General features: G+C 60.5%; 47 protein-coding genes and 3 tRNA genes (1 of these 50 cut by a window edge). 25 read left to right on the top strand and 25 right to left on the bottom strand.

The window, feature by feature from the left end:
* Positions 1-326: the beginning of a long-chain-fatty-acid--CoA ligase gene (locus DWU98_RS05805; protein WP_115494638.1), read on the bottom strand. It extends 1,363 nt beyond the left edge of the window; the window shows 326 of its 1,689 coding nt (coding positions 1-326); it begins with the start codon at positions 324-326; its stop codon lies off the left edge, out of view.
* A 110-nt stretch (positions 327-436) separates the two neighbouring features.
* On the opposite strand from DWU98_RS05805, the gene DWU98_RS05800 reads away from it, so the two are divergent.
* Positions 437-871, top strand: coding sequence for a hypothetical protein (locus tag DWU98_RS05800; RefSeq protein WP_115494526.1), 435 nt, complete (start codon positions 437-439; stop codon positions 869-871).
* Positions 872-948: 77 nt separating this feature from the next.
* On the opposite strand, the gene acnA is transcribed toward DWU98_RS05800, so the two are convergent.
* Positions 949-3,699, bottom strand: coding sequence for an aconitate hydratase AcnA (gene acnA / locus DWU98_RS05795; RefSeq protein WP_115494525.1), 2,751 nt, complete (start codon positions 3,697-3,699; stop codon positions 949-951).
* 392 nt (positions 3,700-4,091) lie between these two features.
* Here acnA and acnB point away from each other — a divergent pair, with 392 nt between their 5' ends.
* Together acnB and DWU98_RS05785 are read left to right on the top strand one after the other, a co-directional pair.
* Positions 4,092-6,683: a bifunctional aconitate hydratase 2/2-methylisocitrate dehydratase gene (gene acnB, locus DWU98_RS05790; protein ID WP_115494524.1), complete on the top strand. Its 2,592-nt coding sequence runs from the start codon at positions 4,092-4,094 to the stop codon at positions 6,681-6,683.
* 184 nt (positions 6,684-6,867) lie between these two features.
* Positions 6,868-7,764 (top strand): LysR family transcriptional regulator, encoded by an 897-nt coding sequence (locus DWU98_RS05785; protein WP_115494523.1) that lies wholly within the window; start codon positions 6,868-6,870, stop codon positions 7,762-7,764.
* Between the two features lie 57 nt (positions 7,765-7,821).
* Here DWU98_RS05785 and hflD read toward each other — a convergent pair whose 3' ends face one another.
* Genes hflD through DWU98_RS05770 form a run of 3 tightly spaced genes read right to left on the bottom strand, consistent with a single transcriptional unit; the run spans position 7,822 to position 10,068 of the window.
* The gene (gene hflD / locus DWU98_RS05780; RefSeq protein ID WP_115494637.1) at positions 7,822-8,445 is read right to left on the bottom strand and encodes a high frequency lysogenization protein HflD; all 624 of its coding nucleotides are present in this window, start codon (positions 8,443-8,445) and stop codon (positions 7,822-7,824) included.
* Positions 8,446-8,455: 10 nt separating this feature from the next.
* Positions 8,456-9,583, bottom strand: coding sequence for a tRNA 2-thiouridine(34) synthase MnmA (gene mnmA / locus DWU98_RS05775; protein WP_115494522.1), 1,128 nt, complete (start codon positions 9,581-9,583; stop codon positions 8,456-8,458).
* Entirely contained in the window at positions 9,580-10,068 is a 489-nt protein-coding gene (locus tag DWU98_RS05770; RefSeq protein WP_115494521.1) for an NUDIX hydrolase, read from the bottom strand. Before DWU98_RS05770 ends, mnmA begins: the two co-directional genes overlap by 4 nt.
* 282 nt (positions 10,069-10,350) lie before the next feature.
* Between DWU98_RS05770 and clpS the strand changes: the two genes are divergently transcribed.
* A complete protein-coding gene (clpS, locus tag DWU98_RS05765; RefSeq protein ID WP_115494520.1) occupies positions 10,351-10,677 on the top strand; it encodes an ATP-dependent Clp protease adapter ClpS in 327 nt (108 codons plus the stop codon).
* A gap of 119 nt (positions 10,678-10,796) precedes the next feature.
* A complete protein-coding gene (gene clpA / locus DWU98_RS05760) occupies positions 10,797-13,067 on the top strand; it encodes an ATP-dependent Clp protease ATP-binding subunit ClpA (protein ID WP_115494519.1) in 2,271 nt (756 codons plus the stop codon).
* Positions 13,068-13,147: 80 nt separating this feature from the next.
* Here clpA and infA read toward each other — a convergent pair whose 3' ends face one another.
* Together infA and DWU98_RS05750 are read right to left on the bottom strand one after the other, a co-directional pair.
* Positions 13,148-13,366, bottom strand: a complete 219-nt coding sequence (gene infA / locus DWU98_RS05755; protein WP_115494636.1) for a translation initiation factor IF-1 — start codon at positions 13,364-13,366, stop codon at positions 13,148-13,150.
* Positions 13,367-13,476: 110 nt separating this feature from the next.
* Entirely contained in the window at positions 13,477-13,857 is a 381-nt protein-coding gene (locus DWU98_RS05750; protein ID WP_230474710.1) for a polyhydroxyalkanoic acid system family protein, read from the bottom strand.
* Between the two features lie 3 nt (positions 13,858-13,860).
* Between DWU98_RS05750 and DWU98_RS05745 the strand changes: the two genes are divergently transcribed.
* From DWU98_RS05745 to DWU98_RS05705, 9 genes are all read left to right on the top strand, one after another.
* Positions 13,861-14,616, top strand: a complete 756-nt coding sequence (locus DWU98_RS05745; RefSeq protein ID WP_115494518.1) for an FHA domain-containing protein — start codon at positions 13,861-13,863, stop codon at positions 14,614-14,616.
* Between the two features lie 146 nt (positions 14,617-14,762).
* Positions 14,763-15,848 (top strand): 3-phosphoserine/phosphohydroxythreonine transaminase, encoded by a 1,086-nt coding sequence (serC, locus tag DWU98_RS05740; RefSeq protein WP_115494634.1) that lies wholly within the window; start codon positions 14,763-14,765, stop codon positions 15,846-15,848.
* Between the two features lie 68 nt (positions 15,849-15,916).
* On the top strand, positions 15,917-17,005 hold the full coding sequence (gene pheA, locus DWU98_RS05735) for a prephenate dehydratase (protein ID WP_115494517.1): 1,089 nt from the start codon (positions 15,917-15,919) through the stop codon (positions 17,003-17,005).
* Positions 17,002-18,309, top strand: a complete 1,308-nt coding sequence (gene aroA / locus DWU98_RS05730) for a 3-phosphoshikimate 1-carboxyvinyltransferase (RefSeq protein ID WP_115494516.1) — start codon at positions 17,002-17,004, stop codon at positions 18,307-18,309. The genes pheA and aroA overlap by 4 nt, the downstream gene beginning before the upstream one ends.
* 30 nt (positions 18,310-18,339) lie before the next feature.
* Entirely contained in the window at positions 18,340-19,110 is a 771-nt protein-coding gene (gene kdsB, locus DWU98_RS05725) for a 3-deoxy-manno-octulosonate cytidylyltransferase (protein WP_115494515.1), read from the top strand.
* Entirely contained in the window at positions 19,107-19,568 is a 462-nt protein-coding gene (locus tag DWU98_RS05720; protein ID WP_230474709.1) for a low molecular weight protein-tyrosine-phosphatase, read from the top strand. Before kdsB ends, DWU98_RS05720 begins: the two co-directional genes overlap by 4 nt.
* Positions 19,569-19,624: 56 nt before the next feature.
* On the top strand, positions 19,625-21,451 hold the full coding sequence (gene uvrC, locus DWU98_RS05715) for an excinuclease ABC subunit UvrC (protein ID WP_115494513.1): 1,827 nt from the start codon (positions 19,625-19,627) through the stop codon (positions 21,449-21,451).
* 256 nt (positions 21,452-21,707) lie between these two features.
* On the top strand, positions 21,708-22,325 hold the full coding sequence (pgsA, locus tag DWU98_RS05710; RefSeq protein WP_115494512.1) for a CDP-diacylglycerol--glycerol-3-phosphate 3-phosphatidyltransferase: 618 nt from the start codon (positions 21,708-21,710) through the stop codon (positions 22,323-22,325).
* Positions 22,326-22,362: 37 nt separating this feature from the next.
* Positions 22,363-22,438 (top strand) — tRNA-Gly (locus tag DWU98_RS05705).
* Positions 22,439-22,551: 113 nt separating this feature from the next.
* On the opposite strand, the gene DWU98_RS05700 is transcribed toward DWU98_RS05705, so the two are convergent.
* The 9 genes from DWU98_RS05700 to DWU98_RS05660 form a co-directional block, all read right to left on the bottom strand.
* Positions 22,552-24,498, bottom strand: a complete 1,947-nt coding sequence (locus tag DWU98_RS05700; RefSeq protein WP_115494511.1) for a glycoside hydrolase family 127 protein — start codon at positions 24,496-24,498, stop codon at positions 22,552-22,554.
* A 184-nt stretch (positions 24,499-24,682) separates the two neighbouring features.
* Entirely contained in the window at positions 24,683-26,125 is a 1,443-nt protein-coding gene (locus DWU98_RS05695) for an amino acid permease (protein ID WP_115494510.1), read from the bottom strand.
* A gap of 52 nt (positions 26,126-26,177) precedes the next feature.
* Positions 26,178-27,902, bottom strand: a complete 1,725-nt coding sequence (locus DWU98_RS05690) for a DUF885 domain-containing protein (protein WP_115494509.1) — start codon at positions 27,900-27,902, stop codon at positions 26,178-26,180.
* A 267-nt stretch (positions 27,903-28,169) separates the two neighbouring features.
* Positions 28,170-29,747: an aldehyde dehydrogenase (NADP(+)) gene (locus DWU98_RS05685; RefSeq protein ID WP_115494508.1), complete on the bottom strand. Its 1,578-nt coding sequence runs from the start codon at positions 29,745-29,747 to the stop codon at positions 28,170-28,172.
* A gap of 13 nt (positions 29,748-29,760) precedes the next feature.
* Positions 29,761-30,669, bottom strand: a complete 909-nt coding sequence (locus tag DWU98_RS05680; RefSeq protein WP_115494507.1) for a dihydrodipicolinate synthase family protein — start codon at positions 30,667-30,669, stop codon at positions 29,761-29,763.
* Positions 30,666-31,955, bottom strand: coding sequence for an FAD-dependent oxidoreductase (locus DWU98_RS05675; protein ID WP_115494506.1), 1,290 nt, complete (start codon positions 31,953-31,955; stop codon positions 30,666-30,668). Before DWU98_RS05675 ends, DWU98_RS05680 begins: the two co-directional genes overlap by 4 nt.
* The gene (locus DWU98_RS05670) at positions 31,948-32,196 is read right to left on the bottom strand and encodes a (2Fe-2S)-binding protein (RefSeq protein WP_115494505.1); all 249 of its coding nucleotides are present in this window, start codon (positions 32,194-32,196) and stop codon (positions 31,948-31,950) included. Before DWU98_RS05670 ends, DWU98_RS05675 begins: the two co-directional genes overlap by 8 nt.
* Complete coding sequence (locus DWU98_RS05665) at positions 32,193-33,308, bottom strand: NAD(P)/FAD-dependent oxidoreductase (RefSeq protein ID WP_115494504.1); 1,116 nt, start codon at positions 33,306-33,308, stop codon at positions 32,193-32,195. The genes DWU98_RS05670 and DWU98_RS05665 overlap by 4 nt, the downstream gene beginning before the upstream one ends.
* A complete protein-coding gene (locus DWU98_RS05660; RefSeq protein ID WP_115494503.1) occupies positions 33,287-34,231 on the bottom strand; it encodes a 4-hydroxyproline epimerase in 945 nt (314 codons plus the stop codon). Before DWU98_RS05660 ends, DWU98_RS05665 begins: the two co-directional genes overlap by 22 nt.
* A gap of 211 nt (positions 34,232-34,442) precedes the next feature.
* On the opposite strand from DWU98_RS05660, the gene DWU98_RS05655 reads away from it, so the two are divergent.
* The 4 genes from DWU98_RS05655 (at position 34,443) to DWU98_RS05640 (ending at position 36,598) form a co-directional block, all read left to right on the top strand.
* Positions 34,443-35,174, top strand: coding sequence for an AraC family transcriptional regulator (locus tag DWU98_RS05655; RefSeq protein ID WP_115494633.1), 732 nt, complete (start codon positions 34,443-34,445; stop codon positions 35,172-35,174).
* Positions 35,175-35,285: 111 nt separating this feature from the next.
* Positions 35,286-35,361, top strand: a tRNA-Gly gene (locus tag DWU98_RS05650).
* 80 nt (positions 35,362-35,441) lie between these two features.
* A tRNA-Cys gene (locus tag DWU98_RS05645) sits at positions 35,442-35,515 on the top strand.
* A 633-nt stretch (positions 35,516-36,148) separates the two neighbouring features.
* Positions 36,149-36,598 (top strand): hypothetical protein, encoded by a 450-nt coding sequence (locus tag DWU98_RS05640; protein WP_115494502.1) that lies wholly within the window; start codon positions 36,149-36,151, stop codon positions 36,596-36,598.
* Positions 36,599-36,631: 33 nt separating this feature from the next.
* On the opposite strand, the gene DWU98_RS05635 is transcribed toward DWU98_RS05640, so the two are convergent.
* The 3 genes from DWU98_RS05635 to DWU98_RS05625 all read right to left on the bottom strand — a co-directional run bounded on the left by DWU98_RS05635 (position 36,632) and on the right by DWU98_RS05625 (position 41,366).
* Positions 36,632-38,281: an MASE1 domain-containing protein gene (locus tag DWU98_RS05635; protein WP_158544984.1), complete on the bottom strand. Its 1,650-nt coding sequence runs from the start codon at positions 38,279-38,281 to the stop codon at positions 36,632-36,634.
* Between the two features lie 381 nt (positions 38,282-38,662).
* A complete protein-coding gene (locus tag DWU98_RS05630) occupies positions 38,663-39,865 on the bottom strand; it encodes a cation:proton antiporter (protein ID WP_115494500.1) in 1,203 nt (400 codons plus the stop codon).
* A gap of 43 nt (positions 39,866-39,908) precedes the next feature.
* Positions 39,909-41,366 (bottom strand): MFS transporter, encoded by a 1,458-nt coding sequence (locus DWU98_RS05625; protein WP_115494499.1) that lies wholly within the window; start codon positions 41,364-41,366, stop codon positions 39,909-39,911.
* Positions 41,367-41,569: 203 nt separating this feature from the next.
* On the opposite strand from DWU98_RS05625, the gene ligA reads away from it, so the two are divergent.
* On the top strand, positions 41,570-43,957 hold the full coding sequence (ligA, locus tag DWU98_RS05620) for an NAD-dependent DNA ligase LigA (protein WP_115494632.1): 2,388 nt from the start codon (positions 41,570-41,572) through the stop codon (positions 43,955-43,957).
* A 5-nt stretch (positions 43,958-43,962) separates the two neighbouring features.
* Positions 43,963-44,934, top strand: a complete 972-nt coding sequence (gene epmA, locus DWU98_RS05615) for an EF-P lysine aminoacylase EpmA (protein ID WP_115494498.1) — start codon at positions 43,963-43,965, stop codon at positions 44,932-44,934.
* A gap of 37 nt (positions 44,935-44,971) precedes the next feature.
* On the opposite strand, the gene DWU98_RS05610 is transcribed toward epmA, so the two are convergent.
* The gene (locus DWU98_RS05610) at positions 44,972-45,814 is read right to left on the bottom strand and encodes a response regulator (protein WP_230474708.1); all 843 of its coding nucleotides are present in this window, start codon (positions 45,812-45,814) and stop codon (positions 44,972-44,974) included.
* A gap of 10 nt (positions 45,815-45,824) precedes the next feature.
* On the opposite strand from DWU98_RS05610, the gene DWU98_RS05605 reads away from it, so the two are divergent.
* Entirely contained in the window at positions 45,825-46,454 is a 630-nt protein-coding gene (locus DWU98_RS05605; protein ID WP_230474707.1) for a response regulator, read from the top strand.
* A 563-nt stretch (positions 46,455-47,017) separates the two neighbouring features.
* Here DWU98_RS05605 and DWU98_RS05595 read toward each other — a convergent pair.
* The 5 genes from DWU98_RS05595 to DWU98_RS05575 all read right to left on the bottom strand — a co-directional run bounded on the left by DWU98_RS05595 (position 47,018) and on the right by DWU98_RS05575 (position 53,994).
* The gene (locus tag DWU98_RS05595) at positions 47,018-47,719 is read right to left on the bottom strand and encodes a pirin family protein (protein ID WP_115494494.1); all 702 of its coding nucleotides are present in this window, start codon (positions 47,717-47,719) and stop codon (positions 47,018-47,020) included.
* An 86-nt stretch (positions 47,720-47,805) separates the two neighbouring features.
* On the bottom strand, positions 47,806-49,239 hold the full coding sequence (locus DWU98_RS05590; protein ID WP_425480216.1) for a DHA2 family efflux MFS transporter permease subunit: 1,434 nt from the start codon (positions 49,237-49,239) through the stop codon (positions 47,806-47,808).
* Between the two features lie 297 nt (positions 49,240-49,536).
* The gene (locus DWU98_RS05585) at positions 49,537-50,742 is read right to left on the bottom strand and encodes an acetyl-CoA C-acyltransferase (RefSeq protein WP_115494492.1); all 1,206 of its coding nucleotides are present in this window, start codon (positions 50,740-50,742) and stop codon (positions 49,537-49,539) included.
* A gap of 140 nt (positions 50,743-50,882) precedes the next feature.
* Positions 50,883-53,297, bottom strand: a complete 2,415-nt coding sequence (locus tag DWU98_RS05580; RefSeq protein ID WP_115494491.1) for a 3-hydroxyacyl-CoA dehydrogenase/enoyl-CoA hydratase family protein — start codon at positions 53,295-53,297, stop codon at positions 50,883-50,885.
* An 82-nt stretch (positions 53,298-53,379) separates the two neighbouring features.
* Positions 53,380-53,994 (bottom strand): TetR/AcrR family transcriptional regulator, encoded by a 615-nt coding sequence (locus tag DWU98_RS05575; protein WP_115494490.1) that lies wholly within the window; start codon positions 53,992-53,994, stop codon positions 53,380-53,382.
* 234 nt (positions 53,995-54,228) lie between these two features.
* Here DWU98_RS05575 and ndk point away from each other — a divergent pair, with 234 nt between their 5' ends.
* Genes ndk through DWU98_RS05555 form a run of 4 tightly spaced genes read left to right on the top strand, consistent with a single transcriptional unit; the run spans position 54,229 to position 57,633 of the window.
* A complete protein-coding gene (gene ndk / locus DWU98_RS05570; protein WP_115494489.1) occupies positions 54,229-54,654 on the top strand; it encodes a nucleoside-diphosphate kinase in 426 nt (141 codons plus the stop codon).
* 24 nt (positions 54,655-54,678) lie between these two features.
* Complete coding sequence (rlmN, locus tag DWU98_RS05565; RefSeq protein ID WP_115494488.1) at positions 54,679-55,797, top strand: dual-specificity RNA methyltransferase RlmN; 1,119 nt, start codon at positions 54,679-54,681, stop codon at positions 55,795-55,797.
* Positions 55,787-56,587, top strand: a complete 801-nt coding sequence (pilW, locus tag DWU98_RS05560; protein WP_115494487.1) for a type IV pilus biogenesis/stability protein PilW — start codon at positions 55,787-55,789, stop codon at positions 56,585-56,587. The genes rlmN and pilW overlap by 11 nt, the downstream gene beginning before the upstream one ends.
* Positions 56,584-57,633 (top strand): helix-turn-helix domain-containing protein, encoded by a 1,050-nt coding sequence (locus DWU98_RS05555; RefSeq protein WP_230474706.1) that lies wholly within the window; start codon positions 56,584-56,586, stop codon positions 57,631-57,633. The genes pilW and DWU98_RS05555 overlap by 4 nt, the downstream gene beginning before the upstream one ends.
* Positions 57,634-57,671 lie beyond the last annotated feature (38 nt).

The raw sequence follows: 57,671 nt of genomic DNA, 5'->3' as shown, positions 1-57,671 counted from the left end.
ATGGGGTTGGTATTGACCACCACCATGCCGGCGCGCAGTGCGCCGAACAGCGCAATCGGGTACTGCAGAATGTTCGGCAGCATGATGGCGACGCGGTCGCCCTTGGAAAGTTTGAGCTCACCCGTGAGATAAGCGGCGAATTGCCGGCTCAGCGCGTCGATCTGCGCGTAGGTCAGCCGTTTGCCGAAGCTGGAGAAAGCATCCCGGCCGCGGTAGCGTTCAAACGCTTCTTCCAGTACGGCCACGATCGAGGCGTATTGGTTGATGTCGATCTGTGCGGGAACACCATCCGGATAGTGACTCAGCCACGGACGCTGATTGCTCATGTTCGATCCAAGCTCCATCATGCAGGCGAAGCATTGGAGCATACGCTGGCGTATAGCGGCAAGCGGCGTTGCAGCGGGATCTTCCAGGGGAAATGGCCGGACAATCACGTATGAAATATCTGTACCGACTGTCGTTGCTGGCTTTGTTGTTAGGGGCTGCCGCAGCATGCCGGCGGCCACCTGATGAAGTGGTGATCCGACACGCCATCGACTCGGTGGTTCAGGGCGCCGAACAGGTCGACGCATCGGGTGTGATCGCGCCACTTTCCGATGATTTCGACGGCAACAGCGGCACGATGAGTCGCCAGGATATCGGCAACCTGATACGTGCCGCCAGGTTTCGCGGTGAAACGCTGCATGCGGTAGCGGGACCCATCGATGTCCAGTCGCGTGGCGAACGATACGTGGCGAGTTTTACGGTGACATTGACCAGTGGCGGAAAGGTCTTTCCTTCGCAACTGGGTGTGTACAAGGTAGACACGGCATGGCGCAAGGAAGGGCACGACTGGCGATGTTATGAGGCGACATGGACCCAGCAGCTATAACCCTTACCGTTTGGCTGCTCCACCTAGCCGTCATGCCCGCGAAAGCGAGCATGACGGCTTGTCGGTGACCGTACAGGTCAAGCGGCTTTCTTGCCTGCAAGCTGCCGCAATACGTACTGCAAAATACCGCCGTGGCGGAAGAACTCGCGTTCCTTCGGCGTGAGCAGCAGCACTCGTACGGTGAAGGTTTTCTCGCCCTTATCACTCTTCGCCACGACCCTGGCTTCCTTCGCTTCACCGTCTTTGAGGCCGGTGATCTCGAAGGTTTCCTTGCCGGTGAGGCCGAGCGACTTGGCGTTTTCGCCCTCTTTGAACTGCAACGGCAACACGCCCATGCCGACCAAGTTGGAGCGATGGATTCGCTCGAAACTCTCCGCGATCACGGCTTTGACGCCAAGCAGCAACGTGCCTTTGGCGGCCCAGTCGCGTGAGGAACCGGTGCCGTATTCCTTGCCGGCGATCACGATCAACGATGTCTTGTCGGCCTTGTATTTCATCGCGGCGTCGTAGATCGACATTTGCTCACTGCTCGGCACGTAGAGCGTGTAACCGCCTTCCACGTTATCCAGCATCAGGTTCTTGATGCGGATATTGGCAAACGTGCCGCGTACCATCACATCGTCATTGCCGCGGCGTGAGCCGTACGAGTTGAAGTCTTTGGGTTCCACGCCTTTGGAAATCAGGAAACGGCCCGCCGGGCTGTCCTTCTTGATCGAGCCTGCCGGCGAGATGTGATCGGTGGTAATTGAATCGCCGAACAGACCCAGCACGCGCGCATCGTGAATGTCTTCGATCTTGCCCGTCTCCATCGTCATACCTTCGAAATAGGGCGGGTTCTTGATGTAGGTGGAATCCCCCCACTTATAAACCGACCCTTCCGGTGAGGCGATGCTGTTCCAGCGGCTGTCGCCCTTGAACACGTCGGCATAGTTTTTCGTAAACATCTGCGGGCTGATGGCGCCGGCGATCACATCGGAGATTTCCTTGTTGCTGGGCCAGATGTCCTTCAAGTACACCGGCTTGCCGTCGCTGCCGGTGCCAAGGGCGTCCGTTGCAAGATTGACGTCCAGCGAGCCGGCCAATGCGTACGCAACGACCAGCGGCGGCGACGCCAGATAATTCATCTTCACTTCCGGATGCACGCGGCCTTCAAAGTTGCGATTGCCGGAAAGCACCGACGCCACGGCAAGGTCGCCTTCGTTGATGCCCTTACTGATTTCCTGCGGCAAGGGGCCGGAGTTGCCGATGCAGGTCGTACAGCCGTAGCCGACCAGATAGAAGCCGACTTTTTCCAGTTCCTTTAGCAGACCGGTTTTTTCCAGGTAATCAGTGACGACCAACGAGCCAGGTGCAAGTGACGTCTTCACCCATGGCTTGGCCTTCAGGCTCTTTTCTGCCGCCTTCTTGGCAACCAATCCCGCGCCCAGCATCACAGCGGGATTGGACGTATTCGTGCACGAGGTGATGGCAGCAATCACCACCGCACCATCCTGCAATTGAAAGTTCTCGCCATTCATCGATACGTGCGGGCCCTGCGCGAGCGCACTGGCGTCATGCCCCACCGCGGTGCCACCGCCTTCACTGGCAAAGCGTGCTTCGACGGGCAGATCGCTGCTGCTCTTGCGGTTTGCAGTGAGTGCACCAAGGCTGTCGTGGAAGCTCTTCTTGACGTCTTCCAGCAAAACCCGATCTTGCGGGCGCTTGGGGCCGGCAAGCGATGGCTTCACCTCGTCGAGGTTGAGTTCCAGCGTGGTGGAGAATTGCGGATGCGGTGTGTTCGGGTCATGCCACAAGCCTTGTGCTTGCGCGTACGCTTTCACCAGCTGTATATGATCTTCGCTGCGACCGGACAGGCGCAGATAGCTCAACGCTTCCTCATCGACGGGAAAGATGCCGCAGGTCGCGCCATATTCTGGCGCCATGTTGCCAATGGTGGCGCGATCGGCCAGCGGCAGATGCTTCAACCCTTCGCCGAAGAATTCCACAAACTTACCCACCACGCCGAGCTTGCGCAGCATCTGCGTGACGGTAAGCACGAGATCGGTGGCGGTAATGCCTTCGGAGAGTTTGCCGATGAGCTTGAAGCCCACCACTTGTGGAATCAGCATCGAGGAAGGCTGCCCTAGCATCGCCGCTTCCGCTTCGATACCACCCACGCCCCAGCCGAGCACGCCCAGGCCATTGACCATGGTGGTGTGCGAATCGGTACCGAACACGGTATCCGGGTACGCCCAATCGGCGCCGTCCTTCTTGCCGGTGAATACGACGCGCGCCAGATGCTCCAGGTTTACCTGATGCACGATGCCGGTGCGCGGCGGCACGACCTTGAAGTTGTTGAAGGCTTTCTGGCCCCAGCGCAAGAACGAATAGCGCTCGTGATTGCGCTCGAATTCGATCTCGACATTCTTTTCCAGCGACGAGGGTGAACCGAATACGTCCACTTGCACCGAGTGATCGATCACGAGTTCTGCAGGAGCGAGTGGATTGATCTGGTTGGCATCGCCGCCTAGCTTGACCACGGCATCGCGCATCGCGGCCAGATCCACGACGCAGGGCACGCCGGTGAAATCCTGCAGCACCACGCGCGCGGGCATGAAGGAAATTTCGGTATCCGGCTCGGCGTTCGGATCCCACGTGGCGACAGCTTCGATCTCCTTCCTGGTGACGTTGACGCCGTCCTCGTGGCGCAGGAGGTTTTCCAGCAGGATCTTCATCGAGTAGGGCAGGTGCTTCAGATCGAAACGCTGGCCGAGCTTGGCGAGACTGGCGATCTGGTACGAGCTGCCGTTGACCTTGAGGGTGTCGCGGGTGGCGAATGAGTCCAGCATGGGGATAGCTCCTGTTGCTTGAAGGCGGACGCACGCGGCGTAAGAAAGGATGCTAAAGCAGCGTGCGTTAGGGGAATTGCAAGGAGGGGCGCGCTTCTGGCCGGGATATCGGGGAGTTTGGGCTAAATACGGTGAGGTGCAAGCGACAGCCCTATTGCAAGATTTCGAACGCTGGCGGAAACAGGTTGTCGTTGCTGGGGTTTGGGGGCGACTGGCAAAATAGCGGACTGACGCAAGCGCGTTGCGGTACTTGAGGCCGCAGCGCGTCTCCCTCTCCTGTCTGGCAGGGGGAGCAGGGCGGGGTCAGGCATTCCCCAGTCTTTGCTGCAAACGCTCCCGCTCGGCCTCCCCTCCAAGGGGGAGGGCAACCACTTTCCACAGGACGACACCCCATGCTCAACGCCTATCGTCAACATGTCGCCGAGCGCGCAGCGCTGGGCATCCCCGCGCTGCCGCTGTCGGCTCAGCAGACCGCCGATCTGATCGAACTCTTGAAGAACCCGCCCGCGGGCGAAGAAGCGTTCCTGGTCGACCTGATCACCAACCGCGTGCCGGCCGGCGTGGACGATGCGGCGAAGGTCAAGGCGTCCTACCTCGCCGCGGTGTCGTTCGGCACCGAGAAATGCGCACTGATCAGCCGCGAAAAGGCGACCGAACTCCTGGGCACCATGCTCGGCGGGTACAACATTCACCCGTTGATCGAGCTGCTGGATGACGCGCAGGTAGGCGGTATCGCCGGTAGCGCGCTGAAGAACACCCTGTTGATGTTCGACGCGTTCCACGACGTCAAGGAAAAAGCGGACAAGGGCAACGCCAACGCAAAGTCCGTGCTGCAAAGCTGGGCCGATGCTGAATGGTTCACCAGCCGTCCGGCGGTTCCCGAGAGCCTCACCATCACCGTGTTCAAGGTGCCGGGCGAAACCAACACCGACGACCTTTCGCCCGCGCCCGATGCCACCACACGTCCTGACATCCCGTTGCACGCGCTCGCCATGCTGAAGAACAAGCGTGACGGTGCGCCGTTCGAGCCCGAAGAAGATGGCAAGCGCGGCCCGATCAAGCTGATTCAGGATCTGAAGCAAAAGGGTCATCTGGTCGCTTACGTGGGCGATGTGGTGGGTACCGGGTCCAGCCGCAAATCGGCAACTAACTCTGTCTTGTGGTGGACGGGCGAAGACATCCCGTTCATTCCCAACAAGCGCTTTGGTGGCGTGTGCCTGGGTAGCAAGATCGCCCCGATCTTCTACAACACGATGGAAGATGCCGGCGCGCTGCCGATCGAGCTGGACGTCTCCGGCATGGACATGGGTGACGTGATCGAACTGCGTCCCTACGAAGGCAAGGCGCTGAAGAACGGCCAGGTGATCGCCGAATTCAAGGTGAAGTCCGATGTGTTGTTCGATGAAGTGCGCGCCGGTGGCCGCATTCCATTGATCATCGGCCGTGGCCTTACCACCAAGGCGCGCGAGGCGCTGGGGCTGGCACCGTCTACGTTGTTCCGTCTTCCGCAGAGCCCGGCTGACACCGGCAAGGGTTACACGCTGGCGCAGAAGATGGTTGGCCGCGCCTGCGGCTTGCCGGAAGGCAAGGGCGTGCGCCCGGGCACCTATTGCGAACCGAAGATGACGTCGGTGGGCTCACAGGACACCACCGGCCCGATGACGCGCGACGAGCTGAAGGACCTGGCTTGCCTGGGCTTCTCCGCCGACCTGGTGATGCAGTCCTTCTGCCATACGGCCGCTTATCCCAAGCCAGTGGACGTCAAGACGCACCACGAGCTGCCCGCCTTTATTTCTACCCGTGGTGGCATCAGCCTGCGTCCGGGCGACGGCGTGATCCACTCCTGGCTCAACCGCATGCTGCTGCCCGATACGGTCGGCACCGGCGGCGACAGCCATACACGTTTCCCGATCGGCATTTCCTTCCCGGCAGGTTCTGGCCTGGTGGCCTTCGCCGCCGCTACCGGCGTGATGCCGCTGGATATGCCCGAATCGGTGCTGGTGCGCTTCAAAGGCGAGCTGCAGCCGGGCGTGACGCTGCGCGATCTGGTGAATGCGATTCCGCTGTACGCCATCAAGCAGGATCTGCTCACCGTCACCAAGCAGGGCAAGAAGAACATCTTCTCCGGCCGCATTCTGGAAATCGAAGGTCTGCCGAATCTGAAAGTGGAGCAGGCGTTCGAACTGTCCGATGCTTCCGCCGAGCGTTCCGCTGCCGGTTGCACGGTGAAGCTCAATAAAGAACCGATCATCGAATACTTGAACAGCAACATCACGCTGCTGAAGTACATGATCGCGCAGGGCTATCAGGACGCGCGCAGCTTGCAGCGCCGGATCAAGGCGATGGAAGCATGGCTGGCCAATCCGCAGTTGCTCGATGGCGACAAGGATGCCGAGTACGTCGCAGTTATCGACATCGACCTCAACCAGATCCACGAGCCGATCGTGGCGTGCCCGAACGATCCGGATGACGTCAAGACGCTGTCCGACGTCGCCGGTGCGAAGATCGATGAGGTGTTCATCGGTTCGTGCATGACCAACATTGGTCACTTCCGGGCAGCGTCCAAGTTGCTGGAAGGCAAGCGCGACATTCCCACGCGCTTGTGGGTAGCGCCGCCGACCAAGATGGATCAAAAGCAGCTTACCGAGGAAGGTCATTACGGTGTGCTTGGTACTGCCGGCGCGCGCATGGAAATGCCGGGCTGCTCGCTGTGTATGGGTAATCAGGCACAGGCGCGCGAAGGCGCCACCGTGTTCTCCACCTCCACGCGTAACTTCCCCAATCGCCTGGGCAAGAACACCAACGTGTACCTGGGCTCGGCCGAACTCGCCGCCATCTGCTCACGTCTCGGCCGCATTCCGAGCCGTGAGGAATACCTGACCGACATCGGTGTGATCAACGCGAATGGCGACAAGATCTATCGCTACATGAATTTCGATCAGATCGCCGATTTCAAGGAAGTGGCCGATACGGTCGACGCATAAACGTGCGCCATCCATTCCCTCTCCCTGTCGGGGAGAGGGTTAGGGTGAGGGGCCAAGGCTGGCCTCAATCCTCATAAAAGCGACACCTCGGCGCTTCCTTCCTGTCGCACACGATGGCCCTCACCCCAGCCCTCCCCAGAAGGAGAGGGCGTTGGTTCGTCGCGCCGTCGTTTATGCTTGCGTGATGATCTCTTCCCACATCTCGGCCGTTTCATTGCGCGACCTGATCCTGGTGCAGGCCGTGCACCGCCATGGCAGCTTCAACAGCGCTGCCCGGGCCATGCACATCAGCCCGTCCGGGCTGTCGCATCAGGTACAGAAAGTGGAGCAGGCGTTGGGCACGCCATTGTTCGAGCGCGGTGGTCGACGCGTGGTGCCTACGGCGGGCGGCCAGCGTTTGCTGGAACAGATCGACGCAGTGCTGCTTGCTGCCGAGCACCTCCAGCAAGCGGCGCGTGCCGGCGAGACCGCATTTGGCGGTGAGCTGCGACTGGGTGTATTGGCCACGTTGGGGCCATACCTGCTACCGCATTTGATCGAGCCGTTTCCGCAGCATTTCCCCGGTGCGCGCCTTAGCCTGTCCGAAGGCAAGCCGCGCGGGCTATTGCGCCGCTTGCATGAAGGCGAACTTGACGCAGTGCTGGCGCCGCCGGCAGCAGCACTCAGTGGTATTGCCATGTGCCCGTTGTTTTTCGAGCCGTGGGAAGTGCTGCTGCGTGCCGATCATCCGCTGGCCGGTAAACGCGTCATCGCATTGGATCAGCTCAATACCAGCGAAGCCATCCTGATGGCCGAAAGCCATGCCGATGGTGAGGGTTACGTACAGGATGTGAGCCTTGAGAGCCTCGCTGCGCTCGTGACGCTGCGCGGCGGACATGCCTTGGTGCCCGCACTCGCGCATGACCGGCTGGCATCGATGCCGGATATCGTGCTGGCGAAAATCAGGGGCGTAGCGCCGGGACGCGAGATTGCACTGTACTGGCGCGAGGCTTCGCCTTGGCATGGCGATCTAACATCTTTCGCCGATCTGCTCCGCAAGCTCGCCAGACAGCGGCCCGGGTTGCATCTCATCGACGCGTGACAAACGTGCGGCAGTGGTGCGATCTGAAATGCGCTGGTCGTTGCGATCAGCGCGCCATCAGCGATTGTCCAAGGTTGTTCCTGTCAGCAGACCACGCGCCAGCATGGTGCATTGACGGCGATGCAGCAGCAGTTGCCACTGACGACCACCGATCTGCCGCCACAACACGGCCGAACGCACAGCAGCCAGCAAGCTGGCACGCACGCGTTCCACCAGCGCCGGCTGCTGCAGCCACTGCGGATTGCCTGTCACCATCACGCGCGGCCGCAATGTCGACAACGTCCCTGCATAGACCTCGGCGAGGCGGCTGAAAACCTGCGGCGAGTTCAACCCGAAATGATCCACTTGACGCTTTGTGGAGACGATCCCCTGTTGCAACTGATCGAGCAGATCCTTGCGATGCGACAGCGCCCGCTCCAACCGCATCACCGTAACCACCATGCGCGTGATGGCCATATCCCGTCCGTTTTCGTCGAGCTGCCCGATCAGCGTACGCAAGCCCACGCGGATGCCTGACACGCTGCCGTATACGCCCACGACTGAAGGTGCATCGATGCGAAACACGCTCGCCAGGCTTGCATCCAGCGCGAGGTCATCGCAGCGGCCTTCATTGGCCAGTTGATGGGCCAAGGCCGAGGCCTGGAACAAACCGGCCAACGCCAGCACGCGTTCTTCGTTGATGGCGAAAGCTTCAAACACGTTGCATCCTGCTTTCTGCAAATGAATGGGAGAGGCCGCCGTAGGCTGCATCGGTGGCCGCGATCACGGCACCGCCCAGGCATTCGTCGCCGGCATAGAACACCACCGACTGCCCGGGAGTGACGGCGCGCTGGGGATCGTCAAAGTGTACGTGCACCTGAGCGTCCTTTATGGATACCACGCAGGCTTGGTCATGCTGCCGGTACCGGGTCTTGGCGGTACAGCGAAATTCCTGATCGGGCGCCGCGCCGGCGACCCAGGTGGGCGCCTCGGCAACCAGCCGCTGGGAAAGCAGCCATTGGTTTTCGCCACCCTGCGCGACGTACAAGATATTCCGGGGGACGTCTTTACCTACGACATACCACGGCTCGCCGCCAGCATTTTGACGCCCTCCAATGCCCAAGCCGTTGCGCTGGCCCAGGGTGTAGTACATCACGCCCTGGTGTTCGCCAATGAGGCGACCGTCCGGGCTACGCATCTCGCCGGGCCGGGCAGGGATGTATTGGGTCAGAAACTGACGGAAATCGCGCTCTCCGATAAAGCAGATGCCAGTGGAGTCCTTCTTGGCGTGCGTGGGCAAGCCGGCTTCCCGCGCCATCTCACGCACCCGCGATTTTTCGATCTCACCCACAGGAAACAGCGTCACGGCCAGTTGTTGCTGCCCTAGTGCATGCAGAAAGTAGGTCTGGTCCTTGCCGGCATCCAGGGCCCGCAGCAGGCGATAGTGACCATTCTGGAAATCCACGCGCGCGTAATGGCCTGTCGCAATTTTTTCCGCACCCAGCGCGCGGGCTTCCTCCAGAAACGTCTTGAACTTGATTTCGCGATTGCAGAGCACGTCCGGGTTCGGCGTGCGTCCGGCGCGGTATTCGGTGAGGAAATGCTCGAACACGCCATCCCAGTATTCGGCTGCGAAATTGCGGGCATGGAAGGGCAAGCCCAGCCGGCCGCAAACTGCTACGGCATCCTTGCGGTCCACATCGGCAGTGCAAGGACCGTTGCGATCATCTTCCTCCCAGTTCTGCATGAACAGGCCTTCCACCTCGTATCCGGACTGCTGCAGCAGTAGCGCGGCCACCGACGAATCGACACCGCCGGAAATGCCCAGCATCACCTTCATGACACGCTGCCCGGCATCAGGCTGGACACAATGGACAGCGGCAACCGTTGACCTGCCAGCCAGTCGTCGATGCTCATCAATACCATTGGGCTGCGCAAACGTTCGCCTAGGTCGGCGATTTCGCGGCGAGTCAGCCAGAGTGCCTTGCGAATGCCTACATCCAGTGGTTGCTGCGGATCGTGGCTTAAAGGTTTGGCCGCAAAGCTGAAACGCACGATCACGTCGCCGTGCTCTTTGCTTCGCCACTGGTGCACGCCAATAAGGTGTGTGAGCTCTACCGCCCACCCGGTTTCTTCACGCGTTTCACGCACTGCAGCCTGTTGCAGGGTTTCCTTGTCATCCAAATGACCTGCAGGCTGGTTATATGCCACGCAGCCGTTGACCTCCTCTTCAACCATGAGGAAACGGTCACGATCCGCCACGACACATGCGACGGTAACGTGAGGGCGCCATATGTCACTAATGGAACTTTCAGGTGCTGTCATGCGAACTCAAGCTTTAAGAGCCTCCTGTTCAATATCTCCCCACAGCTTGCATAGCCCCTTGCGGCGCCCCCAACTTGGCGAGGTGGCCAGTCTGGCGCGGCACGACGTGCGGCCGCACGTCGACCACACAGGGGCTATGCGAACTACGTTGAGGCATTGAACAGGCTCATAGGGTAAGGGCACTGGAAATGCCGTTATTGTGCCATTACCTCAAGTGCGGCCGCCGGGTAGCACAATCTACCCAGGCGTATACTGGAGCCAACAAGGAATAACCGGTAAAGCATGGCGAACGAATCCGAACAAGAACACGGCAGCGGACATGGGCTTGCTGTCGAAGTATCGAAACCGGAGGTGGCGCGGCCGCCCCTGTTTCAGGTGCTGCTGCTGAACGACGATTTCACGCCGATGGACTTCGTGGTCGAGGTGCTACGAATATTCTTCGGCATGGATCAGGAGAAGGCCGTACAGATCATGTTGCACGTACACACTCGCGGTAAGGGCGTGTGCGGGGTGTTCACCCGTGAGGTGGCCGAAACCAAGGTCACGCAGGTGAATGAATATTCACGTGCCAACCAGCACCCTTTGTTATGCACGATGGAGAAGGTTTGAAGCGGGTTTCGACGCTTCGACGTCGCCTTGGCGGCATGGGTGTTGATCCCGCCGTTTTTGGCCCCCATTTTGCATTCATCGCGGTAAAGCCGCCCATCATTGCAGTGGAGTAGGTCCGGATGTTCAGCAAGGATCTCGAAGTCACCATTGGCCAGTGCTACAAGCAGGCCCGCGAGCAGCGCCACGAGTTCATGACCGTGGAGCATCTGCTGCTCGCCCTCACCGAGAACCAGTCGGCCCTCGGGGCTCTGCGCGCCTGCGGCGCGGATCTGCCGCGGCTGACCCATGAACTGGAAAAGATCATCGCCGAGACCGTGCCGGTACTGCCGCACGGCGACGAGCGCGACACCCAGCCCACGTTGGGTTTCCAGCGCGTGCTGCAGCGGGCGGTGTATCACGTGCAATCCTCGGGTCGCAAAGAGGTCACCGGCGCCAACGTGCTGGTCGCCATCTTCGGGGAAAAGGATTCCCACGCCGTGTATTTCCTGCACCAGCAGGAGATCACGCGGCTGGACGTGGTCAATTACATCTCCCACGGCATCGCGAAAATCGGCGACGAGCCCTCCAGCGGCATTTCCGGCAGCGAGCGCGATGCCGAGGAAGGCGGCGAGGGCAAGGGTAATCCGCTCAGCGAATACGCCACCAACCTCAATGAGCTCGCGCTGGAAGGCAAGATCGATCCGCTGATCGGCCGCCAGGACGAAATCGAGCGCACCATTCAGGTGCTGTGCCGCCGCCGCAAGAACAACCCCCTCTACGTCGGCGAGGCAGGTGTGGGCAAGACCGCGCTGGCCGAGGGTCTGGCCAAGCGCATCGTCGACGGCGAAGTGCCGGAGGTGCTGGAAAACGCCACTATCTGGGCGCTGGATCTTGGCGCGCTGGTGGCCGGCACCAAGTACCGCGGTGACTTTGAGAAGCGCCTGAAAGCCGTTATCGGCCAGCTCAAGAAGCAGACGGGCGCCATTCTGTTCATCGATGAAATTCACACCATCATCGGCGCCGGCTCCGCATCGGGCGGCACGATGGATGCCAGCAACCTGATCAAGCCCATGCTTGCCTCGGGCGAGCTGCGCTGCATCGGTTCCACCACATTCCAAGAGTTCCGCGGCATCTTCGAGAAAGACCGCGCGCTGGCCCGTCGCTTCCAGAAGATCGATGTGGTCGAGCCGAGCGTGGCCGAGAGTCTGGAAATTCTCAAAGGCCTCAAATCGCGCTTCGAAGAGCACCACAACGTGTCCTACACGCTGGAGGCGCTGAAAGCCGCGGTGGATCTCTCGGTCAAGCACATCCCCGATCGCCTGCTGCCCGACAAGGCCATCGACGTGATCGACGAGGCCGGCGCGCGCCAGCGCCTGTTGCCGATCGAGCAGCGTAGCGGCAAGGTGGATGTGCCCGAAGTGGAGTACATCGTCGCCAAGATGGCGCGCATTCCGGCCAAGCAGGTGTCGGCTTCTGATCGCGACGTACTGCGGAATCTGGAACGCAACCTCAAGATGGTGGTGTTCGGCCAGGATCCGGCCATCGAAGCGCTGGCCGCTTCGATCAAGATGGCGCGTTCAGGGCTGGCCGACCCTTCCAAACCGATCGGCTGCTTTCTGCTGGCCGGCCCCACCGGCGTGGGCAAGACGGAAGTCACCAAGCAGTTGGCCATGCAGCTTGGTATCGAGATGATCCGCTTCGATATGTCCGAGTACATGGAAGCGCATTCGGTTTCGCGCCTGGTTGGCGCGCCTCCGGGCTACGTCGGTTTCGACCAGGGCGGTCTGCTCACCGAAGCGGTCACCAAACATCCGCATGCGGTGCTGTTGCTGGATGAGATGGAGAAGGCGCATCCGGATGTCTTTAACATCCTGCTGCAGGTGATGGATCGCGGCGTGCTCACCGACACCAACGGACGTGAGGCGAACTTCAAGAATGTGATCGTGGTGATGACGACCAATGCAGGCGCGCAGCAAGCGTCTCGTCGCAGTATTGGCTTCGTAAAGCAGAATCATTCAACCGACGCCATGGAAGTGATCCGTCGCACCTTTACGCCGGAATTTCGCAATCGCCTGGATGCGATCATTCAGTTCAACCCGCTGGACTTCGAGCACATCCTGCGTGTGGTCGACAAGTTCCTGATCGAGCTGGAATCGCAGCTCAGCGAGAAGCATGTCGCTCTGGACGTTGATGCGGACGCCCGCCGTTGGCTGGCTGAGCACGGCTTCGACCCCCAGATGGGTGCCCGCCCGATGGCGCGCGTCATCCAGGAGAAGATCAAGCGCATGCTGGCCGACGAGCTGCTGTTCGGCAAACTGGCGGAGGGTGGCAAGGTGATACTCGGCGTGCGCGACGGCGAACTATCCGTGCAGACCGAAGCAGCCGAACCGGTGCCTGCGACCATTTCCTGATGGCAGCGGCCTGCAGCAACAAAAAAGCCGCGTCTATGCGCGGCTTTTTTGTGAAGCGGTAAGTGCAGGGAAGGCCGCGCTTACTTCATGCGGTAGGTGATGCGCCCCTTGGTGAGGTCATACGGTGTCATTTCCACCTTGACCTTGTCACCCGTGAGAATGCGGATGTAATGCTTGCGCATGCGGCCGGAAATATGGGCAATCACGACGTGGCCGTTTTCCAGCTTTACTCGAAACATGGTGTTGGGTAGGGTCTCTACGACCGTACCATCCATTTCAATGACGTCGTCTTTGGCCATGCGTTCCAGGAATTCGCGCAGGCCACCATGGCCGCGTAAGCCTTCAATTATGCCACGGATCGCGCGCTGGTCCAAGGAGCGCAGGCCTTCGAGCGCAAATAAGCTGGCCGTCAGCCGAAATGCTCGTCCAATTTGCGCCGGATTTCCTGCTCGATCATGCTCTTGAGCGGGGACAGCAGCATGCCCAGCTGGGCGCTCACGTGGATTTCATCGCTATTAATGGCGATCTTGCCGTTGATACCAGGACGCTGGAATGTCAGTGCCTCATTCTGCCACTGGGTCTGGACGTCGAACTTTTCACGCATGCGCGCCGCAACCTTGTCGATCACGGCGTGAGCTTCGGCCGAAGAAAGCTGGTGCGGGCGGCGGATATCAATGCTTGGCATGGTCGATAGAGCAGGGGACAACGTACGGCCGCCCATCATAAGGGGTAATTTCTGTCGATAGTTCGTGCGCTTCTGATAAAGTCGCGCCGTCACGTCGTCGGTCATTTCATGCGCATCGAATTTCCCCACGCCAACCGGGCGGATTTTCATTGGGCCCAGACGCCGTTGCGCATCGGCAGCGATCCTGACAATGACCTCATCCTCGCCGCTAGTCAGGCGGCCCCCCATCACCTGCGGATCAGCCTGGATCGGCGCGGTTGGGTGCTCGAGGTGCTGTCGGATGCCACGCGCATCTACGTCAACGCGCGTCCGGTGCGGGAGCGCGCCATCGTGCGTGCGGGCGATACACTGAGTGTCGGTGATTGCCGCATGCTGTTGTGCGCGGACGATGCGCCCGCTGAACGGTCTTCACCCGCAATGCCAGAGCGGGAGCGCTGTACGGTAGCGCTACGCGCGGTGGCCGGCCCGCTTTCAGGACAGGTGTTGCCGTTGGCTGATCGCATGGAGCGCGTCACCCTCGACCTGCCGCAAGGCGAAACGGCCACATTGGCCACTTTCTGGCGTAACGATCGTCTATGGATGGAGACCACCCAGGCGGCCGACGCGCGCTATCCGGTGCGGGTGAACGGCATTGCCTTAGAGCAAACTCTGCTCTTGCCTGGCGATCAGCTCGGCATTGGCATGCATCGCTTCCTGATCGATGCGCCGGGTTTGGAACCGGAACCGGAAATTGTCCTCCCGCCGGAGCCGGCTGATGCGTTGCCAGAGGACTCCGCCGGGCCACGCGGCGAAGTCTGGTGGCTGATCGCCACTGCGGCCGTACTCGCACTCGGCATTGCCTTGCTCCTGCTGCTTCATTCCTGAGGCACACGCTCGCCCGTTCCCCTCTTGCCCTGGAGAGCTAAGGGCAATATGGCCAGGGGGACTATCCAACCCTCGATTCCGGCATTGACGCCGTGTTGCTGCGTCGCGGCATAATGCAGCGATCATTTCAAGACAGGAATCGGCGCGTGAGCAGGGTCTGGAATTTCAGCGCGGGGCCGGCAGCATTGCCCTCGCCGGTGCTTGAACGCGCGCAGCGCGAGCTGCTGGATTGGAATGGTAGCGGCGTCTCGGTGATGGAGCAGTCCCACCGCGGTAAGCGCTTTATTGCCATGGCGCAGCAGGTGGAAGCGGACCTGCGCGAGCTGATGGGGATTCCTGCCGAATACGCCGTGTTGTTCGAACAGGGTGGCGCAACCCAGCATTTCGCGCAGATTCCCATGAACATCGCGCGCGAAGGTGACAGCGCCGACTACATCCTTACCGGCCATTGGAGCGAGAAAGCCTCCAGCGAGGCAGCGCCATACGTTCGCGTCAATGTGGCCGCCACCAGCAAGGGCGACAGCTATCTGCATATGCCCGGGCGCGCGAGCTGGAAGCTCGATCCTGCTGCGTCATACGTGCATATCGCTACAAATGAAACCATTCATGGCGTGCAATTTCAGGAAGCTCCTGATGTGGGCAACGTGCCGCTGGTTGCAGACATGTCGTCGGACATTCTTTCCGCTCCGGTGGATGTCAGCCGCTTCGGGTTGATCTATGCCGGTGCGCAGAAAAACATCGGCCCATCCGGCTTGGTGCTCATGATCATCCGCCGCGATTTACTCGAGCGGCCGACGCGCCCGATGGCAAAGATTTTCCGCTACGCCGAGCACGCAGCCAACGATTCCATGCTCAATACACCCAACACCTGGGGCTGGTATCTGGCCGGGCTGACCTTTCAATGGCTGAAGGAGCACGGAGGCCTTTCGGCGATGGCCGAGCGCAATCGTCAAAAGGCGCAATTGCTTTACGCGACGATTGATGGTTCCGGCGGCTTCTACCGTAACCCGATCGATCCGACCGTTCGCTCGCGCATGAATGTACCGTTCACGCTACACGACAGCGCACTCGACGCTGTTTTTCTGCAGGAATCGGAAGCGGCAGGCTTGATGGCGCTGAAGGGCCACAAGGCGTTGGGCGGCATGCGCGCTTCGCTGTATAACGCGGTGCCGCTCAAGGCGGTGCAGGTACTGGTCGACTTTATGCACGATTTCACCCGCCGGCATGGCTGATACACTGGTGCGCCGGAACGGAGCTTCCGGTCACTAAATAGACTTCTTTACGGTTGGACACCCATCGCATGAATGAACCCAAGCTATCGCTGACGCAGGCGCGCGAGCGCATCGACAGCATCGACCGGCAGATCCAGGAGCTGATCTCCGAGCGCGCCAACTGGGCCCGCGAAGTGGCCAAAGTGAAGGGCGAGGGGCTTTCAGCGATCGACTATTACCGCCCCGAGCGCGAGGCACACGTGCTGCGCATGGTGGTGGACCGCAACCACGGGCCGCTTTCCGATGGCGAAATGGTGCGCCTGTTCCGTGAAATTATGTCGTCCTGCCTGGCGCAGGAAGATCCGCTGAAAGTGGGATACCTCGGTCCGGAAGGCACGTTCAGCGAACAGGCTGTGCGCAAGCATTTCGGTCACGCCGCCTACGGGCTTCCACTGGGCAGCATCGAGGAAGTGTTTCAGGAGGTGGCTGCCGGTCATGCGGATTTTGGCGTGGTGCCGGTGGAGAATTCCGGGCAGGGCATGATCCAGGTGACGCTGGACATGTTCCTTACTTCCGAAGCGCGCATTTGTGGCGAAGTGGAGCTGCGCGTGCATCAATGTCTGCTCTCGCAGCACAATGCAGTGGAAGGCATCAAGCGTGTCTACGGCCATGCTCAATCATTGCAGCAATGCAAGACGTGGCTGCGGGTAAACCTGCCGGATGCCGAGTGCATCCCTGTGCAAAGCAACGCGGAAGGTGCGCGCCTGGCGCGCGATGTGCAGGACGCGGCAGCCATTGCCGGCGCCACCGCAGCAAAGGTGTACGGTTTGCATATCGTTGCTCAGGCCATTGAGGATCGCGCAGACAACACCACGCGTTTTCTGGTGATCGGGCGCTCGCTTTTCCCCGCATCGGGCAACGACCGCACTTCGCTCTTGATTACCGTCAACGACAAGCCGGGCGCTCTCTATGAAATTCTCAGTCCGTTCGCCAAGCATGGAATCAGTTTGAATCGTATCGAATCGCGCCCGGCACACACAGGCAAATGGCAATACGCCTTCTTCATCGACGTTTCCGGACATATCGACGACGTCGCATTGCAAACAGCCCTTAAGGACATGGGCCCGGTCGCCGCCCAGGTGCGCGTGCTCGGTGCCTATCCGGTGGCCTTGCCATGAGCGGTACGCAGCGTTTGGATTGGGTCAGCCGACCCGCCGTCAACTTGCATGGCGATGTGGTGGTGCCCGGCGACAAATCGGTCTCGCATCGTTCGATGATGCTTTCGGCGATTGCCGAGGGCACATCGCATATCCAGGGCTTTCTCGAAGGCGAAGACACGCGCGCCACGGCAGCCGTGCTCGCGCAATTGGGCGTGTCGATTGAAGCGCCGTCAGCGGGTGAGCGCATCGTGCACGGCGTTGGCTTGCACGGCTTACGCGCGTCCAGTAAACCGCTCGATTGCGGCAACGCCGGCACCGGCATGCGCCTTTTGGCTGGTTTGCTGGCAGGTCAATCTTTCGACAGTACGTTGACTGGCGATGAATCGCTTTCCAAGCGTCCCATGCGACGCGTCACCGATCCCCTCGCGAAAATGGGCGCGCAGATCGACAGCCAGGATGGTTTGCCACCGCTGCATGTGCGTGGCGGACGATCGCTGCACGGTATCGGCTACGAATTGCCGGTGGCCAGCGCACAAGTGAAATCGGCTTTGTTGCTGGCAGGCTTGTACGCCAAGGGCATTACGGAAGTGATCGAGCCACACCCCACGCGCGACTACACCGAGCGCATGCTCGCTGCATTCGGCTGGCCGGTCGAGTTTTCGCCCGGCCACGCCAAACTTGAAGGCGGCCATCGTTTGCGTGCGACCGACGTCGTGGTGCCTGCCGATTTTTCTTCGGCAGCGTTCTTCCTGGTGGCTGCCAGCATCGTGCCGGGATCGTGCTTGCGTCTGCCTTCGGTCGGGTTGAATCCCCGCCGCACCGGTTTGCTGGAAGCCTTACGCCTGATGGGTGCTGACATCCGGATCGAAAACCAGGGCGAAAGCGGCGGGGAGGCGGTCGGCGATCTTGTGGTGCAGCACGCGCCACTGCATGGCATTGAGCTCCCCGAAGCGCTGGTGCCGGACATGATCGACGAATTTCCGGCCTTGTTCGTGGCGGCTGCGCTGGCGAACGGGCGCACCGTGGTGCGCGGAGCGGCGGAATTGCGGGTCAAGGAATCGGATCGCCTCGCCACCATGGCGGCAGGCTTGCGCGCGCTTGGCGTGCGTATCGAGGAGACGCCGGACGGCGCCATCATCGATGGCGGCGCCATCCAAGGCGGAACCGTCGACAGCCATGGTGATCACCGCATTGCCATGAGCTTTGCAGTAGCGGGGCTGGTGGCACGTGGTGCGGTGACGATTCGCGATTGTGCCAATGTAGCGACATCATTCCCCGGATTCGTGGAACTGGCGAACGGCTGTGGATTTGTGCTGAATTAGGCCACTGTTTCAAAGCGAGTTGTCAGCCTCATGTCATCGACTCCCCAGTTCATCGTCGCCATCCCCGCCCGGTACGGGTCCACCCGGCTACCTGGCAAACCGTTGCGCACGATTGCAGGCGTACCGATGGTGGTGCGCGTAGCACAGCGGGCGCGGCAAGCGGGCGCGTCGCAGGTGGTCGTCGCAACGGATGACGAGCGCATTGCGGACGCGCTGGCCGGGCAGGATGTGGACGTGTGCATGACCCGCGGCGATCACGCCTCGGGCAGCGACCGCCTGGCCGAATGCGCGGCTTACTACGGCTGGGGTGATGACAGCATCGTGGTGAACTTGCAGGGCGATGAACCGTTCGCGCCTGCTGCCGGCATCCAGGAGGTGGCCTATGCGCTTGCGCGGGACAACGCGCCCGTAGCGACATTGGCTACACCTATTACGGATGCGCACGAGCTGTTTGATCCAAACGTGGTGAAGCTGGTTCGTACCGCGCAGGGCCGTGCGTTGTATTTCAGCCGCGCGCCATTACCGTGGGCGCGCGATGCGTTTGCCACCCATCGCGATGCACTGCCTGCAGACCTTCCGTTTCTCCGCCATATCGGTATTTATGCGTATCGCGCAGGCTTTCTGCAGCAATACACTCAATTGCCGCGCACGCTGCTGGAGCAGGCCGAATCGTTGGAGCAACTGCGCGTACTCGAGCACGGCTATGCGATTGCGGTTCGCCTCACACCTGAACCGTTTCCACCGGGTATCGATACGGAAGCGGATTTGCAGCGCGCTGAAACATGGATGCGCAATCTGTGAACAGCATCTTGTTCGTGTGCCTGGGCAATATCTGCCGTTCGCCGTTGGTCGAGGCCGTGGCGCGCAAGCATTTTTCCGAAGCGGGGTTGGCCATCGAGGTTGCATCCTGCGGTACCGGCGGCTGGCATGCCGGGGAACAGGCCGATCCACGCATGCGTGCGGCGGCTGCCAAGGCAGGCTACGAACTGGAAGCGCACCGTGCGCGGCAGTTGCGTATCGCGGATTTTGAGCGGTACGACCTTCTCCTCGCGATGGACAGCACCAACATGCGCAATATGCAGCGGATGAGCGATGGCCACGCGCGCGATCGGCAGGCGTTGTTCCTGGAATGGAGCGGCGCCATGCCGCCGCATGATTTTCCCGATCCCTATTACGGCGAGCCCACGGATTTCGCCCAGTCGGTCATGCTGGCCGAACGTGGCGCCCAAGGCCTGATCAAGCGGTTGCGCGCCGGCTGACCACTCCTGCGTGGGTAGGGCAGTGGAAAGCCGCCAAACGGGCTAAAATCGCCCTCATGCAGCCCGCTTTCCCCCAGGCCTTCGATGGCAAGGCCTTTGTCAGCACCCTTACCACCTCGCCTGGCGTCTATCGTTATTTCGACGAGGATGGCGAATTGCTGTATGTGGGCAAGGCCAGCAGCCTCAAAAAGCGCGTCGGCAGCTATTTTCTCAAGCCGCGGATGGAGCCGCGTATCGCGGCGATGGTGGCGCAGATCGCGCGCTGCGAAATCACCGTCACGCGCACGGAGGCCGAGGCGCTGCTGCTGGAATCGCAGCTCATCAAGGCTTTGAAGCCGCGCTACAACATCCTGCTGCGCGACGACAAAAGTTATCCGTACATCTACCTCTCAGGCGGCGAGGATTACCCGCGCCTGGCGTTTCATCGTGGCGCACGCAATCAGCCGGGTCGTTATTTCGGGCCTTTCCCCAGCGCTTTCGCCGTGCGCGAAAGCCTCAATCTGATGCAGAAGCTGTTCAAGGTGCGGCAGTGCGAGGACAGTTATTTTCGTAATCGCTCCAGGCCATGCCTGCAATATCAGATCGGCCGCTGTACCGGTCCTTGCGTGGGTTTGATCAGCACCGATGACTATCGCAGCGACGTGCGCCATGTGGAGATGTTTCTGGAAGGCCGCGGCAGTGCCGTGATCGATGAACTGGCCACCTCGATGGAGCAGGCCAGTGCACACTTGAACTTTGAACGCGCCGCCGCGTTGCGCGATCAGATCGCTACGCTGCGCAAGCTGCACGCCCAAAACCACGTGCAAGGCGCTACCGCCGATATGGACGTGATTGCCTGTCGCATCGAGGCCGGTATCGCCTGCGTCAGCGTGCTGTTCTTCCGCAACGGCATCAGCCTGGGCACGCGCGATTTTTATCCGCGCTTGCCGCTGGACGCCGAGCCGGCAGACGTGCTCGCGCAATTCGTAGCGCAGTATTACCTCGATCGTCCCGTGCCGCGCGAGATCATCCTTAGCGAACCCGTTGCGGATGAGCAATTGATTGCCGACATGCTGACGCAGCAGTGCGGTCATGTGGTGGAGATCAAGACGCGTGTGCGCGGTGATCGCGCACAGTTCATGCAGATGGCCGAGCGTAATGCGCAGGCTTCGCTCACCTCACGCATTGCCAGCCGCCAGACGCTCGGCGCGCGCTTCGACGATCTGCAAAACGTGCTTGGATTGGACGAATCGCCCAAGCGCATCGAGTGCTTCGACATCAGCCACACGCGCGGCGAAGCCACGGTGGCCTCTTGCGTGGTGTTCGGGCCGGAAGGGGCGGAGAAATCGCACTACCGCCGTTTCAACATCGCCGGCATCACGCCGGGCGACGATTATGCTGCCATGCATCAGGCACTCACGCGCCGCTTTCGCAAGGTGGCCGAAGGTGAAGGCGTGCGGCCGGATATCCTCTTGATCGACGGCGGCACCGGCCAAGTGGCGCAGGCGCTGGATGTGTTGCGCGAGTTGGGTATCACCGGCATCGAGGTCGTCGGTGTCGCCAAAGGGCCGGGCCGCCGGGCCGGTGAAGAAACACTGGTGCTGGCCGGTTCGAACCGGGAAATTCACCCAGGTCCCACGTCGCCCGCGCTTCATCTGGTGGCGGCTGTGCGTGACGAGGCGCATCGCTTTGCCATCAGCGGGCACCGCAAGCGTCGCGAAAAGGCACGCGAGCGCAGCGTGCTGGAGGATGTCCAGGGCGTGGGTGCTCGCCGTCGCGCGGCACTGCTCAAGGCATTCGGTGGCCTCGCTGGCGTGGAAGCCGCCGGGGTCGAGGAGTTGATGCAGGTGAAAGGCATTGACCGCAGCCTCGCCGAGCGCATCTACGATGCGCTCCACGCCTGATCACGCCGCAACGTGCGACACTAAGGAGCACTCCGATTCATTTGGCGCAGGGCACACTGACCCCCTGTGCGCATCATGCGAAAGCGGTCGGCATTCCATACCCTGTATACCCTTGGAACCGGCTGTGGCTGCCCGCATTCCTTCGGCTTCACGGTCGAGCCTGCCTTTGCCGGTGAGCCGGCCATCCGCAGACAGGCAGGGCTGCTAGCACCCGCGCAGAATGAGCCAGAGCATCTCAAACCCCCGGAAGGAGCCCATGCGCATCAATCTGCCCACCTGGCTGACGCTGTTCCGCGTAGCGCTGCTGCCGGTGATGGTGGTGGTGTTCTATCTGCCGTTTCGTGGCCACAACATTACGGCGGCCACCGTGTTTGCATTGGCGGGGGTTACCGATTGGCTCGACGGCTATCTCGCCCGTCGGCTGAACATGACCTCCAAGTTCGGCGCCTTCCTCGACCCGGTCGCGGACAAGCTGATGGTGGCTGTCACGCTGTTCATGCTGGTGGCCTCACACCGCGGCGATTGGGCCGGCATTGTGATGGCGATTACCGCAGCCATCATCGTGGGGCGTGAAATCAGCATTTCCGCGCTGCGTGAATGGATGGCGGAGATCGGCATGCGGGCGACCGTACGCGTGGCGTTCATCGGCAAGCTGAAGACCGTGATGCAGATGGTGGCCCTGGTCGTGCTGATCCTGCAGCACGAGAAGGAGGCGGAGGCGCTGCGCCTGTACCACATCGGCGAGGCCCTGCTGGTGGTGGCGGGCGTGCTCACCATCTGGTCGGGCCTGTATTACGTGCGCGCCGCGTGGCCGGCCCTGCATGACGACGCGCCCATCATCCCGTCCGCGCCGGAGCAGGATAGAAACGCTTGACGGCTCCGCTTCACACGCTAAAATGCGCGGCTCCGATGCGGGAATAGCTCAGTTGGTAGAGCACGACCTTGCCAAGGTCGGGGTCGCGAGTTCGAGTCTCGTTTCCCGCTCCAAATCCTGATCCCAGGGCGTTCGTCAAAGCCTTTGGGTTCCAAATAAAGGGGCGAAAGCCCCTTTTTTCGTGTTCACTGCAAGCCAGCAGCCAAGCAGCGCAGACGTGACGCGGTTAGCCGTCGCTGGACGACGCGTCCAGATCGTTCTGCCAGTACACCGCATAGCGCTCGCCGAAAATCTGATTCACGGGAGCGACGCCGACCGGGCCTTGGCGCGTGCTGGCTTCGAAGCGCAGCGCTTCGGCGGAAACGATACGCATCCAATCCGTGCTGCGGGCGTGAGCCGCCGTAATGCGCGGCGCAGGCTGCGGTGGCGGCTCAGGGTCTGGGCCGTTGTCATAGCCACCGTACTGCATGGCATGCGTCAGCCCTTGGCCGCCCAGTCGTGCAGCCAGCACCAGCGGTCCATAGAGCATTGCGATCTGGCGGTCGTCTCCCGGTAGCGGCATGGTGTGCAGGTGCATCGGTAGCGCAAACTCGACGTGGTCGCCATCGCGCCACTCGCGCTGCACGCTGAGGTAACTGCCGGGTGATGCAAACGCGTCGAGCGTTTCACCATTCACCTTTACGCCCGCGCCGGGACCGATCCAGGACGGTATGCGCAAATGCAGCGCGAACCGCTTTGCCTGCGTGAGCTTGAGTTTCAGATGCGTGCGCGGTTCGCGCGGGAAACGCGTCTCCTGGCGCAACACGATGCCATGCTGTTCCCAATTCAGTTCAGAGGGAATGAACAGGTTGACGTAAAGATCCTGCTCATCGTGGAAATAAATGTTGTCGTTGAAGCGGGCAAACTCCTCCGCGCCAGTACCGGTACAGCACCAGAACGAGTCGGTGGGCGAGTTATAGAACTTGTTAGCGCCAGCGCGCAGCGGATAGTAGTAGAGCTTCATGCCATCGGCTTCCTGGCTGCCAAGGCGCGCGTTGTAGAGCGTGCGCTCGTAGTAGTCGAACGCGCGCGGGTCGCCATTCCAGCTGTAGACGTGGCGCGTCAGTTTGAGCAGGTTGTACGCCACGCACGATTCGGCACTGTAAAGGCCAAGCTGGCCTTTGAGATCACCCGGGGCGGTCTTCCAGAATTCGTCGTTGCTGGAGCCGCCGGTGGCGTAAGTGCGATGCTGCGTGACCGTTTCCCAAAAAAACTCGGCCATCCGCCGATAGCGTGGTTCGCCCGTCAGCTCGTAGCGACGCGCGGCGCCGATGATCTTCGGGACCTGCGTGTTGGCATGCAGTCCCTGTAATTCATCACGATAGGCGGCCAACGGATCAAACAGCGAAGCGTGGTCAAAACGATGTGCGGCATCGCGGTAACGCTCGTTGCCGGTGATGGCGTAGAGCTCATACATCGACTCGTTGATGCCACCGTATTCGGTCTTCAGGATGTGCGCCATCTGCGCATCGGAAAATCCGTTGAGCCAGTGCACGATCCAGTCGCCGATACCGGCAGCGACATGCAGCGCTTGCGGGTTGCCGGCCAGGCGGTACATATCCAGCATGCCGGCCTGAATCTTATGAACGGTATAGAACGGTGCCCAAACTTTCTGGCCATTACTGAGGCGGTCAAAAAAGCTTTCGGGAAAGGCGCTCAGATAACCATTCGGACGCTGGCACGCGGCAAGCACCGTTACAAGCTGATCGCCGCGTGCCTTGAGCCATTCATCACTGTTGCTGGCGTAGGCCAGCGCACACGCCGACAGGTAATGGCCGCCGGTAAAATGACCACGCAATTCGCAATCGGGCTTCTCCCATCCGCCTAGCGGCGTGGCGCTGGAGGCCAACCTGGCCTGCAACCGGAATGTGTGCGCTAAACGGTCGATAGGCAGGCTGAGCAAATAATTCCGATTGATGGCGGCCGCACGGGTGAAATCGCTATCCAGCAGCCGAACCTGTTTCAATGCGAAGGATTGCACGCAGCGTACCGGCTGGTCGGGTACCGCCTGCGTGGACATCGAGGCGGGTTCGGCTGTATCGAACGCGCCTACGCGCGGAGCAATGACCGCTGCGGCCAGTGCCGTGGCCGCGGTTTTTAGAAACTGCCTGCGTTGATCTTTTTCGTGCTGCATATCACTCCTCGAAACGACGGCGACTGCAAGGCCAAGCACATATCGCCTCGTAGACACGAGAAGGGCCCGTGCACGCATCCTGGGGAGGATACCGGTGTGCTCTTCCGGCAAGAGGTGGCTCCGTGCACGGGCCAATCAGCATGGTGGGACCGGAGGGCAAGAGCGTCTTGGCGAAATCCACCGCCTAGGATGCGGATTCGTGCACAGCCTCGCCCGTGTTTGTCTGGCCGGCCACACTCAGGTGGCTGTGCTGGCGCCCGTAAGTGAAATACACCACCAGGCCGACCAGCAGCCACAGCGCAAAGCGCCAATAGGTAATCGTTGGCAATCCCCAGATCAGCCAGCAGGAGAATCCGACGCCAACCAAGGGCACCAGCGGCACCAGCGGTGTGCGGAATGGACGCGGCATATTCGGATGGCGCCAACGCAACACTGCCACAGCACTACAGATCACGATAAAAGCGCACAACACGCCGATGTTCACCAGCTTGGCCAGTTCGTCCAGCGGAAATAGCCCCGAGGCGACGGTCGTTACCGTGCCCAGCAGCAGCGTCGTGCGATGCGGCGTGTGCCAGCGCGGATGCACTTTGGCAAACCAGCCCGGCAACAAACCGTCGCGCGCGAGGGCGAACCAGATGCGCGCGCCGGCCAGCAGGTTAGCGAAGATCACGCTGGTAATGCCGCAGACGGAAGCAAGCGAAATGGCCACCATCACCTGTGGCAGTCCGATGGCGGTGAACGCGCCAGCTACCGGCGCGGGATTATTCAGCGTGGTGTACGGCACGATGCCGGTCAACACCATGCAGATGGCGAAGTACAGCACCATCGCGATGGCCAGCGACAGCAGCACTGCACGCGGCAGATCGCGTTGAGGGTGACGCGCTTCCTCCGCCGCGGTGGTGAGCATGTCGTAGCCGAATACGGCAAAGAACACCACGGCCGCACCGGTCACGACACCATGCACACCGAATGGCATGAACGGGTGCCAGCGTTCCGGTTTCACATAGGCGACGCCAGCGACCACGATGCTCGCCGCAGCGGCAATCTTGATCGCCACGATGGTGGTGTTGAAGCGCGCACCCCATTGCATGCGCATCGCCAGCAGGACGGTGATCGCCAGCGAAACAATGACCGCCGGCAGGTCGAACCACCGACCCGGCGCGCTGCCATAGGCGCCCTGCGCCCACACCGGCAGCGGCAGCCCCGCGGCATTCAGCAAAGCCTGCACATAACCCGACCATCCCACCGCGACCACCGCTGCGATCAAGGCATATTCCAGCAGCAGATCCCAGCCGATGATCCAGCCGGTGAACTCGCCCAATACCGCGTAGCCGTAGGTATAGGCGCTGCCGGAGACCGGAATGAGCCCGGAAAACTCCGCATAGCACAGCGCCGCCGCAGCGCTGGCGATACCGGCGAGCAGGAATGACAGCACCACCGCAGGCCCCGCCTGTGTGGCGGCTACCGTGCCGGTGAGCACGAAGATGCCCACGCCAATGATGCCGCCCAAGCCGATGGCGGTGAGCTGCCACAAGCCCAGCACACGGCGCAGGCCGCTGCGTTCCCCCGTTTCCTGTTGCATGGACTCGACGGATTTGCGCCGTGTCATGTCGGTGATCAGGCTCATCTGCTGTCTCCCCCGATTAAATGTGTCGCTGTTTTACAGCCCAGACACGGCGTCAATCATTTGCATACGGCGATTTGCCACCGCTGGCAATGAACTGGTCAATACGCTTGTGCAGCACCGGTAACGGTACGGAACCGGTAGAAAGCACCACATCGTGAAAGGCACGGATGTCGAACTTGCCGCCCAGCGCTTGCTTCGCGCGAGCGCGGTCCTGGCGAATCTCCAGCTCGCCCAGGTAATACGACAGCGCCTGTCCCGGCCATGCGATGTAGCGGTCCACTTCGGTATCGATTTCGTGTTCGGCCAGCGCGGTGTTTTCGCGCAGATATTCGCGCGCCTGCTCACGCGTCCAATGCAGGTGATGCAGGCCCGTATCCACCACCAACCGCGCCGCACGCCACGCCTGATAACTCAAATAACCGAACTGGTCGTAGGGCGTTTTGTACATGCCCATTTCCTGGCCCAGGTATTCGCAATACAACGCCCAGCCCTCGCCGTAGGCGGAGATGTAGGCATAGCGGCGAAAGGGCGGCAGCCCTTTCAATTCCACTGCCAGCGGCATCTGCAGCGCATGGCCCGGTGAGGATTCGTGCAGGGTCAGCGCCGGCAATGAATACAGCGGACGCGAAGGCAGGTCGTAGGTATTCACCAGATAAATGCCAGGGCCACCGCGTCCGCCGGTGTAGATCGGTGCGAGATCCGGCGGCACCGGTTTGATGGTGAAGCGGCGACGTGGCAGGCGGCCGATGTAATCACCTACTTTGCCGTCCACTTCCTTCGCGATCCAGGCCGCATCCTTCAGTAGCTCGTCCGGTGTCTTGGCGTAGAAGCGTGGATCGGTGCGAAGAAAATGCAGAAAATCGGCAAAGCTACCCTTGAAGCCCGTGTGCTTGATGATATCCAGCATCTGTTGATGGATGCTGGCCATCTCCTTCAAACCCAGCGCATGGATCGCGTCGGGGCTCATGTCCAGGGTGGTGTATTGGAGGATCTGCGACTGATAGAACGCCTTGCCATCGGGCAGGTCTTCCGCCGCGATCGTGGTGCGTGCATGCGGCATGTATTCGTTGCGCATGAAGTTCAGCAACTTGGCGTAGGCGGGGATGACGTCCTGCGCGATCGCCGCTTGCGCCTGAGCGCGCAAATCCGCCTGCTGTGCAGCGGAAAGGGTGGAGGGCATCTGCCTGAACGGTGTGTAGAACAGATTCTGTTCGCCCGGCGCATCGGCCACCGCGGCAAGCGACTGATATTGTCCCTGCACGATGAGCTTGGGCTGCGTGAAGCCACGCACCAATCCCAAGCGCATGTTGGCGATCTGCTCATCGAAGTAGCGCGGTATGTCGCGAAGCTTACCCAGATAATTGCGGTAATCCTCAAGCGTGACAAAATGGTCGCGCGCAGCGAAACCCAAGTCACTCCAGAACGCGGTATCGGAATTGAACGGCATCTGCCACGTCTTGAATGTCTGGTCGTTGAGCAGCGTCTGGATCTGTTGTTTGTAGACCTCATCGTTGAGCTGGTCGTCCGGGCTCAGCTGCGCTTCCGGGATTTTTCCAAGCTGCGTGAGCACGTCGACCCAGTATTTTTCGCGCATCGCCTGCGTGGCGGCGTCCACCTCGGGCAGATGATTGGCGTTCTGCTGCTGGCTGTCTTCATCATCGCTGCCGGCGAATTGTTGCTGGCGCCATTGCCATTCACGCGTGTACAGGGCATGAAAGGTTTGGGTGGCGTCTTGCGTCGGCGCTGCTGCCACCACGCCGGTTGCGAACATCAGCATGATGCTGCAAGCGAGCAGAAGCGCTGTTGTTCCCCGCCTTCTCCTGGCGTGTGAAAGAAACCTGGCCCTGTCGCCCTGGCGAAAGCCCGAGCCCGGTATCTTGATGGGGTAACAAACTCGCTGAGCGCCGGTTTTCGTCGGGGCGACGTCGCTGAGGCGGGATAGGAAGCTATGCTTTTCGCCGTTCACACGGTTACACCAAAACATGTGCTGCATTCCTCCGCGTAAATCGTTTGCAAGATCACCCCTTGTCGCGACCGGCGGCGACTAAGTGATGCTCCCATCCGTCCAGCATCCATCCACCAGCCGCTGCACGTCACCGGGGTTGTGGTTGCGCAATTCCGCGGGGAGCAGGGTTTCAGGTACGTTGTCGTAGCTGTGCAGTGCGGTGAAGCGCCGAATGGCTGCCGGCATGCCCACGGCGGTAAAACTCGCGTGGCTTGTACTCGGGTAGGGGCCGCCATGATTCATCGCCGCACTTACCGCCACACCCGTTGGCATCTTGTTGGCGATCAGACGACCAACCTTGTGACGCAGCGTTGACGCCACGCGGTGCCATGCGGCATCGTCACTACCATCGGCGGCGCGGTAAAGCGTACCGGTGAGATTGCCCTCGAACGATGCAGCAATGCGTTGCATGTGCGCCGCATCGTTTGCGCGCACGATCAAGCTCACCGGGCCGAACGCTTCGGCTTGCAGTGCTGCATGCTTCAAGAACACGTCACCGTCCACGCCAAGTAAAGTCGGCTCAAAGAAATAACCTTCGCCGGCATGGCCACCCGAGAGCACGTCAGCGCCGGCATTGCGCAGACCAGTGACCGCATGCGCCAGGTTCTCCTGCACCCCGCGTGAGAACAGCACCTGCGGTTTGGCTTGGGCAAACAATCGCGTGGCTGTGGCGACGAACGCATCGCCGTGTTCGCCGCGAGGCACGATCACCACGCCAGGATTGGTGCAGAACTGACCGCTGCCCATGGTGCATGATGCGAAGAACTCCTGCGCCAGCGCCTCACCGCGTTCTGCCAGCACGCCCGGTAGCAGAAACACCGGGTTTACGCTGGAAAGCTCCGCGTAGATGGGCACCCCCGCCTTATCGGCAGCAGCCTTCAGTGCCAGCCCTCCCGCGCGACTGCCCGTGAAGCCGATGGCACCAAGCCGCGCATCGCCGGCCCATTTCAGGCCGAGCGCGTTGTCGAAGTGATACAACATCTGCACTGTGGCAGCGGGCAGGCCCGCTTCGAGCAACGACGCGTGCGCAAGCTGCGCCAGCCGTTGACTGGTAGCCGGATGCAGCGGATGCGCTTTGGTGATGACCGGATTTCGCGCTGCAATCGCGGAGGCAAAATCACTTCCGGCGATCGCATTGAACGCAAACGGAAAGTTGTTCGGGCCCATGACCAGTACAGGCTTGCCAAGGGGCGCGCGGTGTGAGCGGAGGCCGCCGTGCGTGTCGATCACCGGATCGGTCCACGCATACGTGCGGACCGCCTTGGCTGCCAGTCGCAATTGATGACTGGTACGCGGCAGTTCTACCGTGCGCAAGCGCGGTTCGGCTGGCAACGCGGTTTCTGCATGCGCCAACGCTACCAGTTGATCGGCGTCAGCTTCGATTGCAGCGGCATAACGTTCCAGGAATTCGGCGATGCGTATCGGTGGTGTTGCAACCAACGTATCGACGACGTCGATCGCCGCCTGCATCGCTGCCTCGATATCGCCAGCACCGTTGATAGGAAAGGCGGGACCGATCGCTTCGGCACGGCCAGGATTCTCCGCACGGAAACTGCCTTGTGCATCCAGCGACGCGCGCCAGCTTCCACCTATCAATACTTGCTCAAGCGTAGTCATGGCTAACCTCAACTCAAATAGCCGGCTTGGTGGCGATAGCGTGATCGATAATCTTCAACGCCTGCTCGCGTTCGGTGCCAGCTACAGGCAGGCGTGGTGCGCGAACGCGCTCACTGCCCATGTTCGTTTTTTCCTGCACCAGCTTGATGAGCTGCACAAAGGTCGGCACGGTATCCAGGCGCAACAGCGGCAGAAACCATTTGTACAATGCCTCGGCCGCTTTCGGACCGCCGTCGCGCGCCAACTCGAACAGTTTTACCGATTCTTTGGGATAGGCATTGACCAGACCCGCGATCCAGCCAACGGCGCCCATCGCCACACCTTCGACAATGGCATCGTCCATACCCACCAACAGTTGCAGGCGATCACCCAGCAACGCGCGAATGCCGGCGAAGCGACGCACGTCGGCAGAGGATTCTTTCACCGCCTGCAGATTCGGGAATTCGGCGGCGAGTTCGGCGATGTGCGCTGGGGTGAAATCGGTTTTGTATGCCACGGGATTGTTGTAGAGCATGCATGGCAGATCGGTGGTGCCGATCACTGCGCGCACGTGCGCGCCCATTTCGCGCCAGTCGGTGGAGTACACATAGGGCGGTAGCACCATCAGGCCGCCGCAACCCAATGCCTTGGCTTCTTTGGCGAGTTTCATGGCTTCGCGCGTGGATAATGCAGCGATGCCCGCAATCACCGGCGCGCGACCCTTCAACGCCTGCACCAGCGTGCGCAAGATATCGAGTTTTTCATCGAAGCTCAGCGTGGCCGCTTCACCCAGCGACCCCAATGGCACGATGCCTCGGCAACCGGTATCGATCATGTGCTGCGCATGCTGCGCGAGAAAAGCATGATCGACCTGGTCGTCGGCGGTAAAGGGCGTGGTGATGGCGGGCAGTACGCCGTGCCACATCGAAGTCGTATGACTCATGAAACGAATCCTTCGGTATCGGAGAGAGAGGAAATCTCGCCCAGCGTGGAAAGCCGGGCTGGGAACAAGGGCGGACGTTGCCCGCTGCGCGCAAAACGGCCGAGTTCGGCCAGCGCGGTGCCGCAGATGCGGCCTTGGCATGCGCCCATGCCACAGCGTGTGGCGAGCTTTGCGCTGCGCGCATCGTCGTAGCCGTCCAACGCGCGCAACGGTACGTCTTCGCAGCGGCAGATCAGCGTATCTGGCATTGCGAGATTGTGGACGTATGGATCGAGCTTGAAGTGTTGGTGCAATGTGGCGGCGAATGCACGCGCGTGCTGTTGCTGTTTGAGTAAGGTGGCGCCGACCGACGCGCCGGTTGCGGCGAGACCCGCAATGCGGCCTTCGAACCATGCGCACTCGCGCCCGCCGATACCGCACGCTTCGCCGGCCGCGTAAACACCGCTCTTATCCGTGCGCTGCAATGCGTCGACGTTGACGCAGGGATGTGCGCCTTCTTGCCTCAATGCGCAACCGAGCATCTGCGCGAGTTCCACGTTAGGCACCAGGCCGTAGCCCACGGCGAGCTGGTCGCATTCGAGCCGTTGCGTGCCGTGAGGTCCGTCGATGTCGATCGACTGCAACGCACCGTCACCTTTTGCGCGCGTCACGACACTGCCGCAACGATAGGGGATGTCTGCCAACTGACTGCGCAGCATGGCTGCCTGCCATGCTTTGCCGGGCCAACGCCACAGCGTGCGCGCAAAATCACGCACGGCAGCTTCGCTTGCTTGTTCGTAAATACCCAGCACGCGGGCGCCATGCCGCCTGGCGGTAACGGCCGCAGCCAACAATAAAGGGCCGCTGCCGGCGATCGCCACACGTCGCCCGGTCAGGGGCCAGCCTTGTTTGGAGAGTGCCTGCAAGCCGGCAGCACCCGTCACGCCGGGCAACGTCCAGCCGGGGAAGGGCAGCAGCAGTTCGCGTGCGCCGGTGGCAATTATCAGTGCGTTGTGGCTGATGTGCAGTGCGTGCTTTTCATCCTGCAGCAGCAGTTCGCCCGCATCCGCGGCAATCACCTGCGTCTGCGGCAGCCACGTCATCGCTGGATGTGCAAGCAGCGTGTTGATGATGCGCCGTGCGCGACGCGGCCAACCGTGTGCGCTGTCCTTACGCCACACTTGTCCGCCGAGATTGGCATGCGCATCGAGGCATGCCACGCGTGCACCGTTAGCGAGTGCCGCTTCGGTGGCAGCCAGTCCGGCCGGCCCGGCGCCGACGATGACGACGTCGTAATGCTCAGCCATCGGTCGCCACCTGCATGCCGTCGCGCACCGGCACCATGCACGCGCGCTGTTGTGCCACGCCATCAATACGTACGCGGCACTCGAAACAGATGCCCATGCCACAGAACGGTGCGCGCGCCTGTCCGCTCACGGAGCGGCGAAACGCGCGCGGAAGCCGCGCGATCGCTGCAGCCACGGAGATTCCGGCAGGCACGCTGATCGTCTCACCGTCGATCTGGATGCGTAGCGACAATGCACTCATGTCGCCACGCGCGCCGGATCGTAAGGGCGTGAATCGATCGCTGTGGACCGTCCCAGCCATTGATCGATCACCAGCCGCGCGCTGCCCAGCGAGGTGGTGATGCCCAGGCCTTCGTGACCGGCGGCTACCCATGTGTTGGGCCGGTCGGGCACGCGGCCCAGATAAGGCAGGCCATCCACGCTGACCGGGCGAAAGCCGGTCCAGATGCGCAGGGCTTCCAGCTGGCGTAGTGCAGGCAGATAGTTGAAGGCACGTTCGAGCATGCGCCGCACTATCGGCATCGACACTTGCGGTGTATCGCTACCGTATTCGCGCGAGGAGCCGATCAGAATCTGTCCAGTGGGGCGCGGCTGCACATTGAACGCCACGCTGCTATCGGCATCGCCGTGCGCGCTTTCTGCATAACCTAGCTCCACCAATTGGTGGTGCACCAGGCCGGGATAGCGATCGGTGATGACCAGATGACCTTTGCGCGCGCGTAGCGGCAGTTGCGGTAGCAATTGGGGTAGGGCGCAGCCCGTGGCAACCAACACGGCGCCACGCAGTTGCGTGCCGTCGGACAAACGCACGCCATCATCGGTCATCACATCCACGCGGTCGCGCAACAGCTCCACGCCACGCGCACATGCACAGTCCAGCAGATAGCGCGCCATGCCCGGGGGATACACCACCGCTTCGCGCGGCACGCGCATGCCGCCGTGCAAGCCGGGTTTCAATGTGGGCTCGAGCCGGTATAGCTGTTCGCGCTCCACTCGTTCGGCCTGCACGCCGAACGACGCCAGACGTGCCAGCTTTTGGGGAATGCGCGCATAGTCCGCTTCATTGGCGGCGACCCACAGCGTGCCGCAGCGGCTGTACTCGATCTGCGCGATGCCGGTATAGCTTTCCCATAGCTGCAACGAGTAATGCGCCAGCGCGAGTTCTGCCCGATCGTCGTCCATGGCCACCAGATGGCCCATGGCCGCCGCGGTGGCACCGCCGCCGATCGCGCCGGGTTCGACGATCACCACACGCAGGCCTTCCTGACTGGCGTAATCCGCGCAGGCGGTGCCGATGATGCCGGCGCCTGCGATGATGAGGTCGTAACTCTTCACGTGCTGCCGATACCCCATGCCAGCGGATCGTTGCCATCATCGATCAACAGCTGCCCCTGTGCCGTGACGTGCGCGCTGCCGGTAATACGGGGCAGCACGCCTCGCGTTCCGGGGGTGTACTGCGCCTCGAACACGCTGTCGAGTATGCCGGCCTGCCGCCATACCTGGCCGGGCGCAAGCTTGCCATCGACAGCCAGGCAAGCCACCTTGGCGCTGGTGCCGGTGCCGCATGGCGAACGATCGTAGGCGAGGCCGGGACACAGCACGAAGTTGCGCGCATCGGTATGGGCTTGCGTGGACGGGCCATTGATCTCGATATGGTCGATCTCGCCGCCATCGGCGCCGCTGACATTCGCCGCCTCCAGCGCCAGGCGAATGGCTTGGGTGTAATGCGTCAGCGCGCGCTGGTTGGAGAGGGTGAGTGGCAGGGGGCTGTCGTTGGTGATGAAGAACCAGTTGCCGCCCCAGGCGATATCGCCCTTGATCTCGCCATAGCCTGGTACTTGCAGCACGACGTCTTTCGCGTGACGGTAGCTTTCCACGTTGTCGATGGATACGCGGCCATCGCCATGCAGCTCGATGCCGACCATGCCCACCGGGGTTTCCAACCGATGCCTGCCGGGTGCAATGCGTCCGAGGTAATGCAGGGTGCGGATCAGGCCGATGGTGCCGTGGCCGCACATGCCCAGGTAGCTCACATTGTTGAAATAGATCACGCCCGCGCATGCGGTGGGATCAACCGGCGGCTGCAATAGAGCACCCACCATGGTGTCCGAGCCGCGCGGCTCGCAGGCGATCGCCTGGCGCCAGTGGTCGTAGCGGTCGCGGAACAGTTCACGGCGTTCGGCCAGCGGGCCGCTACCTAGATCGGGGAAGCCGGACAGCACAACCCGGGTGGGTTCTCCGCCGGTGTGGGAGTCGATGAAGTCGAGAGTAGGCATGCGGCCATCTTCGTCTTCGCCTCCGGCAAGCGTCTAGAAAGGCTTGGGGCCCGTGCATGCGGAATTTGGCATAGTCGGTATGAATTTGCCGCGGCCCCAGAGAGTGTGCTTATGTGCCGAGATTGAGCAAAAAGCGCTTGATTAGGCCGCCCGGGAGCGTTTGAATCGAGGCACTGCAGGCACGGCGACGTTGCGTCGCAACATTTATCCCATGAAGATTTCTGCCGATGAACTGGAATCCTTGTTCGATGCATTGCCGGATGTGGTGTTCTTCGTCAAGGACACCGCAGGCCGGTACACGCACGCCAATCTCACCTTGGTGCGTCGGCTGGGGTTGAAACAACGCAGCGACATCATCGGCAAATCGGTCACCGAACTTTTCCCCGCTGCGATGGGTGGCTCTTATGCGGCGCAGGACCGACGCGTGGTGACCGGCGAGGTGATCGAGAACCAGCTCGAAGTGCATATCTTCGCCAACCGCGCTCCTGGCTGGTGCCTCACGTGCAAGCGGCCGTTGGTGTCGCGCGGCAAGATCCGGGGGGTGATCGGCATATCGCGCGATTTAGGCCTTCCAGACGGCAAGCATCCTGTCTACGACCGGCTCAAGCGTGTACTCGCCTATATGCAAGAGAACTACGCCGAAGCGATTCGCGTGCAAGCGCTGGCGGAACAGGCCGGGCTTTCCATTGCACAACTGGAGCGTCATTTCCGCCGCGTGTTCCAACTCACGCCACAGCAGGTGCTGACCAAGCTGCGCATTGAGGCGGCAATGCGCCTGTTGCGGACCGACCAAACAGTGGCTTCGATCAGCATGGCCTGTGGATTTATCGATCAGAGCGCATTCGCGCGACAGTTCAAGGCGACCGTAGGCATGCCACCACGCGTGTACCGCGCGGTATCCGGCCTCACTGCCAAAATGGACGCGTTGCCGTCGGAAGGGTGAGCGAACGTGCATGGCTGCTTCCTGGCCATGCGGGTTCGTTAGATTCAGATAAAGAAGATACCCCAGGCTATTCACATCAAAGCCGATTCTGCTATAGTTACAGGCTCCGATGCGGGAATAGCTCAGTTGGTAGAGCACGACCTTGCCAAGGTCGGGGTCGCGAGTTCGAGTCTCGTTTCCCGCTCCAGTTTCAAGCAAAACCTCGGTGAGCCGAGGTTTTGTTTTTTAAAGCGAACCTTGACCTGCTATGGTTGTGGTTCACGCATTGGCCAGGTGGCAGAGTGGTCATGCAGCGGCCTGCAAAGCCGTGTACGCCGGTTCGATTCCGACCCTGGCCTCCAATGCGGATGTTGAAAAAAGCGCCTTGCAGGCGCTTTTTTTGTGCGCTCGATGCGCAGTCTGCGAAATGGTTCAGATCGGTGGTGCATGTTCGCGGTGATTGGCAGCTTCGTCAGTTCACACCATCGTCGAGTCGGACGCGTTCATGTCCACGTAGTGCACTACAGATCCCATGAGATCGCGCCCCAACATGGCATTCGTCAACGTCATGGCGATTTGCAAAAGACCGCCATCGGCGCTGCGGATGAAACACGCCATAGCGCAGAGGTGAAAACGGAAAACAGGTTGCTGACTGCGACAAGCAATCGTTCGCGATAAACGGCATCGGCAGGTGCGCCGGCCAGTGCGATAGCAAGCATTCCCAACACGTTGCCGAGGGCCGTGAGCACGCACCGATTGCCGCTAAATGGCGCATGTGTAGTGCCTGGCGCAAACACATCTGTTGCCTCGATTTAAGACGCAATGTCCTCGCATTGGGAAAATAATGGGAGTCAAGAAAATGTGAATGCGCTCCCGCATTCTCGACCGGCTGGATCGTCAGTCCGTGGGTTTAATAAATTCTCCTTCTCGCGAACGTTTCCCCTGTTACATTTCGGCTTCCGGTAGCGCGAGCTACCACAACCCAGGGGAAACCCATGTCACGCACTCAAGTAAGCCTCATCCGCAAAGCTGCATTCGCCGGCCTGTTTGCTCTTTGCGCATCCACCGCCATCGCCCAGACCTCATCACCGGCAACTGGACTTGGCCAATCCTGGCCGAACGCTGCAGATCAAAGCGTCAGTCCCAATTGGCACGTATATGTGTTCATGCTGAACGGCATCAAGTACATCCAGATCAATGATCTGGGCGGTACCGTGCACGCTGCAATCGGTACCGCCAATGGTTCATCGATCGTGCTGCCGGTTGGTGTCGATTCGCAAAACGTGTCGACGTCTTCGTCGTCCAACTCAAGCTCGACGCAGGTCTACAACGATGGTACGACGGCAGTGACCGCTACACCCCAGAGCAATGGGACGACGCAGTTCAGTGTATTGCAAGCGGCGCCGTGCTCAACGCCGAACTGCGGCGGCAATGGAGGATCATAAGACTCATACTGCTTGAGGTCCGACGCCAGTAAATCAATTAACCCACAGGCGCATAGGAGCGGAGGTAACACTCCGTTCCTCTTGCATAGCGTCGTGCAGCAACACGGTAATGCTCAGGCGGTCTTTTGGCATGCGTGTATGCAGTTCTCCGTCGAAGATACGCACATGATCCCGGATCTCGGGAACATCCAGTATGCTTGCTCCGAGTTTTGTCGCCAGCCGTTTACGTTCCTCCGAATGATAAACGGCACTCGCAATGCCAGTTTCTTCAAGCACACCTTCCACGCGCAGAGCTACCCAGCGTTTGCCACGTGTTTCGCCACCGCGAAGCGTGAGGTTTACACCCGTGCAGCTGAGTCTGGATGTGACATAGACGACAACTTCGCAAGCAGCCCGATACGTTGCTGTAAGCACGGAAGGGGCCAATCGTGTGAATCCACGACCGCTGATTTGGCAACGATAGGCAATGCCGGCCTCGTCCAGTGCGCGCGCAATGGTCTCGTTTAGGGCGGCGGGCAGACCGCGCTCGCGCCAAGCAATCGGGTGCATGCTTTCGGCTAGACGATAAACCTGAGTTTGTGTCGCGAGCGCCTGTTTGTAGAAAGCGTGGCTTTCAATGTTAGGCACGATACGGCGCATCTGTTCCAGCAGACGTCCGTTGGTCAGATGCAAGGTGCCAGCGAGGTATTCCAGCGCTTGGGATGCTTGCCTCATGCGCTGTTCGCCCATTTGAAGGTTTTGACGTGCAATGCGCTGCACATTGCGGGCAGTGACGCGCTCTTGTTCTTCTTCCACCAGTTGGACACTGATGCGTGCCCCAAGAACAAACAAGGACGTAACCGCGATGCTCAAGAAAAACTGAGTCGCATATACATTCTCACTGATAGTGGTATCAGCTATCGGAAGAGGTAGCGAAATGCATGCGATGACCAGCGGGGCGCTCAATGCAACTGCTCGCCAGCCGTGTTTCAAGGTCAGCCATGCCATAGGCAAAAACATGGCTATGGTCGCTATCTGCTTGATTTGGTCACTTCCCACTTTATCTAGCCACGCAAGAAGCACCACCGCAGGGAATAGCAAAACCACGGTTTCAAGTACTAACGGGCTGATCAGTGCTTTCTTCGCCTGTTCACGCAAGTGACCACGCTCATAATTGAGCCACGCTAGTAGCGCCCATGGGATTATTGACAATATCGCCAGATACGGCCCAAGGAAAAAAGCAATCGTCCATGGCAAAACCGCCATGGGTCCTGGAATAGCGAGTGAGGTGGCCGAGGCTGCTGAGCTGTAGACCATGTTCCCCAGCGAGACGAGCAAAACACACACAAGCAGCGCCTTGATATCAACTAAACGTTGCGTGCTGCGGGGAAGCGGTGGCATCCGCTCGCGGCACCACCACACGATGGGCATGGTTATCGTGAACGGAGGGATGGATCGAAGAACCATCCAAATAGTCCCCTGTTCAGTGCAAGGGAGAATCTCGTAAATATTCGGGAGAATTTCGCCCACGTACAGAGCAGGCCAGAACCGATAAGGCATGAGAAGCAGGCACGCAAGACGGACTCCTACGTGCACTGGCCAATATGCAGTGGATAGCGGGTGTATCGCCAAATAAAGAAGGCCGTAGCCGACCGCAACCGCCAACTGCAGTAGCCAGTCGTTAGTCCACCAGCGCTTCCCCATGCGTTTTCCCCTGCAGAAAAAGTAACCAACAAATGTGAAGGCGTTGAGTCGCATTTTCCCGCCAGTTCAGCTTAAGGATAAGACAATCCCGGCCGTGAAGTTCGTGTGAGTCTCCTCAAAAAACAGCTTGCTGGACATCACATTGCTGGCAATCCACAGTAGAAATTTGCGGCCATGCTGAAAACCGGCAATCGGTTATCCAAAAGCACAAGTTCTTGCGGGCAAAGGGTGCCGTTTGACCGCTGTGCCGTCGACGTCAGCTTCTCGGGCAGCTATCCCATGCAAGGTTTGTGCTAACGGCATCAGATTTCCCTTGGGACGGAACTCTACGGTGTAACGGCGGGTAACGTGGATACTTGAGAGAGCAGGCCTTCAAGGCCGTTACGTGTCGCGCTGCAGGGTGGGCTCGCCCGTATTGACCGCCCGCCGCAGCAACCAGGCCAGAATGGGCGGGGTGACCATGGCCGTCAGTAGCGACATGGCCACGATGATGGCGTACATCTGGTCGCTGAAAACGCCAGCCGCCAGGCCTAGGCTGGCGATGACCACGCCCACTTCCCCGCGGGGCACCATCCCAAAGCCCACGATAGCCGCGCCCGCGCGGCCCAGCGAGAGCGATCCCAGGAAGCCGCCGAGCAGCTTCGACACGATGGCGATCAAGGTCACAACCAGGAGTGCGATCAACGCATCGGTGCTTGCCAATTGATGCAAATTGATCTTGCTGCCGGTCAATACGAAAAAGAAGGGGGTCAGCAAGGCGAGTAGCGGTTGGATCTGTTGTTCCAACGTGTGTTGCTGGCGCGTTTCGGAGGCGATCATGCCGGCGAGGAATGCGCCGATGATGGCGGCCAGCCCAAACAAGGTGGATAAGTAGGCCAGCCCCAGGCACAGGGCCAGCACGATCAGCAGTGGCGAATGGACACTCTGCGGCTTTTCCAGCCACGTGGAGTTCCAGCGCATCACGCGCGCGCCGCCCCAGCCAATCACGGCGATGAAGCCGATTGCACCGACAAGGACCATCACCAGATGCACCGGATCGAAGCCCTCGCCGCCCTGTAGCGATACCACCACGCCCAGCAGCAGCATCGCCAGGATGTCGTCGATGACCGCGGCGCCGAGAATCACTTTGCTTTCCACCCGCTGCAGCGCGCCCAATTCCTGCAGCACGCGCGCGGTGATCCCTGCTGACGTCGCGACGAACGCAGCGGCAACAAATAGCGACTTGCCCCAATCGAAACCACTGGCGTGAGCCCAGAAGCTGCCCATCGCAAAGGGCAGCAGCACGCCCAGCACACCCACCAGGAACGCCGATTTGCCGACTTTCTTCAGGTCTTCAAGGCGTGTTTCCAGGCCGACCGAAAACAGCAGCAGCACCACGCCGATTTCGGACAACACATCCAGTGGCGTACCCACCGCGATTTGCTCGGGCGTGATCCAGCCCATCACCGAAGGACCGATCAGGCAGCCGGCCGCAATCTCGCCGACGACGCCAGGCAGTTTCAGGCGCTGCGCAACCTCTGCGCCAATCTGCGCCGCGACGAATACGATGAAGAGCGAGAGCAAAATCTCGTTGGCGTGATGCATGGTCGGAATCCTTCGACATAAGCACGTCCACCATGCTAACCGCTCACGCGGGTGATGGCACGCTGGTTTCTTTGGGTTTGTTTTCGAGCCGGGCAAACACGCGGCTGGCAAGGGCCGTGATGATGGCCAGAACGATGACCGTCCAACGGAACGCCACCACATACGCGCCGCTATTTTGGCCGTGCAGCAATGTCTGCATGAGAATGGTGGCCAGGGCGATGCCGAAACTCATGGAAAGATACTGCGTGGTAGAGGCCATCGAGGACGCCATCGAGGCGTGCTTGATATCCAGGTCGGTGTAGATCAGCGTATTCATAACGGTGTACTGCATACCCATGAAGCCACCGTACACGAACACCAGCAATGCAATGAGCGCCATTGGCGTATGCGGGCCAAGCAATGCGAACATCGCCAGCATCACAGCGACCAGCAGGGTGTTCCCAAGCAGCAGCCGTCGATAACCCAACCGTACCAGCGTGCGATTTACCAGCCACTTGGCGCTGATTGAGCCAAGCGCTTGCGGCACCATCATCAGGCCCGCCATCAGTGGCGACCAGCCGCAACCCACTTGCAGAAACAGCACGATCAACAAAAACATGCCGCTCACGCCCAAGCGCGTCAGCAAGTTACCCGAGAGTGCGACCCACACGCTACGCACGCGCAGCAAGGCAAGATCCGCCACAGGGTGATCCGCCCTCCGGCTATGCCATACATAGGCGGCGCCGAAACCCACGGCGAGCAGCACAAACGCCGTCATGTCCAGCCAACGGATGGTTTCGTCCGCAGCGAATTCCGAAGCAGCCAGCAGCAAGGCGGACGAAGCGGCAAACAGCATGAAGCCAAACACATCGAAACGATGGGCCGTATCCAGCCGGTACTCGGGCATTTCGCGATGATTGAGCCATACGCCAACGATCCCGACGGGAACGTTGAGCAGAAAAATCAGCCGCCAGTTCGTGTACTGCACGAGCGCGCCACCGAGCAAGGGACCCAACACAGAGCCGAGCAAACCGAATGTGGCGACAGTGCTCATCACCTGTACGAAATCGTGTTTGTCGATGGTGCGTACCAGTACGTAACGGCCCACCGGCATCAACGCCGCGCCGCCGCAGCCTTGAAGCACGCGCGCCATGACCAGCTCCGGCAAGGTCTGCGCCAAGCCGCAAAGTAGCGAGCCGATCGCAAACACGCCGATCGCCACGCCGAACACGCGCCGGGTCCCAAACCGGTCGCACAGCCAAGGGCTGGCCGGGATGAGAATCGCCAGGGTCAGCACGTAGCTGGTCAGCGCGCTACGCATGTTCAGGGGTGTTTCGTGCAATGCAGAGGCGATTGCCGGCACCGCTGTATTGACGATGGTGGAATCCAGCGCCTGCATGAAGAACGCTGCCGACACCAGCCAGATCAAGCCGTTGTAGCGATCGCGCGAAGGGAGCAGGGCGATTGCGTCCGCCGTGGCCGTTGAAGCGCTTGCGGGGGAGACGGCGGACTGGGAAGGCATGGGCGCTATGATACCTGCTATGGCAGCTATTAGGCTTAAGGAAGCCTGATGACGAAGGCTACGTCGGTAGCGCGTAAAAAGGGGCGCCGGATGGCTGCCCAAGGCGTTGACGCGCCGGCGTGCATCATCGTCAGGATGGCCCTTTGCTCTTCGTTTCATGGAGGGGTGAAGGCATGGAAACATCGAATCGTTACACTTCGCGCATGAGCAAACCGTCAGCCTCCCCATTGCCCACCGCGCGCGCGCACGACTTGCGCAAGCGCATCGAGCACGCCAACTACCATTACTTCGTTCTGGATGATCCGCAGATCACCGACGCAGAGTACGACCAGCTCATGCGCGAACTGCAGGCAATGGAAGCCGAGAACCCTGAACTGGCGACGGATGATTCACCCACCCGCCGCGTAGGTGCGCGTGCACGCGGTGGTTTTGCACAAGTGCGCCATGCATTGCCGATGCTGTCGCTGGCTAACGCCTTCGAACAAGAAGGTGACGATGATCGCGAGCGTTACCGCGAAGTGGTCGAGTTCGAGCGCCGTATTGAGCAGGCCCTGGGACGCGCCAACCCGGTGTTTTCTGTCGAGCCCAAGCTCGATGGGCTGGCGATCAGCCTGCGCTATGAAAATGGCGTATTCGTGCAAGGCGCCACACGCGGCGACGGAGAAACCGGTGAAGACGTCACCGTCAACTTGCGCACCGTACGCGCGATCCCGCTGCGCCTGCGTGGCGATGATTGGCCGCGTGTATTGGAGGTGCGCGGCGAAGTGATCATGTTGCGCAAGGATTTCGAGGCCTTCAATGCTTATGCGCGCGAGCACGGCGAGAAGGCGCTCGCCAATCCTCGCAACGGTGCAGCCGGTTCGTTGCGCCAGCTTGATCCGGCTATCACCGCAAAGCGCAAACTGAGTTTTTTTGCATACGCCGTGGGTGTAGTCGAAGGGGCGACGCTGCCACTTACGCATTCGCAAACGCTCAAGAAGCTGCGCGACTGGGGTTTTCCTGTTTCGTCCGAAGTGAACACAGCGAAAGGATTCGATGGCCTGATCGCTTATTTCCGCCGCATCGGTGCCAGGCGCGACAGCCTGCCCTATGACATCGACGGTGTGGTGTACAAGCTGGATGATTACGCCGGTCAGCGTGAAATGGGCTTTGTGGCGCGTGCACCGCGCTGGGCGATTGCACATAAATTTCCGGCACAAGAACAAAGCACCACCGTCGAGGCCATTGAAATCCAGATAGGCCGTACGGGTGCCGTCACGCCTGTTGCGCGTCTGGCGCCCGTGCAGGTGGCGGGTGTGACCGTTACCAACGCTACCTTACACAACGCCGATCAAGTTGCGCGACTCGATGTACGCGTAGGCGATACGGTGATCGTGCGTCGTGCTGGGGACGTCATTCCCGAAGTGGTGCGTGTGATTCCCGATCGCCGTCCGCCGAAAACGCATCCGTGGAAAATGCCCACGCATTGCCCCGTGTGCGGTTCCGCATTGGTACGCGAGGAGGGCGAAGCAGCCTGGCGTTGTTCGGGTGGACTGGTTTGTGCTGCGCAGCGCAAGGAGGCGTTGATTCACTTCGCATCGCGCCGTGCGATGGACATCGAGGGCATCGGCGAACGTTTCGTCGATGCGCTGGTGGATTTTGGCTATGTACATACACCGGCTGACCTCTACACGCTCACGCTCGACGATTTCCTTGAAATGAAACGCCGTGCGGATGAGCGCGATGGCACTACACCGGAAACCGTCAAAGCCGGCAAAATCGCCACCAAGTGGGCAGAAAACCTGATCGAAGCCATCGATGCCAGCAAGAAGACGACATTGGCGCGTTTTCTTTACGCGCTCGGTATCGTGCATATCGGCGAGAGTACGGCCAAAACACTTGCCAGTTGGCTGGGGCGCCTGGAATGGGTGCAAAGCATGCCTGCTGCAATCCTGCGCGAGTTGCCGGACATCGGCGCCGAAGTGGCGGGTTCGATCGAGGCGTTCTTCAAGCAGAAGGGCAATCGCGAAGTCGTCGATGCATTGTTGAAGGCGGGTGTGGCATTGAGCGACGAAGCCGATCTTTCACCGCGTCTGAGCCAAACCTTGAGTTTGGCGGTGTTGCTGGAAAACGCAGGCATCAATGGCATCGGCCGCCGCAATGCGGAATTGCTGACGTCGCATTTTCCAACCGTTGCAAAATTGCACAGCGGTGGCGCGGCACATTGGATTACGGCCGGGTTATCTCAAAATGCTGCGGCCAATCTCGACGAATTTTTCGGTGGGCATCATCATCTCGCTGCCTTGCAGGAGGCGGAGGCCGCGATGCACCGCCTGCTTGAAGCAGTACCCAAACATGCCAAGGTGGAAACCCTGCCGTTGTCAGGTCAAACGGCGGTACTTACCGGCACGCTTTCCAGCATGGGACGCGAGGAAGCCAAAGAGAAGCTTGAAGCACTAGGTGCCAAGGTGGCTGGCAGCGTGTCGAAAAAAACCCATTTTGTGGTAGCAGGAGAGGCAGCAGGTTCCAAGCTCGATAAAGCGCAAGAGCTTGGCGTGGAGGTGTGGGACGAAGCGCAACTGGTGGCCTTGTTCAAGAAGTACGGAGCCTGATCGGTATGGACGCCACTACCAACGTCACTCCGTTTCGTCAGCGTTTGCAGGGGCGTGCAAAGCTCTATGCCATGATTCGCACTTTTTTCGCCGAGCGCGGCGTGTTGGAAGTGGAGACACCCATCCTCTCCGCAGCCGGCAACACCGATCCCAATATCGAAAGTTTCAATGCACCTTTCCACGGTCATGTCGATGCGGGTTCACGCGAACGGTGGCTGCGTACTTCGCCGGAATACTCGTTAAAGCGCTTGCTCGCCGATGGAGTGGGCGATTGCTACGAACTCGGTCGTGTATTTCGTAATGGCGAAGCAGGGGAGCGGCATAATCCGGAGTTCACCATGCTTGAGTGGTATCGGGTCGGCTGGAACCATCGCCACCTGATGGAGGAAACCATCGCCCTGGTCGAAGCTGCACTTGCGCTGGCCGGCGCTCGCGTGGAAGTGCTGATCGAGGGTTATCGCCAGCTGTTTCTTGATGAGTTGGGCTTGGACCCGCTCCATGCCGATGTTGAGCAACTGCGCGAGCCGCTAGCCAAATACGACATCAATCCGTCAGGTTTAACGCGAGACGATTGGCTCGATCTTCTTATCACCCATGAGCTGCAACCTTCTTTTCCGCGTGATCGCATCACGGTGATCCATGATTATCCCGCCAGCCAAAGCGCCCTGGCGCGTATTCGCCCTGGCGATCCGCCGCTGGCGGAGCGCTTCGAGCTTTATCTGGGCTCCCATGAGCTGGCCAACGGCTATCACGAACTCAACGATGCCGCCGAACAGCGCACGCGTTTCGAGAACGACAACGCGCGCCGACGGGAGCGCGGTTTGCGCGAAATGCCTATTGACGAACAATTGCTGGCAGTTCTTGGACGCATGCCCGATTGCGCAGGCGTCGCGGTGGGTGTTGAACGCCTGCTGATGTGCATGGCAGGCACAGACAAAATTACTGACGTGCTCGCGTTCCCTTTCTCCAAGGCATAGCACCCTTGCGCGTAATCACTTTCGCGCAGGGAAGGGCCTACTGCCGTTTTTCTTTTTTATGGAGATCCAATTCAATCGCGTACTTGAACAAGTCCGCGTCGCTGTCGATACCTAATTTGCGCATGGCGTTGACCTTCTGTGTGCTGATGGTCTGCTTGCTGCGCTGCAATTTTTCGGCAATGCCGTTGATGCTGGCGCCACCAATATAAAGTGCGATCACCTCCGCTTCGCGGGGTGAGAGCTGCATGGAGCTGCTTCCCAGTGACTGCGACTTCATTATGTTGGCGATGCTGGGCGAGAAATACCGTCGCCCCGCCTGTGCCGCCTGAATGGCCCCGCTCAGATGGGAGATATCGTCCGTTTTGCTGAGGATGGCGTGAATACCAAAAGCCATCAGGCTGCGGATCAACACCATTTTGCCCAAGCCGGTGAGCACGATGATGTTCATGTCCTGGTAACGGTTGCGAAGGAAGGAAATCAACTCCAGGCCATCGCCATACTGACCGCCAGGCATGGCGTAGTCGGTTACCAGGATCTCGCAGGGGTGTGCGTCCAACAGCGCCACGAGCTGGGTGGAATCGGACACCGAGCCGATTCGGTGCACGCTGCTGATGGAATCAAGCGTGGCCTCAATGCCCATGCGGATGACGGGATGGTCGTCAGCCACCGCAACACGGATAAGGTTGTCCATTTTGGAGGACCTGTTCGATACACCGGCAGGGCGTGTCGTCGCTTGTGCGTACATCGTAATATACCGAGGCAGACTGGGCAGCGCGGCTATACTACCGTGCTTGTCCAACCCAGCTGACGGGCATAAGGAGTTTTGCTTGACGATTCGGGTAGCCGTCGCCGATGACCATCCGACCTTGCTCACCGGCATGGAGCATTTGTTGACCGGTTTTGAAGGTATCACGGTGGTGGGGTTGGCCACCGACTCCACCGCCCTGGTCGAGCTGCTGGGCAAGTGCCCGTGTGATGTGGTGGTAACCGATTTTTCCATGCCGCACGGCCGTTATGGTGACGGCCTGTCGCTCCTTCGTTTTATCCGGCGTCGTTTTTCCAATGTTCGGTTGGTGGTGCTTACGGGTATCGAAAACGGTGGCGTGCTGCAAAACATTCTCGACGTGGGTGTGAGCGCCATTGTCAGCAAGTCGGATGATCTTCATAACGTGGAAAGCGCCATTCGGATGGCGCAGCAGGGCGATCATTATCTTTCACCCGATGCGGCGAGCTTGTTGCAACAGATGTTGGCTACCTCACAAGGTGAGGTTGATCGGCCCCGATTGACGAAACGCGAGACGGAGGTGCTACGCCTTTACGCGGAAGGATTCACCGTTACGGAAATTGGCCTACGTGTCGGGCGAAGCAGTAAAACCATCAGCGCTCAAAAACAGTCTGCCATGAAAAAACTGGGCTTGTGCAATGATGCCGAAGTGTTCAACTACGCGCTCGCGAACGGTCTAGTGCAAGCCTCGCAGCTGTCAAAGGAGATTGCGCGCAAGTCTGGTGACGGCGTCTGATTTATCTTGCGCGATGTGATCTAAGTTAACGCGGCAAGATCGGGTTTTTCCTATAGCGGGCTTACCCGTGCGCAGCTAGCCTAGCTCGGATGCGGAACCTATCTTAAGCCGCCTGTCCTGCATAAAGGCACTTCCTAGTGGGCGAGTCAAACGATTCGGACATCGCAGTTGTTCTGCTTGGTTTCAGTGGGCTCGATAAAACCCAGCGTGACGAATTCATGGATAAGCTCAATGAATTCGTCTACGTCTCTCCCCAAAAGAAGCGAAGGCTGGTAAAGGGCTGGCTGGAGTCTTGCCGCAGCTCTTCCGATCCTGCTGTGAACCGTGTTGCAGAATCCATGGCTGACTATGTTGTGCATGACCGAAAGGCGCCTAAGAGTCGCTAGCACGTTTGTCAGCGGCTGCCATGCTGGAAAATAAGACGCTTACTAATAGGTAAAGCATCGCCTACAAAAATGACGACACTTCACCCACACCGCATTGACAACGCTCCGATGTGGGTGTGCCGCATTCCATTATGGCGTGGAAGTGTTCAGCGAGACTTCGCGCGTGCCGTCAATCCATCACGGGTTCGAATCGACGAGCACCAACTCGGCATCCTCAAGCGCTTTCACCTCAAGCGCGGTTTCATCGCGGATGGCCGCGCCGTCACGAGCATCGATACGAATGCCGTTGATCTCCACGGCGCCTTTGGCCGGTACTAGATAAGCGTAGCGCTGCTTATCCAGTGTGTAGTGAACGGTTTGGCCGGCCTTGAGCGTTGCACCGAGTACGCGCGCGTCGGTGCGCAGCGGCAGCGCACCCACATCGCCTTTGATGCCGCTCGCCAACACGACAAAACGGTCTGAGCGGTTATCTACCGGGAAAGGTTTGGTGCCCCAGGAGGGAGGGCGGCCCTGTTCGTCTGGGATGATCCAGATTTGGAAGATGCGCGTGGCCTCGGACTCCAGGTTGTATTCGCTGTGCGTGATACCGCTGCCTGCGCTCATCACCTGCACGTCGCCGGCCACCGTGCGACCTTCGTTGCCCAGGCTGTCGCGATGGCTGATCGCCCCTTCACGCACGTAAGTGATGATTTCCATGTTTGCATGCGGATGCGGCGGAAAGCCGGTTTGCGATGCGATGGTGTCATCGTTCCATACGCGCAGCGCGCCCCAGCCCATGCGCTTGGAATCGTTATAGCCGGCAAATGAAAAGTGATGCTTGGCCTTCAGCCAGCCGTGATCGGCTCCGCCGAGCTGCTCGAAAGGACGTCGTTCGATCATGGGACACCTCACTGGTTTTGAATGCAGCCAAACATAAGGCCGGTCGTTACCCAGTAAAACGCACGCCGGGGAAACAGTGTGTGCAGCTAGCGCTGACGGTGCCCACTCATTTCATGACCCGCATCGTGGGCAAAGGCCCGATGCCAATAGGTGGAGCTGAGCGATATCGCCGTAACCACCAGAAACGCCACCGAGAAATTCATGCGGCTGGGCTCGGCGTTATGGCTGACCGTCATGGCCATCTTGAGAATCAGCGCCCCGCAGCACACGCCAATGGAAAGCATCAGCTGCTGCAAGGTGGAGTAGAAGCTGTTGGCCGCGCTCATGCGATCGGTCGGCACGGCTTCATAAGCGATCGTGTTGTAGGAGGCGAACTGGAACGACATCACCAGGCCGCAACCCATGAGCAGGCCAAACATCAGCCAGAACGGCCAATCCGCCCGGAAAAACGCGCATACCGCGTAGCTGAGGCTGGCCAGCACGCCGTTGTAGACCATGGCGCGGCGAAAGCCGATCCGCCGCAACACGTGCGTCGTACAAACGCGCGCCAATAGCGCACCCACGGAAATCGCCAACACCAATTGACCACTGCGCAGCGCCGAGAAACCCAGCCCGATCTGCAGCAGCAGCGGCAGCAGAAAAGGCTGCGCACCCTGGGTAATACGCATCAGCGAGCCGGATATCACCGACAGGCGAAACGATTCGATGCGCAGCAGTGTGAGATCCACCGCAGGGTTGGTGCGGCGCTTGGCATGCTGCACGTACGCCAGACATGACGCCGCGCCAAGGATGATCAGCATCACGGCATTGCGCGCGTTGGTGTTCTCGCCAAACAGCTCCAATCCGAACAGCAAACACCCCAGTCCGACGCTGCAAAGCGCGAAGCCCAACCAGTCGAAGCGCGCGGGCCGCGTCGCGGCATGCACCACCGGGATATATCGACGTACCAGCCAGAAACCCAGTACGCCGATCGGTACATTGATGTAAAAAATCCAGCGCCAATCCAGATACTGAACAATGAAGCCGCCAAGCGGTGGCCCGGCCATGGTGCCGAGAATGGCGGGGATAAGCGTCCACATCATGGAGGACACCAGATGACGGCGGTCGACCGTACGCAGGATGACCAGCCGCCCTACGGGCGCCATCATCGCGCCGCCCGTGCCTTGCAAAAGTCGTGCAGCCACCATGGCGGGCAGGGTCCGGGTCAGCGAGCACAGGATCGACCCGATGATGAACACCACGATGGAACTGTTGAATACGCGCTTGGCCCCAAAGCGGTCCGAAATAGCGCCACTTACCGGAATGAGTATCGCCAGGGCCAGCAGATAGCTGGTCACCGCCACGCTCATGGCGGGGGCGGACACACCGAAATCGCGCGCCATGGTGGGGAGTGCCGTCGCCAGCACGGTACCGTCCACTTGTTCAAGGAAGATTGCACACCCGACGATCAGAGAAATGATGCGGTAATCGGGGTACGCCGGTTGGGCGAGGGCCGACGCTTCGATCTTTTCCTCACTCAACGTGCTCACGAAGGAATCCTGCAGCGAGCGAAACCGACCTGCCGCCTGGGCGAGGGTGGAGGAAGCGCTCGAAACGTAGGGCGCATCGGGGTGTGCGCCGCAGCGTGTCGCATTATTCGCTGGCGGGAAGATCAGGACAAGCGCGATTTTTGTCTAAGCGTTTGCACTTGTCGCAAACGGAGCCCTCCCCTGTGGAGGGGAGGGGCAGATGGGGTACCCGTTTGCCTGAGCCTCACCGCTCAGTCTCAACGCCGCCGCAGATTGCAGGAACCGTGTGAGGCGTCCACATCACTTGCTTTAAAGCGCCTCGAACACGCCCGCAGCGCCCATGCCGGTACCGATGCACATCGTCACCATGCCGTACTTCTGCTTGCGGCGGCGCAGGCCATGCACCAGTGTGGCGGTGCGGACCGCACCCGTAGCACCCAGCGGGTGGCCGAGGGCGATGGCGCCGCCCAACGGGTTCACCTTGGTCGGGTCCAGGCCCAGATCGCCGATGACCGCCAGCGCTTGCGCGGCAAACGCTTCGTTCAGCTCGATCCAGTCCAGTTGATCCTGCTTGATGCCGGTAAGTTTGAGCGCCTTGGGAATCGCTTCCTTCGGGCCGATGCCCATGATGTCCGGGCGCACGCCGGCGACCGAATACCCCACGAAGCGGGCAAGCGGCGTAAGGCCGTACTCCTTGATGGCCTGCTCGCTGGCCAGAAGCACGGCAGCCGCGCCGTCGGAGGTCTGCGAGGAGTTGCCGGCCGTCACCGTGCCGCCGAATTGGCCATTGCGAAATACCGTCTTCAGCTTGCCCAGGACGTCCGGCGCGCTGCCCGGGCGTGGGCCTTCGTCGGTATCGATCAGGCGACTGTCGGTCTTGATGCCGCGCGTGGCGAGGTCGGGGTAATGGTCGTCGAGTTGGAACGGGGTGATTTCATCCCTGAACTCGCCGGCCTTGATCGCGGCCAGTGCGCGCTCGTGACTTTGCGCGGCGAACGCATCCTGCGCCTCGCGCGAAATTTTCCACTGCTTGGCCACGTTCTCGGCGGTGATGCCCATGCCATAGGCGATGCCGATGTGCTCGTTGTCGAAGATCGCAGGGTTCATCGCCACTTTGTGACCCATCATCGGCACCATGCTCATGCTTTCGGTGCCGCCGGCGATCATGAGATCGGCTTCGCCCAGGCGAATGCGGTCGGCCGCCATCGCCACGGCTTGCAGGCCGGAGGAGCAGAAACGATTGACGGTAACGCCCGGCACCGTGTCGGGCAGGTCGGCCAACAGCAGGCCAATGCGCGCCACGTTCATGCCTTGCTCGGCCTCGGGCATGGCGCAGCCGATGATCACGTCGCCGATGCGATGCGGATCGATACCGGGTGCCTGCGCCAGCACGGCGCGGATCACATGGGCGAGCATGTCATCCGGGCGGGTGTTGCGAAACACGCCGCGCGGTGCCTTGCCGACCGGTGTGCGGGTGGCGGCGACGATATAAGCGTCTTGCACTTGCTTGGTCATGGTCTCTACTCCGTGGCGTCGCGCACTGTGCAGCGACGCCGTTTGGTTTTTCCGTCGTCCCGGCGCAAGCCGGGACCCAGTGTCTTTAGTACTGCGTGCGAAAAGTCGCTGGGCTCCGGCGTGCGCCGGGGCGGCGAGCGTTAGTTCCTCAGCGGTTTGCCGGTGGTCATCGTGTGTGCGATACGCGCCTGTGTTTTTTCGGTCTGCGCAAGTTCCACGAAGTGCTTGCGCTCCAGATCGAGCAGCCACGCTTCGTCCACCAGCGAGCCACGCTCAATCGCGCCGCCACACAGCGTGTCCGCGATGCGCGTGGCGATGGCCGCGTCGTGTTCGGAAGCGAAGTAGCCTGCTTGCAGGTTGGCAAGCGATGCTTTGAACGTGGCGGTACCCACATCGCCGGCCACCGGAACGTTGCGGGCATACAGCGGCGCACGCCATCCGCTTTCGGCAAGCGAGCTGGCCACTTGCTTGGCGATATAAAGCAGCTCGTACGCATTGAACACGACGACATCGTTCTCGCGCAGCAGGCCCAGTTGCTTGGCTTCCAGCGCGCTGCCGGACACCTTCGCCATCGCCACGGTTTCGAACACCTTCTTCAGCGATTCGAACGGATCATTGGGGGTGCTCTGCGCGGCGCGAATCGCCAGCTCATGCAGGCCGCCGCCGGCAGGCAACAGACCCACGCCCGCTTCCACCAGGCCGATATAACTTTCCAGCGCCGCCACCGTGCGCGCCGAGTGCATCTGAAACTCGCAGCCACCACCCAGGCATAGCCCGCGCACAGCCGATACCACCGGCACAAGCGCATGCTTGATTCGCATGCTGGTGCGCTGGAAGTTGGCGACCATTGCCTCGAATTCCTTGATCTTGCCTGCTTGCAGCAAACCCAGCGCGCCCTTCAGATCGGCGCCGGCTGAGAACGGTTCGCTGGTCTGCCAGATCACCACTGCCTTGAGCTTTTCCTCGGCGAGGCCAATCGCGTGCTGAATACCGTCGAGCACCTGATCGTTGACCGTGTTCATCTTCGTCTTGAACGAGATGATGCCGACGTTGTCGTCGCCCAGCGTCCAAAGGCGGATGCCGTCGTTTTCCCAGACGGTGGTGCCCTGGTCGAAGCGCTCGCCGAGAATCGCATCGGGGAAGAGTTGCCGCCTGTAGACCGGATGCTGCGAACGCGGTTTATCGGTGTTGTTGGCGGCCGAATAAGAGCCACCCTTGCCGTGCACGCCGGCGCGACCATCCGTCACCCATTTAGGCAGCGGCGCCTTGCTCATGGCCTTGCCTGCGTCGATGTCCTCCTGAATCCAGCTTGCGACCTGCTGCCAGCCAGCCGCTTGCCAGGTTTCGAACGGACCTAGCTTCCAGCCGTAGCCCCAGCGAATGGCGAAATCGACATCGCGGGCCGTGTCGGCAATGTCGGCCAGGTGGTAGGCGGTGTAGTGGAACAAGTCGCGGAACGTTGCCCACAGAAACTGGGCTTGCGGATCGCCCGAGGCGCGCAATTTTCCAAATTTTTCTGCGGGATCTTTGATCGCCAGAATCGCCGACACCTCGTCCGAGGCCTTCTGCTCGGAAGGGCGGTAGTCACGCTTGGCGACATCCAGCACGACGATGTCCTTGCCCGCCTTGCGATAGAAGCCGGCACCGGTTTTCTGGCCGAGCGCACCCCGTTCAATCAGGCCGCTAAGCCAGACAGGTGCCTTGAAGTAGTCGTGCCAGGGATCATTGGCCAGGGTGTCGGCCATGGTCTTGATCACGTGCGCCATGGTGTCCAGGCCCACCACATCGGCGGTGCGATACGTAGCGCTCTTGGGGCGGCCGATAGCGGGGCCGGTCAGCGCATCCACCGTATCAAAGCCAAGTTTGAACTGCTCGGTGTGATGCATGGTGGCCAGCATCGAGAACACGCCGATGCGGTTGCCGATGAAGTTCGGCGTGTCTTTCGCGTAGACCACGCCTTTGCCGACGGTGGTGGTGAGGAATGCCTCCAGACCTTCGAGCACCGTGGTATCGGTGAGCCGGGTCGGAATCAGTTCGACCAGATGCATGTAGCGCGGCGGGTTGAAAAAATGCACGCCGGTGAAGCGGTGGCGCAGTTCTTCCGGCAATGCCTCGGCAAGGCCGTTGATGGAAAGGCCGGAGGTATTGCTGGCCAGCACGGCAGTGGGTGAAACGTGCGGCGCGATCTTCTTGTACAGATCCAGCTTCCAGTCCATCCGTTCGGCGATCGCCTCGATCACCAGATCCACATCCTTGAGCTTGTCGAGGTCTTCTTCGTAATTGGCCGGGATAATGGCCGCCGCGCGGTTGCCATCTGCCAGCGGTGCAGGGGACAGCTTTTTAAGGTTTTCGATGGCCTTGAGCGCGATGCCACTCTTGGGCCCCTCGTTGGCCGGCAGATCGAACAGCACGGTCTCGACGTCGGCATTGGTCAGGTGCGCGGCGATCTGCGCCCCCATGACGCCGGCACCGAGCACCGCGGCCTTGCGGATGCGTAGCGTCTTGGGCTGAGCCGAATTCGGCTGGTCCGAATTCGTTCGCGATGAATCGGTCATTGGCTTCTCCAAGGTACGAATGCGTAGCAGATGAATAAAAAGCAGGGTGCGGGAGGCGCGTGGCCTCCCGATGACAGGGAATTCAGGGGGCGCGCAGGCCCGAGGCGGCGAAGCGGATCAGGTGCTCGGCGGTTTGCTCGCGGTGGGTGACTTCGCTGACGTCGCTCTTGCGCTGGATGATGCCGAAGCCGGACATGGCGTGTGTCAGGGCGCCGGTGACCAGGTCGATGCGCCAGTAAAGCTCTTCCTTGCTGAGCCCCGGCAGCAGACGGGCAAATTCGGCGGTGAATTGCCGCATCACGTGGCCATAGTTCTCCGACAAGAACTTGCGCAGGCTGTCGTCGTGCTCGGCGAAAGCACGGGCCAGCACACGCATGAACAGGCCGCCACCGCCATCGTGGGAAAGGTCCAGGGCAGGGCGGATAAAGGCCGACAGCACATCTTCCAATGACGTTTCCGGCTGACTGGCAATCAGCCTCAAGGCGGCCATGCGGCGGCCATTGAGCTGGTCCAGGCGCCGTTTGAAGACCTGCTCGACCAGGTGGTCCTTGGAGCCGAAGTGGTAGTTCACGGCGGCCAGATTCACGCCAGCGGCGGCCGTCAGCTGGCGCAGCGAGGCCCCTTCGAATCCGCGCTGGGCGAACAGCGCCTCGGCGGCGGTCAGGATGCGTTCCTTCGTAGAAGCGGAGCTGTTCACGGGCACGCCTACCGGATGGAATCAAACGATCGTTTGAGGATACGCGCGGGCGGCTGGAGCAGTCAAACAGTCGTTTGGCAGGCGCTCAAAATTTGGTTGCCATTGGGTTAGAATCTGTCAAACTTTCGTGAGCTAAATCCGCATTCCAGGACGTATTTAGTTCTATCTTTGCCTCGACGTTTCCTTGACGTCGGCCACCCGTTCAACCAGTCCGCATAACCCGGAGCAGACCGCATGGCGCTGGAGCGCACCCTTTCCATCATCAAACCCGATGCAGTTGCCAAGAATGTCGTCGGTGAAATCTATGCACGCTTCGAAAAAGCGGGCCTCAAAGTCGTTGCAGCAAAAATGAAGCATCTCTCGCGTAAAGAGGCGGAAGGTTTCTATGCAGTGCATCGCGAACGTCCGTTCTTCAATGCACTGGTGGAGTTCATGATTTCCGGCCCGGTAATGATCCAGGTGCTGCAGGGGGATAACGCGGTTCTCAAGCATCGGGATCTGATGGGCGCGACCAATCCCAAGGATGCCGCCAAGGGCACCATTCGCGCCGACTTCGCCGATTCGATCGACGCGAACGCCGTGCACGGCTCGGATGCCGCCGAAACCGCCGCAACTGAAATTGCTTACTTCTTTGCTGCGACCGAAGTTTTCCCGCGCTAATGCGCTAAAAAAGATGTTGCACACGTGAACCAGGTGGAAAAAGTCAATCTGCTCGATTTCGATCGTCAAGGGCTGCGTGATTTTTTTGCGCAGCTCGGCGAAAAGCCGTATCGCGCCGAGCAGGTGATGAAATGGATCTACCACCGCCTGGAAAGCAACTTCGAAAACATGACCGACGTGGGCAAGGCGCTGCGCGCCAAGCTCGAGGCTGCGTGCTACGTCGGTCCGCCCAACACGCTGTTCGATAAAGGTGCGGCCGACGGTACGCATAAATGGTTGCTGGGCATGGATGGCGGCAACGCTGTCGAGGCGGTCTACATTCCCGAGCCCACCCGCGGCACGCTATGCGTTTCCTCGCAGGTTGGATGCGGGTTGAACTGCCAGTTCTGCTCCACCGCGACGCAGGGTTTCAATCGCAACCTTGCAACGTCCGAAATCATTGGGCAGATGTGGGTGGCCGCCAAGCACTTGGGCAACATTACGCACCAGAACCGCCGCATCACCAATGTGGTCATGATGGGGATGGGTGAGCCGCTGTTGAATTTCGACAACGTGGTCAAGGCGATGAGCCTGATGCGCGATGACCTGGGCTTTGGCCTGGCATCCAAGCGCGTCACGCTGTCCACCGCCGGCCTCGTGCCGATGATCGACAAGCTGTCCGAAAGCATCGACGTATCGCTGGCTGTTTCGCTGCACGCGGCGAACGATGAGCTGCGCACGGAACTGGTGCCGCTCAACAAGCGCTATCCCATCGCCGAGCTGTTGGGCGCGTGCCAGCGCTGGATCGACCGCAAGCCGCGTACGTCCATCACGTTCGAATACACGTTGATGAAGGGCGTGAACGATCAGCCCGAGCATGCGCGCCAGCTCATCAAGCTGATGCGTAAGCTGCCGACGTGCAAGGTCAATCTCATTCCATTCAATCCGTTTCCCGGCACGCGCTTCGAGCGCTCCGATCCGGACACTATCCGCGCCTTCCAGACACAGCTGCTCAACGCGAACATTCTCACCATGTTGCGCCGCACGCGCGGTGATGACATCGATGCCGCGTGCGGTCAGTTGAAAGGGCAGGTGCACGATCGTACGCGTCGCCAGGAGGAATTTCGCAAGCGTTTGGACGAGGGGGAAGCTCATGCGGCGTGATCGCATTGCGTTGGGTTTAGGTGTCTGCGCGGCAATGCTGCTGGCGGGATGTCATCGCTCGATGACCATTCCGCCGCCACCGCCCGAGCCCACTTTGCCCGAGCAAACCAAGGCGGAAAAGGCGCAGAGTGCTGCGGACGTCCATACTCGGCTGGCGCAGCATTACATCGAGATCGGCAATCTGCAGGGCGCGCTGGAGAAGGTGAAGATCGCCGAAAAGGAAGATCCCACCTATGTGCCCGCGCAAACTGTGATGGCTTACATCTACGAGCGCATCAACGATCAGCCCAACGCCGAGACGCACTACCGCAAAGCGCAAGAGCTGCAGCCGGACAAGGGCGACACCAACAACAATCTGGGCCAGTTCTTGTGCAGCGAAGGCAAGATGCAGGAGTCGCTGGCTTTTTTCACCAAGGCAGTCGCCGACCCCTTCTACCAGACGCCGGATGTGGCGTTGACCAATCAAGGTGTATGTCAGCTTCGCATGAACGATCGCGTCGACGCCGAAGCCAGTTTCAGGCAGGCGCTGAAGCGTAATCCAAGCAATGGGACCGCATTGCTGCAGCTGGCGAACGTGCTTTATCTGAATCAGGACTATTTCCACGCCAGCGCCTTCATGCAGCGCTTCGATACGTTAGGTCATCCCAGTCCTGAATCCTTGAAGCTCGGCTACAACATCGAATCTCATTTGGGCAACACGGATGCGGCCCAGAACTATAGTAAACGGCTACTCAGCCAGTTCCCGGATTCGGAACAGGCGCAGGCCCTCAATCAATCGACACGCCCATGATTTCCGAGCAGTCCAATCCTGCGACGCAGGAGGAACATGCCTCCGATGCGTCCGCCATGACGGCAGCGAACATGGAACAGAACGCTGCCGAATTCCGCTTCAACGAGGCCCCCGGTTTCGGTTCGCGCTTGCGCGCGGCGCGCGAAGCGCGCGGTCTGGACGTGGAAACCTGCGGTCACACGCTGCACTTGCCCGTGCGTGTGTTGCGTCAGCTTGAAAGTAACGATTTCGGCGACATCGACTATCAGGTCTACCTCGGCGGTTATCTGCGCAAATACGGAAATCACCTGGGCATCGATGAAGCCGAGATCGAAGCGGTCATCGCGACGTTCAAACCGGCCCAGCCGAAACTGGTAGCGACCGGCGGCGTTTCGCATTCGCGCTATTTGCTCGATCGCTATGCCACGGCAGCCACTTATGTCGTTTTGACGCTGGTGATCGCCGTACCCACTGTATGGCTGGGCATGCGCGGTACGTTTTCGCGCGATATGAGTCACCTGGCCCCCCTTGATGCCACGCCCGTCGCCCAGCAGGATGCCCCGGCGCCGACGGTGCCGGCCACGTCGGACAGCATGGCGAAAGCCGTCGTCAGCGCGCCGACCCTTGCGCAGGCAGCGCCTGCTTCTGCGGGTCCGGCTGCCGCCGCGTCTGTTCAGCGTCCTGCGTCGGAGCAGCCGCTGCTTGCCTCGATGGTGCCAGTACCCACGCTCGATGGCGATGTGTCGGTCGGGGCCTCTCCTGCCTCCAGCGCACCTGCCGTCGCTGCCGGTAGCGGTGCGCATAGTCTCGCGTTGAACCTCGCCAATGCCAGTTGGGTGGAAGTGATCGGAAAGGACGGCAGCAAGCTGGAATATGGCTTGTTGCCTGCCGGCACCAGCAAGACCTATCACAGTGACCAGCCGCTTGAGGTGCGCATTGGCAACTCTGCCGGTGCACAAGTGAGCGTGGACGGGCACCCCGTATCGCTCGATCCCTATCGCCACGCCAACGTTGCGCATTTCCATGTCGACATTCAGGACGGCAAGGCGGCACCGGCGGGCGCTTAAAAGCCCTGTCTGGGCGGTGCCGCACACCGTCTCCGTAT

It is taken from the genome of Dyella monticola, from assembly GCF_003363155.1.
In the GTDB taxonomy this organism is placed as follows: Bacteria; Pseudomonadota; Gammaproteobacteria; order Xanthomonadales; family Rhodanobacteraceae; genus Dyella_B; species Dyella_B monticola.
The sequence above is the reverse complement of the archived record's forward strand: the minus strand, read 5'-3'. Positions and strand labels throughout refer to the sequence as shown.

What these genes read in the sequence shown, in the direction of transcription:
- DWU98_RS05635 (WP_158544984.1), bottom strand. Translation starts at nt 38,281, where the DNA reads ATGGGGAAGCGCTGGTGGACTAACGACTGGCTACTGCAGTTGGCGGTT.
- uvrC (WP_115494513.1), top strand. Translation starts at nt 19,625, where the DNA reads ATGCAGCCCGCTTTCCCCCAGGCCTTCGATGGCAAGGCCTTTGTCAGC.
- DWU98_RS05580 (WP_115494491.1), bottom strand. Translation starts at nt 53,297, where the DNA reads ATGACCGATTCATCGCGAACGAATTCGGACCAGCCGAATTCGGCTCAG.
- ndk (WP_115494489.1), top strand. Translation starts at nt 54,229, where the DNA reads ATGGCGCTGGAGCGCACCCTTTCCATCATCAAACCCGATGCAGTTGCC.
- DWU98_RS05700 (WP_115494511.1), bottom strand. Translation starts at nt 24,498, where the DNA reads ATGCAGCACGAAAAAGATCAACGCAGGCAGTTTCTAAAAACCGCGGCC.
- DWU98_RS05685 (WP_115494508.1), bottom strand. Translation starts at nt 29,747, where the DNA reads ATGACTACGCTTGAGCAAGTATTGATAGGTGGAAGCTGGCGCGCGTCG.
- DWU98_RS05690 (WP_115494509.1), bottom strand. Translation starts at nt 27,902, where the DNA reads ATGCTGATGTTCGCAACCGGCGTGGTGGCAGCAGCGCCGACGCAAGAC.
- DWU98_RS05675 (WP_115494506.1), bottom strand. Translation starts at nt 31,955, where the DNA reads ATGGCTGAGCATTACGACGTCGTCATCGTCGGCGCCGGGCCGGCCGGA.
- pheA (WP_115494517.1), top strand. Translation starts at nt 15,917, where the DNA reads ATGAATGAACCCAAGCTATCGCTGACGCAGGCGCGCGAGCGCATCGAC.
- DWU98_RS05665 (WP_115494504.1), bottom strand. Translation starts at nt 33,308, where the DNA reads ATGGGGTATCGGCAGCACGTGAAGAGTTACGACCTCATCATCGCAGGC.
- aroA (WP_115494516.1), top strand. Translation starts at nt 17,002, where the DNA reads ATGAGCGGTACGCAGCGTTTGGATTGGGTCAGCCGACCCGCCGTCAAC.
- infA (WP_115494636.1), bottom strand. Translation starts at nt 13,366, where the DNA reads ATGGCCAAAGACGACGTCATTGAAATGGATGGTACGGTCGTAGAGACC.
- acnB (WP_115494524.1), top strand. Translation starts at nt 4,092, where the DNA reads ATGCTCAACGCCTATCGTCAACATGTCGCCGAGCGCGCAGCGCTGGGC.
- DWU98_RS05695 (WP_115494510.1), bottom strand. Translation starts at nt 26,125, where the DNA reads ATGAGCCTGATCACCGACATGACACGGCGCAAATCCGTCGAGTCCATG.
- pilW (WP_115494487.1), top strand. Translation starts at nt 55,787, where the DNA reads ATGCGGCGTGATCGCATTGCGTTGGGTTTAGGTGTCTGCGCGGCAATG.
- pgsA (WP_115494512.1), top strand. Translation starts at nt 21,708, where the DNA reads ATGCGCATCAATCTGCCCACCTGGCTGACGCTGTTCCGCGTAGCGCTG.
- mnmA (WP_115494522.1), bottom strand. Translation starts at nt 9,583, where the DNA reads ATGAAGGTGATGCTGGGCATTTCCGGCGGTGTCGATTCGTCGGTGGCC.
- DWU98_RS05750 (WP_230474710.1), bottom strand. Translation starts at nt 13,857, where the DNA reads ATGACCGACGACGTGACGGCGCGACTTTATCAGAAGCGCACGAACTAT.
- acnA (WP_115494525.1), bottom strand. Translation starts at nt 3,699, where the DNA reads ATGCTGGACTCATTCGCCACCCGCGACACCCTCAAGGTCAACGGCAGC.
- DWU98_RS05585 (WP_115494492.1), bottom strand. Translation starts at nt 50,742, where the DNA reads ATGACCAAGCAAGTGCAAGACGCTTATATCGTCGCCGCCACCCGCACA.
- DWU98_RS05555 (WP_230474706.1), top strand. Translation starts at nt 56,584, where the DNA reads ATGATTTCCGAGCAGTCCAATCCTGCGACGCAGGAGGAACATGCCTCC.
- DWU98_RS05680 (WP_115494507.1), bottom strand. Translation starts at nt 30,669, where the DNA reads ATGAGTCATACGACTTCGATGTGGCACGGCGTACTGCCCGCCATCACC.
- epmA (WP_115494498.1), top strand. Translation starts at nt 43,963, where the DNA reads ATGGACGCCACTACCAACGTCACTCCGTTTCGTCAGCGTTTGCAGGGG.
- DWU98_RS05670 (WP_115494505.1), bottom strand. Translation starts at nt 32,196, where the DNA reads ATGAGTGCATTGTCGCTACGCATCCAGATCGACGGTGAGACGATCAGC.
- DWU98_RS05625 (WP_115494499.1), bottom strand. Translation starts at nt 41,366, where the DNA reads ATGCCTTCCCAGTCCGCCGTCTCCCCCGCAAGCGCTTCAACGGCCACG.
- ligA (WP_115494632.1), top strand. Translation starts at nt 41,570, where the DNA reads ATGAGCAAACCGTCAGCCTCCCCATTGCCCACCGCGCGCGCGCACGAC.
- kdsB (WP_115494515.1), top strand. Translation starts at nt 18,340, where the DNA reads ATGTCATCGACTCCCCAGTTCATCGTCGCCATCCCCGCCCGGTACGGG.
- clpS (WP_115494520.1), top strand. Translation starts at nt 10,351, where the DNA reads ATGGCGAACGAATCCGAACAAGAACACGGCAGCGGACATGGGCTTGCT.
- DWU98_RS05655 (WP_115494633.1), top strand. Translation starts at nt 34,443, where the DNA reads ATGAAGATTTCTGCCGATGAACTGGAATCCTTGTTCGATGCATTGCCG.
- DWU98_RS05785 (WP_115494523.1), top strand. Translation starts at nt 6,868, where the DNA reads ATGATCTCTTCCCACATCTCGGCCGTTTCATTGCGCGACCTGATCCTG.
- DWU98_RS05630 (WP_115494500.1), bottom strand. Translation starts at nt 39,865, where the DNA reads ATGCATCACGCCAACGAGATTTTGCTCTCGCTCTTCATCGTATTCGTC.
- DWU98_RS05745 (WP_115494518.1), top strand. Translation starts at nt 13,861, where the DNA reads ATGCGCATCGAATTTCCCCACGCCAACCGGGCGGATTTTCATTGGGCC.
- DWU98_RS05660 (WP_115494503.1), bottom strand. Translation starts at nt 34,231, where the DNA reads ATGCCTACTCTCGACTTCATCGACTCCCACACCGGCGGAGAACCCACC.
- DWU98_RS05595 (WP_115494494.1), bottom strand. Translation starts at nt 47,719, where the DNA reads ATGATCGAACGACGTCCTTTCGAGCAGCTCGGCGGAGCCGATCACGGC.
- clpA (WP_115494519.1), top strand. Translation starts at nt 10,797, where the DNA reads ATGTTCAGCAAGGATCTCGAAGTCACCATTGGCCAGTGCTACAAGCAG.
- DWU98_RS05640 (WP_115494502.1), top strand. Translation starts at nt 36,149, where the DNA reads ATGTCACGCACTCAAGTAAGCCTCATCCGCAAAGCTGCATTCGCCGGC.
- DWU98_RS05770 (WP_115494521.1), bottom strand. Translation starts at nt 10,068, where the DNA reads ATGACAGCACCTGAAAGTTCCATTAGTGACATATGGCGCCCTCACGTT.
- DWU98_RS05800 (WP_115494526.1), top strand. Translation starts at nt 437, where the DNA reads ATGAAATATCTGTACCGACTGTCGTTGCTGGCTTTGTTGTTAGGGGCT.
- DWU98_RS05610 (WP_230474708.1), bottom strand. Translation starts at nt 45,814, where the DNA reads ATGCCGGTGAGCAAGGTCGGATGGTCATCGGCGACGGCTACCCGAATC.